Raw genomic sequence first — 56971 nt, 5'->3', positions numbered from 1 at the left:
CCTGGGTGTCGAGGCAGATCGGCCAGGCGTCGATGCCGGCGAAGCGTTTGAACAGCGCCGCCTTGCCCTCCATGACGGGCAGCGCGGCCTCGGGACCGATGTTGCCCAGCCCCAGCACGGCCGAACCGTCGGTGACGACCGCCACGGTGTTGCGCTTGATGGTCAGGCGCCGCGCGTCCTCCTTGTTGCGCGCGATCGCCATCGACACGCGCGCCACGCCGGGCGTGTAGGCCATGGACAGCTCGTCGCGGTTGCGCAGCGGCACCTTCGACTTCATCTCGATCTTGCCGCCGAGATGCATGAGGAACGTGCGGTCGGACACCTTGTGGATGACGACGCCCTCGATGGCCTCAAGGCTGTCGACGATCGCCTGGGCGTGGTCGGTGTCCCTCGCCGCGCAGGTCACGTCGATGCGGAGCTTCTCATGCCCCGCATTGGTGACGTCGAGGGCGGTGACGACCCCCCCGGCCGACTCGACGGCGTGGGTGAGCTGGCTTACGGCACTGCCGCCGGCCGGCACCTCAAGCCGCACGGTGATGGAGTACGACACACTTGGGACGGTCGTCACGTCGATCGCTCCTTCGGGACTGACCAAGAATGCCTCCCATGTTAGGGGGCTTTCGGTCAACCCCGCGCCTCGGCCGCCATGACGATCAGCTCCACGCACGCGGGAATGGGAATCGTGGTGCTGTCGAGAACCATGTGATACAGGCACGGATCGGACGGATCGACGCGGTAGAAGTGGCGTACGTACGCGGTCCTCGCGCGGTCGTTGTCCTCGATGATGTCGCGTGCCTCACGCTCGCTCATCGAGCCGAGCGTGGCCGTCTGGTGAACGCGGCGCCGCAGCGGCGCGTCGAGCCGCACGTGCAGCGCGCCGGGATGGCCGGCGAGCACCACCGCGCCCGCCCGGCCGAGGAAGACGCCGCCCTGGTCGCGGGCCATCTCCTTGAGCAGGCGCTCGGTGTGGCGGACGAACTCCTCGGGGGCGAGCGGCATCGCGCCGGGGACGTACATGTCGACGCCCCCGAACGTCACCGTCGGCAGCCGCATCGCCCCGGAGAACAGCCGCCCCAGGCCGTGCTCGGCGCGGTCGTCGTGGGCGAGCGCCTCCTCGAGCGTGCAGCCCAGCTCCTCGGCCACCGCGCTGGGGATCGCGCGGTCGACGAAGGGCACGCCGAGCCGCTCGGCCACGGCCGGGCCTATCTGGCTACCGGCCGTGCCGTATGTCGCCGATATGGTGACGACCCGCATACCCCCAGGCTAGAACAGGGCGCTCGCCAACGCTCTGCGCGCTTTCCCCAAAGATGGGTCATCGGCGGGCAGGGTGTCGAAAAGGCCGAGCAAATGCTTCCTCGCCCGGTCGCGCTCGTCGCCTGAGGTGCGCTTGACCACCGCGATGATGCGGTTGAACGCCTCGTCGACCTTGCCGGCCAGCATCTCCAGGTCGGCGGCGTCGAGCTGGGCGTCGATGTCGTCGGGGTTTTCCTGGCGCCGCTGCACGTCGGCGGGGTCGAGCTGAGACGTGCGCTTGATCAGGCTGACCCCCGCCAGCCCCATCTTGGCGTCCTCGTTGCCGGGCGCGCGGGCCAGCAGCCGCTCGTAGGCCGCGATCGCCGCGTCGTAGTCGCCCGCCTCGATGGCCTGCTCGGCGGCGACCAGGTCGGGGTCGGCGGGCGGGGCGGCCTGCGCCTGGCCCTCGCCCTGCGCCGGCGGCCTGGCGCCCGGATTGGCCTGGTAGAACTGCTCGACGGCCTTCATCAGCTCGTCGAGCCAGCGCCGCACCTCCTGCTCGGGCAGCACCTGCTGGAATCCGGTCACGGCCTGGCCCTGGAAGATCGCCAGCACGGTCGGCACCGCCTGCACCCGCAGCGCCTGCGCGATCTGCGGGCTGGCGTCGACGTTGACCTTGGCCAGGACGACCTTGCCGCCCAGGTCGCCGACCACCTTCTCCAGGACGGGACTGAGCTGTGCGCTGCCCGGCGCCCTCGGCGACCACAGGTCGATGACGACCGGCACGGTCATCGACCGCTCGATCACCTCCGCAGAGAACGTCTCCTCGGTCACGTCGACGACCGAGGCCGACGCCGCCTGGGGACCTGCCGCCTCCCGCCGGGCCTGCGCCTCAAGAGCCTGCTTGCGCGCGCCCAGGTCTATCGCTCCGTAGAGTGACCCGGGCCTAGAGAAGTCCGCCATGCTCTTCATCTTGCCGTATGGACGAAGCCGGGAAGTCACCCGCCGCCACCCGCAACGTGCGCAACTGGTCGAACATCCGGTGGAGTTCGTCCTCGGCGTACATGCCGAGACCGAACTCGGCCTCCATGAGGTCGGCGGTGGCGCGGCGCACGACGTCCCTGCCCTTGTCGGTGATCTCGGCGAGCACGCCGCGGCCGTCGCGCGGGTTGGGCATGCGGCACACGAAACCGGACTTCTCCAGCCTGTCCACCGTGTTCGTGACGCTCGTGGGATGAACCATGAGACGTTCCCCGATCTTGGACAGCGGCAGCGCACCCGTTCTGCTGAAGGTCAACAGGACAAGCGCCTCATATCTGGCGAAGGTCAAGTCATAGGGCTTCAGGAGCGAGTCAAGTTGCGACAGCAGGATCTGATGCGCTCTCATGATCGAGGTGACGGCGGCCATGGCGGCGGAAGGCCCGAAGTGAGCGCGCCAGCTCTCCGCGGCGCGGTCGATGGGATCGAACGGCAGGTTGAGCGGCTTGGGCTGCGACACAGCGCTACGGTAGCGCGCCGCTCGTCCCGGTTCGTCTGATTACTGTCAGCGACAGCTCTCTTTGCTTGACCAAGAATCCGGACGTCAATCATCACGCTCAGTTATGGTTCTCGTACGTATGGTGACGCGGACGCCAAGTTCACGGCCTGTGGGGACCGGCCGTGACTGTCCGGCTCCGCTTCGCCTCGGGGCACGGGGGGTGCTTGATGAACTTCAACGGGGATAAGGGTGCGTGAGCACGCGGGCGTTTCACGGGAGGAGCTGAAGCACAGCGCGGCCGTCACCGTCGCCGTCCTGCTTGCTGTCGGCCTGATCGCGGCGTGGAACGTCCTGATCCCGGGCGTAGACGCGTGGGAGAACATCGTGGCCGCGGTCATCGGCTCGCTCCGGCTGACCGGGCCCGTGGCCGCGGCCTTCGCCGCCTGGGTGGCGCTGCGCAAGCGCCGCGCGCTGCGCGGGCGCTCGCTCACGACGTGGCGGGCGCTCAAGGCGCCGCTCGCGATCGTGGTGGTGGTGCTGGGCTCGTTCGGCGCCACGGTGCTGGTGCTGGCCGTCAAGACGGTGCTCACCGACCAGGCGGGCCGGCTCAGCTTCTCGGGCCTCGGCATGGGCATGGCCGGGCTGGCGCTCTACTCGGTGATCGGGTGGGTGGCCGGCTGGGTCGCGCCGCGGCCGTACACGCCGCCGATCGCCGGGCTCGCCTGCTACGGGCTGTTCTCCTGGCTGGCCGACGACCGGGGCTGGGCCGACAAGCTCGCGCCCGGCACCGGCGAGCCGTACGACCTGTTCCAGGGCCTCAGCGGCACGACGTTCCTCGACCAGACGATCTGGCTGCTCGGCATCACGGCCGCGCTGCTGCTCGGCTGGGCGGCGCTGGTGACCAGGCAGGCCATGGTGCTGGCGTGCGCGCTGCTCGCCGTGCTCGCGGCCGGCATGGGAGTGTCGCGGGTGCTGACCCAGGCCAAGCCGGCCGCGGCGGTCGACATCGCCTACAGCTGCCAGGAGTGGCCGATCACCGTGTGCGTGCATCCCGGCATGCGGGCGGGGCTGACCGAGCTTGGGGCGACGTTCACGCAGATCGCCTCCAGGCTGGCGGGCACGCCCGCCGCGTTCACGCGGGTCGAGCAGCGCCCGCTGGACGACGAGCTGAAGCCGGCCAACGGGCTCGCGCCGGTGCACGTGCCCGACCTGTCGGCCGGGTTCGCCGAGGAGGCGGCGTACGAGTACGTCGAGTCGCTGGCGCCCCGCTGCCAGACCACGGTGGCGGAGGGCTACCGGCAGATCGTGACGGCCTGGCTGCGCGGCGAGCCGCTGCCGGGCACTCCGCTGCCCGAGCACCAGTTCGCCACGCAGTGGTTCTCCTCGCTGAGCGAGCCGCAGCGCCGCGAGTGGCTGCGCATGTTCTACACCGACTTCCAGGGCTGCCGCCTGTCGAGCACCCACTTCGGCGGCGGCCCGGGCCACGCGCGCATGGCGCCGCAGGTGCGTCCGACGCCGGAGTCGAGCCACGTCTACCCCGTCTACCCGGGCCCCGGGACCACGGTGGACGCGGCGCCCGGCACCACGTCGCAGACCCCGTCGGCTGGCCGGCCCGAGGCGGCGGGCGGCTCCGTCTCCTGACGCGGGTCCGCGTCCTGAGGCGGGTCCGCGTCCTGAGGCGGGTCCGCGTCCGGCGGCGGGTCCGTTTCCTGAAGCGGGTCCGTCTCCTAAAGGGAGCCAAGTTGTCACCGGGAAGCGGGCACTGATGATCGCTCAGCGGGTACTCATGCCGCATGACGACTTCCCAGACGTCGCCGCCCGCGGTGAGTCCCGGGCGGAGCCGGTGGTGGCGATACGCGGCGGGCCTGCTGGTGCTGGCCGTGCTGCTGGTGGTGGGCGGGCGGCTGGCCTGGTCGTGGCTCGACCCGCTGGGCGAGCGGACCATCGACCGCAGCCAGCCGGTGGTGCTGCAGTCCATCAAGGACCTGGCCAGGTTCGAGGCCGCGACGGGGAACTTCCAGGTGGTCGTCGACCTGGAGAAGGACGCCGCCTTCCTGCCCGACGCCATCAAGGGCACCCGCACGTTGTTCGTCGGGGCGGGCGGGGTGGACGCCTACGTCGACTTCTCCACGCTGGCGGCGGACGGCGTGACGGTCTCGCAGGACCGCACCGAGGCCACCGTCCGCGTGCCCAGGGCGCAGCTTGAGAAGCCCAACCTGGACAACCGGCGCTCCTATGTCTTCGCCCAGCAGCGCGGCCTGATCGACCGGGTGAGCGACTTCCTGTCCGGCTCGCCCGGCGACCAGCGGGAGCTGTACCTCCTGGCCGAGAAGAAGATCACCGAGGCGGCCGTGGCCGGCGACCTGCGGGCCAGGGCCGACGCCAACACCAAGGCGATGCTGTCGGGACTGCTCAGATCCCTGGGCTTCACCAAGGTCACGGTCAAGTTCACCGACGAGCCCTAGACGCTCCTCACCTGCGCCTTAGGCGCTTCGTGCGCCCGTCTAAGTACTCCTCATCCGGGCCGGCGCCGAGAGATAGGGCATCCGCCCGATGTGCGGGAGGGGGCCTTAGGCGGAGTCTTAAGAGTGCAGGGGAACGAACTGAAGGGGCATCGGGATGAACGCCGAATTCGACTACGCGGTCATGCAGTACCAGGCATCCGAGCTGCGCCGCGCCGCCGCCGAGGAGCGCCGCGCGCGGCAGGCGGGACGCGAGCGGCCGGCCGCAGCGCCGGCACCGCTCGGTCTTCGCCCGGCTGCTGTCCTCATGACCGCCCACAGACGGCCCGGCCGCATCCTCCCTCGCGGCCGGGCTGAAGCGCCCCCGTAGGGGCGGCCGCGAACTTCCGTGCCGGAGTCCTGGCCGGTGCGGGAGGCGGCATCGACGAGGCCCCGGTCCTTCAGCGCGGACCGGGGCTTCGTCATGCCCGGCGTTCGTCACGTTGTGTCATCGCGCGCGGGCGGATGATGATGCTCGTATGAGCAGGCGCGCACTGGTGTGGAGCGGCTCCGTGGTCGCTGTCGTCGCCCTGGCGGCGCTCTGCGTCCACGCCGCGGGCACGGGGCTGGACGAGACCGACACCCTGACCGGGGTGGTCGGGGCGTTCGTGGGGCTCGCCGGGCTGGGGGTCTCCGTGTACGGGTTGATCCGCGGCGACCCGCCCCGGAATGCAGGAGCAGGTTCCGTGGTGGTCAACGGCGACAACTCGGGCGTCATCGCGACCGGGGACGCGGCCGACGTACGCATGACCGCTCAGCCACCCCGTGAGGACGGCAGCATGACCACCGAGCCGCCGCCGGAGGACGGCCCCTCCTGAGCGGGCGTCAGGACTTCGGAACGCTGATCAGCAGCGCGTCGCCCTGGCCGCCGCCGCCGCACAGACCGGCCGCGCCCAGGCCGCCGCCCCTGCGGCGCAGCTCGTGCGCCAGCGTGAGCACGATGCGCGCGCCCGAGGCGCCGATCGGGTGGCCGAGCGCGATGCCGCCGCCGTTGACGTTGACCTTGTCGAGCGGCACGCCCAGCTCCTTGACCGACTGGAGCACCACGCTGGCGAACGCCTCGTTGATCTCCACCAGGTCGAGGTCGTCGGCCGTGACGCCCTGCCGCTTCATGGCGTGCTTGATGGCGTTGGCGGGCTGCGACTGCAGCGAGGCGTCGGGGCCCGCGACGTTGCCGTGGCGGCCGATCTCGGCCAGCCAGGGCAGTCCCAGTTCCTCGGCCTTGGCCTTGGACATCACGACGACCGCGCAGGCGCCGTCGGAGATCTGGGAGGCCGAGCCCGCGGTGATCGTGCCGTCGGGCGCGAAGGCCGGGCGGAGCTTGGCCAGCGTCTCGACGGTGGTGTCGCCGCGTACGCCCTCGTCCTCCTTGACGATGACCGGCTCCCCCCGGCGCTGCGGGATCTCGACGGGGACGATCTCGTCGTCGAACACGCCGTTCTTGATGGCCGCGGCGGCGAGCTGGTGCGAGCGGGCCGCCAGGCGGTCCTGCTCCTCGCGGCCGATGCCGAGCCTGGCGTTGTGGCGCTCGGTGGACTCGCCCATCGCGCACTGGTCGAACGCGCAGAACAGGCCGTCGTGCGCCATCGAGTCGATCACCTGCGAGCCACCGTACTTGACGCCCTTGCGCAGTCCCGGCAGCAGGTGGGGCGCGTTGGTCATGGACTCCATGCCGCCCGCCACCACGATCTCGAACTCGCCCGCCCTGATGAGCTGGTCGGCGAGCGCGATGGCGTCGAGGCCCGACAGGCAGACCTTGTTGATGGTGATCGACGGGACGGTCATCGGGATGCCGGCCTTCACGGCGGCCTGGCGGGAGGGGATCTGCCCGGCGCCGGCCTGGAGCACCTGGCCCATGATCACGTACTCGACGGCGTCGGGGGCGACTCCGGCCCTTTCGAGCGCCGCCTTGATCGCGATGCCGCCCAGCTCCACGGCCTGCAGTCCGGACAGGGAACCGAGCAGCTTGCCGATGGGGGTGCGAGCTCCGGCGACGATGACGGAACTGGACATGACAACGGCCTCCTGTGCTCGCGCGTCGGGTCTTTGACACCATACCCACGAGTAAGGCGCCGCTCGCCATGGAGGTGGACCACACATGTTCATGCGCATCGACCACATCGGGATCGCCTGTCGAGATCTGGAAGAGAAGATCGAGCTGTTCTCCCGGCTGTTCGATCTTGAGGTCGTCGCCAGGGAGGTCAACGAGGAGCAGGGGGTGAAGGAGGCCATGCTGCACATCGCCGACGGCGAGGGCGGGGGTTCCTACATTCAGCTCCTTGAACCGCTCTCCGACGACTCACCTGTGGGAAAATTCCTGGCGAAGCGGGGCGAGGGCGTCCATCACGTGGCATTTGGGGTGCCCGACGTCGCTGACGCCATGTCGAAAATCGGGGAGAAGGGTGTGAGATTGCTGGACGAGCGTCCCAGGCACGGGTCCATGGGCTCGCAAATCGCGTTCCTGCACCCCAAAGACGTGGGTGGAATGCTGACAGAGCTGGTCCAAGCCGCCAAGCGATAGCAGACCGCCACAAAACGTAAAAACCGCTCATATGTAACTAGTCACGCAGAAAGTTGGACGGGGCTTCGCACGCGGCACCAGCGGAGTACGCTTGACCTTCCACCGGACATGGGGCCTGCCGAGAGGCACAGGCTCCTGGTACGGATGCCCCGAACCCCCCGTCCGGCCCGTGTAGCCGTCTCGACAACCCAGGATCGAGCCTCCATGCAGTCCGACATCGACGCCCAGCTCAACAACTTCTTCGAGGACGCCCCAGCACGCGAGTTCGACGTCGTGCTGCGCGGCTACGACCGGCACCAGGTCCACGACCATCTCAAGCAGCTCGACGGGGAGCTCCGCCAGGCCAAGGAGCAGATCGCCGCGCTCCAGCGCGACCTGTCCGACTCCCAGCGCCAGCTGCAGGAGCAGGAACGCCCCACCTACTCCGGTCTCGGCGCCCGCATCGAGCAGCTGCTCCGCCTGGCCGAGGAGCAGGCGACCGAGCTCGTCCAGGCCGCGAGGTCCGAGGCCAACGAGATCAAGGCCGCCGCGAAGGTAGAGGCCGCCGAGATGCGCGCCGCCGCCGAGGCCGAGGCCGCCGAAAAGCGCGCCCAGGCCACCCGCGAGGCCGACGAGATGCGCACCAGCGCCGAGCGCGATGCCGAGGACATCCGCTCGACCGCCCGCCGCGAGGCCGAGGAGCTGACCAACACCACCGAGCGCGAGGCCGCCAAGCTCCGCGCCACCGCCGACCACGAGGTCGCCGAGAAGCGCGCCGACGCCGAGCGCGAGATCGCCAAGCTCCGCACCACCACCGAGCGCGAGGTCGCCCAGCTGCGGGCCTCGACCAAGCGCGAGCGCGACGAGATCCTCACCGCCGCCAAGCGGCAGGCCGACGAGATGCGCGCCCAGGCGCAGCGGGTGCTGGAGGAGTCCGAGGCCAAGCGGGCCCAGGACGAAGCCGAGTTCGAGATCCAGCTCGCCGCCCGCCGCGAGGAGGCCGAGCGCCAGGAGGCCGAGCGCCACGCCACCGCCCAGGCCGCCACGCAGAAGCTGGTCGCCGAGGCCGAGCAGCGCGCCGCCACCGCCGAGTCGCGGGCCACTAAGGCCACGCAGCAGGCCGAGCAGACCCGCCGCGAGGCCGACCTGCACGCCAAGCAGCTCGTCGCCAACGCCCGCAAGAGCGCCGAGAGCATCGTCGCCGAGGCCAAGGCCAGCGCCGAGACCATCGTCACCGAGGCGAAGAACGAGGCCGAGCGCACCCGCACCGCGATGCAGCGCCAGGTCGACGAGCTGACCCGCCAGCGCGACAGCATCACCAGCCACCTCGCGCAGCTCCGCCAGCTCCTCGGCGGCGCCCCGCTGCCGGGCATGGACTCCCCCGCCCCCGAGCCCGTCACCGCGGCTCCGGCGAAGCCCGCACTTGCCGCCGCCTCGACGTCGGCCTCGGAGTCGTCCGCCCCGGCGACGACGCCCGCTTCGAAGGCCGAGGCCAAGGCCGAGGACGACGCTGAGTGGTGGCAGGAGTAGCGACCGCTCACGGGGGCTGAACGACGGCTGGGGAGAGCCTGGCGACCGCACGGTCGCTAGGCTCTCTCTTTGCCGATGGGCGTGTACGAACCGGTACGAGCCCGTCATGCACCGTCGTCACCGACCCCTCCTGGAGTTCTCTGTTGTCCGCAGACGTCGGGCCCGCGACCAAGCGGGACGAAGCACCACCCCCGCCGCCTCCGGCCGACCACCCTCCCGTACGCGAGCAGTCACCGGACGGCGAGCCAGGAGTACCCCCGGAACACGAACAGGCGGAGCGGCCTTCCGCATCACGCGAGCCAGCCGGCGACGGAGAGCCGGGACGCCCCTCCGAACGCGAGGAGGCCACCGGCAGCGTGGGCGGGCGGGCCTATGGGGCGCCCGGCAAGCCGCTGGCTCGCGGCCCCTTCCTGTTCGGCCTGGTCGGCGGCCTGGGCGTGCTGACGGCGATCGCGCTCGCCCAGATGATCGTGGCCTCGCTGAGCACGATCATCCTGGTCGTCGTCGCGATGTTCCTGGCCGTCGGACTCAACCCGATCGTCGAGGCGCTCCAGCGCCGCGGCCTGGCCAGGCGGGGCGCCATCGCGATCGTGTTCATCGGCGTCATCGTGGCGTTCGTGCTGTTCGGGCTGGCGATCGTGCCGCCGGTCAGCAAGCAGCTCACCGAGTTCATCGACGCCCTGCCGGGCTACATCACCGAGCTGAGCAACCATCCCACGCTGCGCAAGCTCGACGCCGAGTACCAGATACTCCCCCAGGTCCGTACGTTCGTCACCACCACGCTCGGCCCGGCGCTGGCCAGCGGCATCATGGGCGCGGGCCTGGTGGTGCTCAACGGCGTGTTCACCACGGTGACGCTCGTGGTGCTCATGCTGTACTTCCTCGGCTCACTGCACACGATCAAGGAGTATCTGCTCAAGCTCGTCCCGGCCTCGCGGCGGGCGCGGACGCGGGCGATGGCCGAGGAGATCCTCACCGGCATCGGCGGGTACGTCGCCGGCAACGTGCTCATCTCCGCCATCGCGGGCGTGCTGACCTGGATCTTCCTGTCGATCATCGGCGTCCAGTACGCGCTCGCGCTCGCCCTCGTCGTGGCGCTGACCGACCTCATCCCGCTCGTGGGCGCCACCATCGGCGCGGTCATCGTCACCGGCGTGGCGCTGCTCGACTCCCTGCCCGCGGGCATCGCCTGCGCGATCTTCTTCGTGGTCTACCAGCAGATCGAGAACTACTTCGTCTACCCCAGGGTGATGAAGCGCTCGGTGGACGTCACGCCCGCGGTGACCGTGATCGCCGCCCTGTTCGGCGGCGCCCTCCTCGGCATCGTCGGCGCCCTGCTCGCGATCCCGGTGGCGGCGGCGATCGCCCTGATCATCCGCGAGGTCGTCGTACCCCACCAAGACCGCATCTGACCCCCGCCCCGCACCACCGGGGCACCTGCCCCCGGCCGGGCCTGCCCGGAGCAGCGTGGTGATCCGCGCAACCTGTTGATGCGCAGCAGATGGCCGAACCTCAGCAAGCAGCGCCGTCACCGGCTGATACGCAGCAGAGGGCCGGTCACGGCAAGCGGCGCCGTCACCGGCGCGTCTGACCGAGACCCAGCGGGCCGCCCCATCGGACCATCGGCTACCGGAGTGCCCGGAGGGTCACTTGGCCGCCTGGTTGATGCGCAGCATGTTGCCCGCCGGGTCGCGGACGGCGAAGTCGCGTACGCCATAAGGCTGGTCGGTCGGCTCTTCCAGCACCTCGTAGCCGGCGTCCCTGATGCGCTCGAACGTCGCATCGCAGTCGTCGGTCTCGAAGATGACCGCGCGCAGCAGCCCCTTGGCGAGCAGCTCCGCCATGGCCTGCCGGTCGGCGGGCGAGGCGTCGGGGTCGGCGAGCGGCGGCTCCAGGACGATGTTGACGTCGGGCTGCGAGGGCGAGCCGAGCGTGATCCAGCGCATGCCCTCGAAACCGACGTCCTGGCGCACCTCCAGGCCGAGGCAGTCGCGGTAGAAGGCGAGCGCCTTGTCGTGGTCGTCGACCGCGATGAAGCAGGTGTTGAGTCGGATGTCCATGCCGGTCACGTTACGTGTCGGGACGCTGTCTTCGCCGCCTGACGCCGCACCGGCCGGGAATACTTCTTCGCGTAACAGGACGGGATGGCGGCCGCCTCGTGGTGGTCACGGGCGCGGTAGGCGCTCGGGCTCTCGCCGACCAGCTCGGTGAAGCGGGAGCTGAACGAGCCCAGCGACGTACAGCCGACCGCGAAGCACACCTCGGTCACCGTCATGTCGCCGCGCCGCAGCAGCGCCTTGGCCCGCTCGATGCGGCGCGTCATGAGGTAGCTGTAGGGCGTCTCCCCGAACGCCGCACGGAAGCTGCGCGAGAAGTGCCCGGGCGACATGAGGGCGACGCGAGCCAGCGCGGGCACGTCGAGCGGCTCGGCATAGTCGCGATTGATCACATCGCGTGCTCGCCGCAGCCTGACCAGGTCCTCAAGCGTCACGTCCCCAGCATGGCACACCCCACCGACAATCCCCCGCCCCCGGCTCAGCCACGCACGCCCCGCCCTTCACTCGCCTGGTCACGGCGGCGGCGCACCCTTCTGCACGCACACCCGGTCACCCGCTGCGCCACTGTCCACCTGGATCGGCACGGCCGGGCAGCGCTCCGCCTCGCACTCGGCCGGCCCGGTCACCGCACGGCTTCACGCACGTCAGGCCGGTCGTCGCGCGAGCCCGCACGCGCCTGAGAGCCGGTCCCCTCGCGAGCCCGCACGCACCTGAGAGCCGGTCCCCTCGCGAGCCCGCACGCGCCTGAGAGCCGGTCCCCTCGCGAGCCCGCACGCACCTGAGAGCCGGTCCCCTCGCGAGCCCGCACGCGCCTGAGGGCCGGTCCCCTCGCGAGCCCGCACGCACCTGAGGGCCGGTCCCCTCGCGAGCCCGCACGCGCCTGAGGGCCGGTCCCCTCGCGAGCCCGCACGCGCCTGAGAGCCGGTCGCCGCGCGAGCCCTTACACATGGCAAGGCCGGTCGCCGCGCAGATGCGCGCGTGCGACGTACCTGACCTCAGGGCCGGTGGTTGCGCAGCTCCGTGCGGAGGAACTCCGTGACCGCCGCGTTGAACGCCTCCGGCTGCTCGACCGCCGTAAGGTGCCCCGCCTTGGGGATGACCTCCAACCGGCCGTCGGGCGCGGCCTTGGCCATGGCGGCGGCGTCGGAGGGCGGCGAGAGCTCGTCCTCCTCCCCCACGATGACCAGCAGCGGCACCTTGAGCGCGGCCAGCGTGTCGGAGGAGTCGGGCCGGGCCGCCATCGCGCGCTGCGCCCAGGCGGCCGCGCCGGGAGGCGCCGACTGCACGAGCCCCTTGACCCGGCCGAACACCATGGCCCTGCGTTCCTTGGTCGTCGGCCCGATGAGCCCGGGCAGGACCTCGCGCACCAGCACCTCGCTGCCGGAGGCGAGCACGGCCTGGGCGATGCGTTCTCTGTTCTCCCTCGCCTGTGGCGGGTCCGGGCTGGCCTTGGTGTCGGCCAGGATGACGCCGAGCACCCGGTCGGGGTGCCGCCTGCAGAACGCCATGGTCACGTAGCCGCCCATCGACAGCCCGCCGATCACGGCCTTGTCGATGCCCTCGTCGTCGAGCAGCGCGGCGACGTCGTCGGCCATCAGGTCGAGTGACGGCTCATCGTCGCCCAGCCGCGACCCGCCGAAGCCGCGCAGGTCGGGCGTGATGACGTGGCAGACCCTGGCCAGTCCTTCCCGCTGGGCCAGCCACATGGCCGACGAGAGCGGGAATGCGTGAAGCAGCACAAGCGGGATCCCGGTCCCGGCCGATCTCGTGTAGAGCTGCACGGACCTCACGGTAACGCGGTTCACGGCGACATTCACTCAATGGCCCAAGCTGAATATCGCGCTAAATGTCGCACACGGCTAATGTCCGCCCTAAAACTGGCATTGCTCGGCGATTAAATCACCCGCACCATCCCACTCCGACCGCCCCCGGTTTTCGGGTTCCCAGTGCTCGATGCCGATATTCGGTGCTCGGTCCCGGGCCTCCCGCTTCCGGTTCTCGATGGCCGGGGCCTCCCGCTCCCGGTTTCCGACGGCCGGGGCCTCCCCCTCCCGGTTCCCGACGGCCGGCGCCTCCCGCTCCCGGTTTCCCACGTCCAGGGGCCTCCCCCTCCCGGTTCCCGACGTCCAGGGTTCCAGCTTCCGGCTCGCGGGCTTGCGGCTTGCGGCTTGCGGCTTCCGGCTCCCGGGGGACTCCCCGGTGCGGGAGCGTCCCCTTCCCGGGGCCGCCGACGGCGACAGGGCCGGAGACGGCGACGCCCGGCACCGGGAGGTACTTCGGTGCCGGGCGTCGCCGTCGTTCACGGCCGCTGCCGGGGCGGGCGGGCCGCGACCGCGGTCACCGCTCGCGCCCCAGCGGTCACTGCGCGGCGAGCTGAGCGATCTGCTCGGCGCTCAGCGCGGAGTCGTAGACGCGGACGTCGTCCACGGCCCCGGGCCAGTACCCGGTGAACGCGCCCTCCGCCTTCGTCCGGCCGAGCTGCAGCGGCCCCGTGGCGTTCCAGGTGCTCACGTGGTCCACGACGGTGCTGGATGCGAGCCGGCCGTTGACGTAGATGCGGAGCTGCCCGGCGAGTGCGTCGTACACGCCGGCCAGGTGCGTCCATTCCAGCGGGGTGGGGATGGCGTCGGACCTCGTCCGTACGACCGATGCCGCGTCGGTGTCGGCGGTGGCCATGCCGAACACCCACCTGCCCTGCTCCTGGTCGAAGCCGAGCTGGAACCCGGCGGCCCGGTCACCGGCCTGGGCGACGGCGGTGGTGTCGGCGGTGGGCAGGTGGTCGAGCTGGGTCCAGGCGGTGACGGTGAAGCTGTTCCTGGTGTCGGCCACGGGGCCGCCGGTCTGGGCGTGGCCGTCCACACCGTCGAGGGCGAGCGCTCCGTCCAGCCATCCGTACGTCCACGAGGCGGCTCCGGACAGCGTCGCGGCGGTCGCCCGGCCCGAGGAGTCGGCCGCCGTGGTGCCGGACTCCTCGTCCAGCTTCCAGTGTCCGACCAGCGTGGCAGCGCTGTGGACCAGATCGGCGACCTCGTCGGCGAACAGCGCGCGGTCGTACACGCGCACCTCGTCGACGTCTCCTGGCCAGTTGCCCGAAGCCGCCCCGGCGACCTTTCCGCGGCCGATCGTCAGGGGGCCTGTGGCGTTCCATGTGGTGGTGACGGCAGCGGTGCCTTCGCGCCTGCCGTTCACGTAGAGGGTGATCCGGCCTGCCGCCGCGTCGTAGACGCCGACCAGGTGGGTCCATTCGCCGACGCGCGGCGCGGCGGACGACAGGGCCCGCACGGCCGGGGCGGAGTCGGCGTCGGCTTCGGTCATGGTCAGCGCCCAGCGGTCGTCTGCCTTGACGTACTGCAGGGCGAACGCGCCGGTGGCGGAGCCCTCCTGGGTGATGAGGGTGGCGTCGCCGTCGGTGGCGGTCAGCCGGGCCCATGCGGCGACGGTGAAGTTGCGCCTGGTGTCGACGATCGGCCCTGACGTCTGCGCGTAGGCGTCGGCCAGCCTGATCGCGCCGCCCGTACGGCCGGAGGTCCAGGTGGCGCCGTGCAGCGTGGCCGGGTGGGCGCCGCTCACGTCGGCGGCCGTGCCGCCCTGGCCTTCGTCCATCTTCCAGTGCGCGGCGGGAGCGCGTCCCGCGTTGACGTTGAAGACGTAGGTGCGGATGGGCCCGAGCTGGCCGGCGCGGTCCTTGCTGCGTACGGAGAGCACGTTGGGCCCGTCGTGCGACGGCGTGATCCGGATCGTGGCCGTGCCGTCGGCGCCGGCCGACACCTCGGTCGTCGGCGTGGTGTCCAGGCCGTAGAGGTAGGAGACGACATCGGTGACGCCGTTGGGGTCGAAAGTGAAGGTGCCCGCCAGGCCGACGCCGTCGCTCCAGGCGTTCTCCTCGAACTCGGGCGAGCTCACGACCGGTTCCTTACCGGGGGCGCTGGCGTCCACGGTGGCCTCGCACCACGGGCTCCACTCGCTGTTGGCGGTGCCGTCCTCGGCCCGTGCCCGCCAGCGCAGCAGCGCGCCGTCGGCGTAGTAGGCCTGCGGGATCGAGACGCTGAACGCGGTGCCCGACGACCCCTCCGGAGTGGTGTAGTCGCCGATCTTGTTGCCGTCCCCGTCGAACCACTGGAAGCGAGCCTTGAGCGTGTTGTCGACGTCCTTCAGCCTGGCCCACAGCCTGGGTGCGGGGGTGCTGATGACGGGCCGGTCGTCACCGGAGACGCAGGGGCCGCCCGGGTCGGACCAGACGTCGGCCGCGGACGGGTCGTCGGGGAAGGAGTTGTACTCGATGACCAGGCTCGGGTTGTTCTTGAACTTCTTCCACGCGTAGACGTCGGACTCGCTGGTGGCACGCAGGCCGATGGTGACGTTCGGCCAGTTCAGCGCGGCGGCCTGGATGACCTGTGGGGTGACGTCGAACTCCACGCCGCCGGGCAGGCAGCTCGAACCCCAGCCCTTGGCGACGTTCTTGGTGTCCAGCAGGGTGACCCAGTCGGGCTGGTTCTTCCAGGTGGTGGACTTGCTGATCTTGCCGGTGGCCCACGCCTCGACCTTGCGGGCGCTGCAGGAGTACGACCACGTCTCGTACGTGCGCAGCGTCGCCTTCATGATCTGCTTGCCGTGGATGGCCGAGCCGGTGTTCATCTGGAAGAACGAGCGGTTCGTCTGCGACTCGACGTGCCCCACCCTGGCGACGTCGCTGGAGTTGAGGTAGTTGGAGTTGGGCCAGTTGCTCCACACGGCCGTCCAGGCGTTGCGCGCGGCCGAGAAGTACGGGTCGAGGTAGACGGGGAACTTCGTGCCGGGGTCGGTCAGCATCTCGCGGTCCGGCCGCAGCCGCAGCTTCTTGCCCGCCAGCTCCACGCCCATGGTGGCCTCGCGGGCCTCGGGCGAGCGGCCTTCCTTGAGCGCCTGCTGACTGGTGACGCCCTTGGAGTCCCACATCTTCGGCGTGGGCGCGATGAACAGCGTGCCGCCGCCCTTGTCGGTGGCCTCCAGATTGCCCGCCTTGTCGATCTCCAGGTTCAGGCCCTTGGCGGAGAGCGGGTAGGACAGCTCGGTCAGCTTTTCGGCGGCCTGCCGCGACTTGACGACCAGCAGGTGGGAGAAGCCGTCCACGTCGGCGGTGACCTGGAGGTCCACGCCGGGCATGACGTCGGCGTAGGTGGCGGTGTCGCCGTTCAGCGTGGGTTTGGGGAGCGGGCCCGTCCAGCCCAGCTCCATCGACTTGGCGCCGCGCGAGAGGCGGGCGAGCGGGGCGTCTCCGCCGCCGGAGAACGTCAGATCGACGGCGGCGGCGACCGGCTCCACCGCACCGTCGGGACGCAGGCGCAGCGTGGTGTCCACGGGCACCCAGCGGTCGTCCTTGCGGACGCGGACCGGGCGCACGTTCAGCTCCATCTTCATGGTGCCGTTCGGCTGGGCGAAGACCGTACGGATCTCGCTGCGCAGCGTCTCCACCTCGACCGGCTGCCCGGTGTCACGGGCCTTGGCGAGCGCCGCGCGTTCGGAGTTCTCCGGCCCTGCGACGGGCGCCGGCTCCGCCGGGCCGCCGGGCCTGGACGCGGCACCTGTTCGGCCTCCGATGGAGGCGCTGCCGCCAAAGTCGTGATCGATAACGCCGCCGCCACCAGCCCGTGCACTACTCGCATTCGCGCCTCGCCCACGCTGAGCAGGGATTACGCGCGGACGATGAACGTCGCCCGGCGTCTCCGCGATCTTCAATTGACGATCGGATTCTCGCCCGCGACGATCGCGAAGGCCAGAGTTCTGCTCATAATGCTCAAGAAATTCTTCAGCGCAGGCGGGCGCGACGGAGAGATTCGCCAGACCCCGGTGAGCAGGGCGCCCGCAGCCGGACACGACAGCGAGACTCACCAGACCCCGCTGAGCAGGGCGCCCGCAGCCGGACACGACAGCGAGACTCACCAGACCCCGCTGAGCAGGGCGCCCGCGGCCGGGCACGGCGGCGAGGCTCGTCAGATCTCGGTGGGGAGCGGCGCCGCGGCCGGGTTGACGCGCTTGACGATCTCGTTGAGCACGATCCGTACGTACGGCTCGCCCACCCACAGATGCTTGGCCCCGTCGACGCCGATGACCTCGGCCTGCGGCACCCGGGCGAACCTGGCCTTGGCCTCGTCGGGCCGCAGGTAGTCGTCGAACTCCGGCACCAGCACCACCAGCGGCCTGCCGAACTCCGCCCACGCGTCGAGGTCGGCGTCGGTGGCCCTGTGCAGCGGGGGCGACAGCAGGATCGCGCCTTCCACCAGCGGGTCGTGCGCCCACTTCAGCGCCAGCTCGGTCCCGAACGACCAGCCGACCACCCACACCCTGGGCAGGTCGTGGAACTCGGCGTACTCCAGGGCCGCGGCCACGTCGAACCGCTCCCCCTCGCCGCCGTCGAACGCGCCCTCAGAGGTGCCGCGCTCTGAGGAGGTGCCGCGCGTGTTGAAGCGCAGCACGGCCAGGTCGGCCAGGGCGGGCAGCCGGTTGGCCGCCTTCTTGTAGACGTGGCTGTCCATGAACCCGCCGTGGGTGGGCAGCGGGTGCAGGGTGACCAGCGTGGCCACCGGCGGCTTGTCGAGGGGCTGGGCCAGCTCGCCGACCAGGGTCAGGCCGTCGGCCGTGTGCAGCTCGATCGGCTCGCGCCGGGCGGGCAGCACGGTCGCCGCGCGAATCTCCACCATCGATCCCTTCAGTAACGCGTGCGGCCCGGGCCGCGGTCGAGTCTCTTACGCCAGCAGGCCTGGTGCCAGTGGCGGCGCTCCTCGTCGCCGCCCGGCCAGTTGGGCCAGGCCACCAGGTGGGGCTGCCCGCTGCGGATCTCCTGGTCGCAGCCGGGGCAGCGGTAGTTCTTCGTGGAGGTGGCGCCGGTGAGCATGCGGACCTTCCACTCTCCGTCGGGCCACTCCTCCACCTTGTCGATCCCGGTCGGGAAGGAGAACGGACGGGTGGACTCCCTGCGGCGGGCGCGGCGGGGGCTCATGAGCGGGGGAACGCGCTCGCGCCGGCGACGACGAGCTGGTCGAGCAGGGGGGCGGGGGCGAAGGCGGGCTCGCGGTATTCGGCGTAGAGCGCGCGCAGCCCGTCGCGTACGCGCTCCAGCCCCATGGCCTCCAGCGTCTCGAAGGGCCCGGCGGGGTAGCCGCAGCCCAGCCGCATCGCGGTGTCGATGTCGGCGACGGAGGCGTAGCCGGCGTCGTACATGCGGACGGCGTCGTTGAGGTACGGCAGCAGCAGCGCGTCGGCGACGAACCCGGCGCGGTCCTTACACGGCACGGGCGTGATGCCCAGCACCTTCATCAGGTCGGACGCGGCGGCCACGGCCTCCTGCGAGGTGAGCGCGGTGACGGCCAGCTCGGCCACCCGGTCGCCGTGCAGCCGCACCCCGACCAGCTTCGCCGGGTCGCGCAGGCGTACGGCGTGCTCGACCACCGGCCGGTCGCCCAGCCGCAGCACGACGTCGGCGGCCTCGCCCGAGCGCTTGAACCCGGCCGCATCGAGCCGCCCGGCCAGCTCGTCGGCCCCCGGCCCGGCCACGTCGAACGTCCTCACCCCCGAGCTCCGCGCGTCCTGCGGTTGCGGCGGCTCTCCGGTGTAGAAGCCGCCTTGCGACTTGCGGCCCAGCCGCCCGGCCGTGACCAGCTCGCGCAGCAGGGGCGACGGCGCGTGCCGCCGGTCGCGGGTCTCGTCGTAGAGGACTTCCATGATCTCGTACGCGGTGTCGAGCCCGATGAGGTCGAGCAGCTCGAACGGCCCCATCGGCAGCCCGGCGCCCTGGCGCATCACGGCGTCGATGCCGTCACGCGTGGCCACGCCCAGCTCCAGCAGCACGGCGGCGTGGTTGAGATAGGGCAGCAGCAGCCGGTTGGCCACGAACCCGGCCCGGTCGCCCACGGTCACCGCGGTCTTGCCGAGCCGTTCGGCGAGCCCCTCGACCGCGCCGACGACGCCGGGGTCGCTCAGCACGGTGCGCACCACCTCGACCAGCCGCATGACCGGCGCGGGGTTGAAGAAGTGCAGGCCGACCACCCGGCCAGGCCGCCCGGTGGCGGCGGCGATCGCGGTGACCGGCAGCGACGAGGTGTTGGTGGCGAGCACGGTCTCGGGCTTGCAGATGCGGTCGAGGTCGGCGAACAGCCTGAGCTTGAGCTCCAGGTGCTCGGGGATGGCCTCGACGACGAGGTCCGCCTCGCGCAGGTCCTCCCTGGAGGTGGTCAGCGTGACGCGGCCGAGGATGGCCTCGCGCTCCTGCGCGGTGAGCCTGCCCTTGTCGAGCGCCCGCGCCGTGGACTTCTCCAGCAGGGAACGGCCTCTCGCCAGGGCCTCGGCGTCGGCCTCGACGCCGAGCACGCGCAGCCCGGCTCGTGCGAACACCTCCGCGATGCCGGCCCCCATCGTGCCGAGGCCGACGACACCCACCCGTTCGAACGCCATGCGTCCAGTTTTCCAGAGGCATTAAGGTGGACGGTCATGCGGCTGGTCATCGCGCGATGCAGCGTGGATTACATCGGACGGCTCACGGCACATCTGCCCATGGCGCCCAGGCTGGTGCTCATCAAGGCCGACGGCAGCGTGAGCATTCACGCCGACGACCGCGCGTACAAGCCGCTCAACTGGATGAACCCGCCGTGCAAGCTCAAAGAGGACGGCGACACCTGGACGGTCACCCACGGCAAGACCGGCGAGAAGCTGGTGCTGACGATGGCCGAGATCCTCCACGACTCCTCCCACGAGCTGGGCGTCGACCCCGGCCTGATCAAGGACGGCGTCGAGGCGCACCTCCAGGAGCTGCTGGCCGAGCACATCACGACGCTGGGCCCCGGCTACACGCTGATCCGCCGCGAGTACATGACGGCCATCGGCCCGGTCGACATCCTGTGCCGCGACGCCTCGGGCGCGACGGTGGCGGTGGAGATCAAGCGCCGAGGCGAGATCGACGGGGTCGAGCAGCTCACCCGCTACCTGGAGCTGCTCAACCGCGATCCGATCCTGGCCCCCGTACGCGGGATCTTCGCGGCCCAGGAGATCAAGCCGCAGGCCCGGGTGCTGGCCGCCGATCGCGGCATCGACTGCGTCACGCTCGACTACGACGCGCTGCGCGGCATCGAGCCGGAGAACCCGACCCTGTTCTGAACCCGCTGCGCGGCGCTGCATGCCGCGCTGCGGCCCGAACGGCCTCCTTGGGGCCTTGATGGTCGCGGCGGCCGCGCCGGCTCCTCTAGGGACGCCTCGGACAAGTCTGGTAAGCGGTGCCTTACCGGTCTATCGTGACGCCATGAGCACCGTGACGTTCGACTCACTCAACCCGGCGACCGGCGCGGTCGTCGGCACCCACCCCAAGGCGAGCCCTGAGGCCGTTCACGAGGCGGTGGGCCGGGCGGAGACGGCCGCCGCGTGGTGGGGCGCGCTGGGCCACGCCGAGCGCAAGCGCCGGCTGCTCGACTACAAGGCGGTGCTCACCCAGCACATCAGGGAGCTGGCCGCGCTCGTGCACGAGGAGAACGGCAAGCCGGTGGGCGACGCCACGCTGGAGCTGGTCCTCGCGATCACCCACCTCGACTGGGCGGCGCGCAACGCCGCCAAGGTGCTCGGCCGCCGCCGCGTCAACACCGGCATGATCGGCCTCAACCTGGCCGCCACCCTCGAATACCTGCCGCTCGGCGTCGTCGGCGTCATCGGGCCGTGGAACTACCCCGTCTTCACCCCCATGGGCTCCATCGCGTACGCGCTGGCGGCCGGCAACGCCGTGGTGTTCAAGCCGAGCGAGCTGACCCCCGGCATCGGCGTGCGGCTGGCCGAGCTGTTCAAGGAGTCGGTCCCCGAGCACGAGGTGTTCCAGACCATCACCGGCCTGGGCGAGACGGGCGCGGCACTGGCCGGCGACCCCCGGGTGAAGAAGGTGGCCTTCACCGGCTCGACCGCCACGGCCAAGCGGGTGATGGCCGCCTGCGCCGAGAACCTCACCCCGATCGTGGCCGAGTGCGGCGGCAAGGACGCCTTCATCGTGGACGCCGACGCCGACCTCGCCGCCGCCGCGGACGCCTGCCTGTGGGGCGCGATGTCGAACGCCGGGCAGACCTGCGTGGGCGTGGAGCGGGTCTACGTGGTGGACGCCGTCTACGACGGCTTCATGCGCGAGCTGACCGAGCGGGCGGCCAGGCTCAAGGCCGGCGAGGACTACGGCCCGATCACCATGCCGGGCCAGGTGGAGATCATCAAGCGGCACATCGACGACGCCACCAAGGCGGGCAAGGCGGTCACCGGCGGCCCCGACGCGGTCCGGCCGCCCTACGTCGATCCTGTGATCGTCGAAGACGTGCCCGAGGACTCGCCGGCGGTGCGTGAGGAGACGTTCGGCCCGACCATCACCGTGCGCCGCACCCGCGACGCGCAGGAGGCGCTCGAGCTGGCCAACGCCTCGGCGTACGGGCTGGGCGGCACGATCTTCAGCCGCAACGCCCGCCGCGCCACCGAGCTGGCCCGGCTGATGCGCAGCGGCATGACGGCGATCAACTCGGTCATCTCCTTCGCCGGGGTGCCCGCGCTGCCGTTCGGCGGGGTCGGCGATTCGGGGTTCGGCCGCATCCACGGGGCCGACGGATTGCGGGAGTTCGCCAGGCCGAAGGCCATCTCGCGGCAGCGCTTCGCGATGCCCGGGATGAACCTCACGTCGTTCAATCGGGGGCCCGAAGAACTTGAGCGGCTGGTCAGACTTATCACGTTCTTGCACGGAAGACGCAAAAGGTAATCTTCTTGCCCTTTTCCTTAGGCGATCATCCGCCCATAATTGTGTGCTCTGGGGGCCACGATCATGTTGGACGGGTGGAATGTGAACCGGTCTTACCGGGGAATGTCGGCTGAGCAAAGGCTGGCAGACAGACGAGAGCGGCTGATGACGGCCGCGTACACGCTATACGCGAAGCCCGGATTCGCGTCGACGACGATCGAAAGGCTGTGTTCGGAGGCCAGGATCTCCAACCGGGCCTTCTACGAATGTTTCGGCGGCCGCGAAGAGCTGCTGCAGGCGCTGCATGAGCGCTGCGTGGACGAGAGCCTGGCCGTCGTCGCGAAGGCCGTGCAGGAGGCCCCTGCGACGCTCGACGGCAGGATCAAGGCCGGCATTCGCGCATATATCGAGTTCGCCACGGCCGACTGGCGGCGGGCGCGGATCATGCATGTCGAGGTACGCCGATCCGGCGACGTTCTGGCGATGTCGCGGCAGCGCGCCATCGACGCCTTCGCCCGGATCGTGGAGGACGCCTCAGCCGATTTCCCGCTCGCCACGGGCCTCAATCGCCGGCTGGTGGCGCTGGGCGCCATAGGGGCCTTACAAGAGCTGCTCATCGAATGGCTGCTGGGCGACGATAAGCCGGACATCGACGAACTCGTGGACGTCGCGGTGCACATCTTCAACCGCGCGCTCGGCCCCGCCTGATCGCCTCAATACCATGCACATTTCGCTGGAGAGCGGCCCGGCCGAAAACTCGATTTCGTGAAAGCAAAAAGAGCGGGCGACGGCTGATCGTCGCCCGCTCTCCGATATGACACCTCAGGCCACCGCGGCCGCCGGAACCTCCACGTTCAGCACCCGATTCAGCCGGGTCACCGCCAGGATCCGCATGATCCGCGGGGGCACCCCCCGAAGAACGAGGCGGCGTCGCACGCTGATCGCGCGCCGATGAGCGCCCACGAGCACACCGAGCCCGGTCGCGTCGATCATCTCCAGCTTCGAAAGATCGAGAATCAGATCCCCTTCGCCGGAGTCGAGCGCCTCGTGCAGGCGCTCGCGCACCCCTGCCGACGTGCCGGCGTCGAGCCGGGCGCCGATCATCGCCACCTGGGACCCCGGATTGCCCCGGACGCGCATGCCACCTCCTCAGTCACGCACTCGGCGTGGTCACAGCGCTGCGGACAGCGCTTGACGAGGTAAAACCTCTGACCTTCCCCTACCCAGCCATCGGGAGTGACACGACCGCGCGGAGCAGGAAATGTCCGTCTTCGGTCGGCTGGGCCGTCATCGAGCCCCCGACGGCCGCCAGCCGCTCGCTCAGCCCTGCCAGACCGCTGCCCAGATCGGCCGCCTTCCTGCGCGCCACCCCGTCGTTGCGCACGGTCAGCTCGGCCTCGTCCGCGGTGAACCGGAAGGAGATGTCGCAGAATGTCGCCGTGCTGTGCTTGAGCACGTTCGTCACCGCCTCGCGCACCGCGAAGGCGAACACCGGCGCCACGCCGTCCGGCATCTCGCGGTGGGGCAGGCCCACCTCGCAGCGGACCCCCGCCGCTTCGAGCACACTCTTCACGCTATTCAGCTCGGCGGCCAAGTCAAGCTCGCGCAGCCCGCGTACGGCCTGCCGCACCTCCTTGAGCGCCTTCCTGGTCAGCGCGTTCACCTCGGCCATCTCGGCCCTGGCCGCCTCGGTGTCCTTATCCGACAGCCGTACCGCGAGCTCGGTCTTGACCGCGATGGCCGAGAGCTGGTGTCCCACGAGGTCGTGCACCTCGCGGGAGGAACGCAGCCGCTCCTCGGCCAGCGCCAGCCGCGTGCCCGCCTCGCCGGCCCGGTGCGCCTCCACGGCGAGCCTGCGCAGCAGCGCGGCCGCCCCCAGCAGGCACAGGAGCAGCACGCCCCATCCCAGGGGATCCGTCCCGCCCGCGAGCGCCGTGGCCACGACGAGGACCGCAGCCGCCACCACCCGCCAGGCGGGGTAGCGGCGGCGGTCCAGCAGCTCGTCCACGACCTGCCAGGCCATCCAGGTGGAGCCGGCCGCGGTGACCGCCCCGAGCAGCGCCCGCCACAGGGCGATCCGGCCGTCGGCGGGGTCTGCGACCACGCTCAGCGCGATGAGGGCCCAGCCGGCGAGGAGCCCGAACCCGAGCACCTTCCTGGCGGCCGACCGCGCGCGTTCTACCGTGTCCATCAGCGCGAGCGGAGGACTTCCATGAGCTTGAGCCGCGCCCCCGTCCGCAGCACCGCCCGCCGGTACACCGTCGCCCCGAAGGCCAGCACGGCCACCACGCCCGCCGCCATGAGCCCCATCGACACGAGCACCTGCCACAGCGGCACCTCGGTCGCGGCCATCCGTACCGGCATGATCATGGAGGAGAACGGCGGGAGGAACGACCCGACCGTGGCCAGCGTGCCCGTGGGCTCGTTGCCGGCGTAGAAGGCCACGAAGTACGTGCCCATGATGACCATGGTGAGCGGCGTCATCACGGTGTTGACCTCTTCCTGGCGCGAGACCAGCGAGCCCGAGGCCGCCGCCAGCGTGGCGAAGAAGGCGTAGCCGAGCACGAACCAGACCACGACCGCCACGACGAGCCCGGCCATGCCGGGCGGGAAGTCGGCCGACAGGCCCGAGGCCGCCGCCGCGCCCAGCCCGACGACGAGGATCGCCCCGAGGTTGATCAGGCCGACCACACCCAGACCGACGATCTTGCCGCCGAGCAGCTGCCACGGCCGCACCGAGGCCAGCAGGATCTCGACGATGCGGCTGCCCTTCTCCTCGACCACGCCCATGGCCACCATCACGACCTGACCGAAGATCATGAAGAAGAGCACGAAGACGAGGATCGTCGCGATGGCCGTCCTGGCCGCCTGATAGCGCGTGTCCGCGCCCACCGACTGCATCTGGAGCGGCTCGATGTGCACGCCGGCCGCGCCGAGCTTGACCTCCCGGTTCACGCTCTGCATGAGCACGCCGAGCTGCTGGTCGATCTCGCCGTCCGTGAGCACCTTGGTGCCGTTCACCAGCACCGCGTCCACGTCGCCGTCCAGCACGGCCTTCTTGGCCGCCGCCTCGTCGGGGAACTCGCGCCACTCGAACTCGATGTCCGGCGCCGCCTGATCCAGCGGGAGCCGCTGGGAGTTGACGGTGCCCAGCGCGTACGAGTCGCCGCCGCCGAACACCTTCGGCGCGAACGACAGCGCCCCCACCAGCACCACCGTGATCAGCAGGCCGATCACGAACGCCTTGCTCTTGACCTGGGTGCTGATCTCGCGCCCGGCGACCAGCATCAGTCCGTTCACGCCACGGCCTCCTTGAAGATCTCGGTGAGCGACGGCTGCTCGGCGCCGAAGCGCTCGACCTCGCCCGCCTTCATGGCCCGGCGCAGGATCTCCTGGCCGTCCACGCCGCTCGTACGCAGGGTGTGCCGGTCGCCGTCCACGGTGACCGTGCCGGGGATGCCGTCGGCCCAGCCGGGGGCCGGATCGCGGACGACCACCACCAGCGTTCCGCCCTCGGCGGCGCGCAGCTCCTCCACCGTCCCCGTGGCCACCATGCGGCCGCCCGAGACGATGCCCACCGAGTCGCACAGCCGCTCCACCAGTTCGAGCTGGTGACTGGAGAAGATCACCGGTACGCCGCTCCTGCACCGCTCCTGCAGCGCCGCGGCGAGCGCGTCCACCGCGATCGGGTCGAGCCCGGAGAACGGCTCGTCGAGGATCAGCACCTCGGGGTCGTGCACCAGTGCCACCGCGAGCTGCACGCGCTGCTGGTTGCCCAGCGACAGTGCCTGCACGGCGTCGTTCCTGCGCTCGGTCAGGCCGAGGCGTTCGAGCAGGTCGTCGGTGGCCTTCCTGGCGGCCGGGGCGCTCAGGCCGTGCAGCCGGCCGAAGTACTCGATCTGCTCGCCCACCCGCATCTTCTGGTACAGCCCGCGCTCCTCCGGCATGTAGCCGAAGCGCTGGCGGGCGTCGTAGGTGAGCGGCTTGCCCTGCCAGCTCACCGTGCCCGAGTCCGCCTGGAGCACGCCCATCACGATGCGCATCGTCGTGGTCTTGCCGGCGCCGTTCGCGCCGACGAAGCCGTACATCTCGCCGGGCCGCACGGTGAAGCTGATGCCGTCCAGGGCGAGCTTGCCGTCAGGGGCGCCGGCACCGCCCGAGAAGCGCTTGCGCAGCTCGCTGATCTCGAGCATCAGGTCATCTCCTTCGTCATGCGTCCATGGTGGCCTTCGCCCCATTGGTCCTTGTAGTCGGAGAAATCACCGGCTCGATATGAATCCCGCGTCCGTTCCCGATGACATTTGTCATTACGCTGAGCCCATGACGCGCGCCGATAAGGACAAACCGGTCGTTCTCTCTCGCATCTACACCCGCACCGGTGACGACGGCACCACCGCGCTGGTCGACGGGAGCCGTACCGCGAAGACCGACCCCAGGCTCGTCGCCTACGCCGACGTCGAGGAGGCCAACGCCCACCTGGGCCTCGCGCTGTCGTACGGCACGCTGCCGGCCGAGCTGGCCGAGGTGCTGGGCAGGGTGCAGAACGAGCTGTTCGACGTGGGGGCCGACCTGGCGACGCCGGTCGTGGAGAACCCCGAGTTCCCGCCCCTGCGCGTGGAGGCGTCGTACATCACCTGGCTCGAGGAGCAGTGCGATCGCTTCAACGCGGGGCTCAAGCCGCTGCGGAGCTTCATCCTGCCGGGCGGCGATCCCGCCACGGCCGCGCTGCACGTGGCCCGCGTCACCGTACGCCGGGCCGAACGCTCAGCGTGGGCGGCCATCGAGGCGCACGACGACACCAACCCGCTGACCGCGAAATACCTCAACCGCCTGTCGGACCTGCTCTTCATCGCCTGCCGGGTCGCGCACGCCGGCAAGGAGATCCTCTGGAAGCCCGGCGGCACGCGCTGACAGGACCCCTTTCCTGGCCGTCCGGGCGCCTTTCAGCGCCAAGGCGCCGTCCAGGCACTGCCGGGGCTGAAGAGCCGTCCGTCCAGGCGCTTCCAGGGCTCAAGAGCCGTCCGGGCAGACGCTTCCGGGCTCACCGTCCGAGCGGGGTTTCCAGGGCTCAGGCGACGTCCAGATAGGCGCTCGGCGGTGCCGACTCCAGCCAGGCCAGAAAGCCGGTCATCGCGTCGGCGCTCATCGCCAGCGAGATGTTCTGCGTGCTGCCGGAGCAGTCGACGGCGTACAGCCCGCCGTCGATCTCCCTGCGAGCGGATACGACAAGGCCGCGCCTCGCAATAGCGTGACGCGGCCTGAGTCGGACGCCCAGCAGCGGAATCCAGTGGAGCTCACCGTCGGCGTAGCGGGCCACCCCGCTCTGCCAGCCGCGCTCCCCCACGCGCAGCCGACAGGGTACGCTCCCGCGGGCACGGGAGAGCATGACGCCACGAACGACGATGAGGGCGGCAAGTAGCACTACGAGAATCACAACCGTCGCCACCATGCCGCCCCCCTGAGCCCGCTTGATAGGTGCTATTAAACCTCTTCGCCCGCCGCGCGCAGGCGGGCCCTGGCACGCTTGGCCTCGAGGGCCGCGTCGGCGTCCTCCTGGTTGGCCTCGATCGAGGCCTGGGCCCGGTCGAGAGCGTCACGAGCCGCGGCGACGTCGACCTCGGAGCCGAGCTCGGCCACCTCGGCCAGCACGGAGACCTCGTCGTCGGCGACGGAGATGAAGCCCCCGTGCACCGCGGCGACCAGCTCCGGCTCGCCTTCCCGCTTCACGCGCAGCACCCCGCCCTCGACGAGAACGCCGAGCACAGGTGCGTGTTGCGGCATAATACCGATCTCGCCGTCCACGGTCTTGGCAATCACCATGTCGGCCTCGCCCGACCAGATCTCACGCTCGGGTGAGACAACCCCTACGCGTAGCTTCGCCACTTGTGTAGGTTCCTTTCCGATCAGGTGGTGGCACGACACGCATGCCGCGCCACCACCGTGGGGCGATTAGCGACGCTCGAGTTCCTTGGCCTTGGCGATGGCCTGATCGATGCCACCGACCATGAAGAACGCCTGCTCGGGCAGGTGGTCGTACTCACCGGCGCACAGACCCTTGAAGGAGGCGATGGTCTCGTCCAGCGGCACGGTCTCGCCGGGCTGGCCGGTGAAGGCCTCGGCCGCGTACATCGGGTGCGACAGGAAGCGCTCGATGCGGCGGGCGCGCTGAACGATGACCTTGTCCTCCTCGGACAGCTCGTCGATACCGAGGATCGCGATGATGTCCTGGAGCTCGCGGTACTTCTGCAGGATCCGCTTGGTCTCCTGGGCCACCTGGTAGTGCTCCTCGCCCACGATCTGCGGGTCGAGGATCCGGGAGGAGGAGTCGAGCGGGTCCACCGCGGGGTAGATGCCCTTCTCGGAGATGGGCCGCGAGAGCACGGTCTGCGCGTCGAGGTGCGCGAACGCGTTGTGCGGCGCCGGGTCGGTGATGTCGTCCGCGGGGACGTAGATCGCCTGCATGGAGGTGATCGAGTGACCGCGGGTCGAGGTGATGCGCTCCTGGAGCACACCCATCTCGTCGGCCAGCGTGGGCTGGTAACCCACGGCGGACGGCATACGGCCGAGCAGCGTCGAGACCTCGGAACCGGCCTGCGTGAAGCGGAAGATGTTGTCGATGAACAGCAGCACGTCCTGCTTCTGCACATCGCGGAAGTACTCCGCCATCGTCAGCGCCGACAGCGCCACGCGCAGACGGGTGCCCGGCGGCTCGTCCATCTGACCGAAGACGAGCGCGGTGTCCTTGAGAACGCCGGCCTCGGCCATCTCCAGCCAGAGGTCGTTGCCCTCACGGGTGCGCTCGCCCACGCCGGCGAAGCAGGACGTACCACCGAAGTTACGGGCGACGCGGCGGATCATCTCCTGGATGAGCACCGTCTTGCCCACGCCGGCGCCACCGAACAGGCCGATCTTGCCACCCTGCACGTACGGGGTGAGCAGGTCGATGACCTTGATGCCGGTGACCAGCAGCTCCGTGCGGGACTCCAGCTGGTCGAAGGAGGGCGACGGCCGGTGGATCGGCCAGCGCTCCTCGACCTTCAGCGTGGAGGTCGGGACGTCGAGCGTCTCGCCGAGCGCGTTCCACACGTGGCCCTTGACGACGTCGCCCACCGGCACCGAGATCGGGGCGCCGGTGTCGACGACCGCCTGGCCGCGGACCAGGCCGTCGGTGGGCTGCATGGAGATGGCGCGGACGAGGTTGTCACCCAGGTGCTGGGCGACCTCGAGCGTCAGGGTCTTGGTCTCGCCACCGAGGGTCACCTCGACTTTGAGCGCGTTGTAGATGTCGGGCATCGCATCGACGGGGAACTCCACGTCGACGACGGCGCCGGTGACACGTGCCACGCGGCCAGTGCCGGCCGCGGGGGCTTCGGTAGTTTCTACAGCCTCTGCAGTCATTTCACTCTTTCCCCGCTGCGGCGTCAGCGAGCGCGTTGGCGCCACCGACGATCTCGCTGATTTCCTGGGTGATCTCGGCCTGGCGAGCCTGGTTCATCTGCTGGGTGAGCACCCGCATCAGCTCGTTGGCGTTGTCGGTCGCCGACTTCATCGCACGCCGCCGCGCGGCCTCCTCCGAGGCGGCGGACTGCAGCAGCGCCGTGAAGATGCGCGACTCCACGTAGCGCGGCAGCAGCGACTCCAGCACATCGCCGGCGGTCGGTTCGAACTCGAAGTACGGCGGGATCACGGTGGACTCCGTCGCCTCGGTCTCCTCGATCTCCAGCGGGAGGATGCGCTTGACCACGACGTTCTGCGACAGCATCGAGACGAACTCGGTCGAGACGATGTGGATCTCGTCGATGCCGTTGTCGTCCTTGAACGACTCGATCAGCGTGCCGGCGACCTCCTTGGCGTCGGCGTAGGACGGCTTACGGGTGAAGCCGGTCCAGCTGCCGCCCATCTCCCTGTTGCGGAAGGTGTGCCAGGTGACGCCCTTCTGACCGGTCACGAACGGCACGGCCTCGATGCCGCGGCCCTCCAGCAGCCCGCGCAGGGCCTCGGCCTCGCGCAGCACGTTGGCGTTGAAGCCGCCGCAGAATCCGCTGTCGCTGGTGACGATGAGCACGCCCGCCTTGGCGGGGTTCTCCTTCGCCACGATCAGCGGATGGTCGATGCTGGCCGCGTTGCTGACGACGCCCGTGACGGCGCGCGTGATCTCGCGCTCGTACGGCAGCGCCGCCTGCATCCGCTGCTGCGCCCGGACGATCCGTGAAGAGGCGATGAGCTCCTGCGCGCGCGTGATCTTCGCGGTGGACTTCACCGAGTTGATCCGCCGCCGCAGCTGCCTTAGCTGGGCACCCATCTGCTACTTCTTCTCCGCCGGACGGACGACCTTCTTGATCTTCTCCTGGCCGACCTCGTCGGAGGCCAGCGGAGCGACCGGCTCGTCCTTGACCAGCAGCTCACCCGAGGAGGTGGTGAAGCCCTTCTTGAACTCCGTGATGGCGTCCTTCAGAGCGGTCACCGTGTCGTCGGACAGCTCGCCCGTCTCGCGGATGGTGTCGAGGATGCCCTTGTGCGAGGACTGCAGGTAGTCGAGGAACTCGGCCTCGAACCGGCGGATGTCCTCGACCGGCACCTCGTCGAGCTCACCGGTGGTGCCGGACCACACCGACACGACCTGGTGCTCGACGGGGAACGGCTTGTACTGGGGCTGCTTGAGCAGCTCGACCAGTCGCTGACCGCGCTCCAGCTGGGCGAGCGAGGCGGCGTCGAGGTCGGAGGCGAACGCGGCGAACGCCTCCAGGTCGCGGTACTGCGACAGCGACAGCTTCAGCGTACCGGCGACCTTGCGCATGGCCTTGACCTGCGCCGAGCCACCGACGCGGGAGACCGAGATACCGACGTTGATCGCCGGGCGGACACCGGCGTTGAACAGGTCGGTCTCCAGGAAGCACTGGCCGTCGGTGATGGAGATGACGTTGGTCGGGATGAACGCTGACACGTCGTTGCCCTTGGTCTCGATGACCGGCAGACCCGTCATCGAGCCACCGCCCATGTCGTCGGAGAGCTTCGCGCAGCGCTCCAGCAGCCGGGAGTGGAGGTAGAAGACGTCGCCGGGGAAGGCCTCACGGCCCGGCGGGCGACGCAGCAGCAGGGACACGGCGCGGTAGGCGTCGGCCTGCTTGGTCAGGTCGTCGAAGACGATCAGAACGTGCTTGCCCTGGTACATCCAGTGCTGGCCGATGGCCGAACCGGTGTACGGGGCGAGGTACTTGAAGCCGGCCGGGTCGGAGGCCGGGGCGGCGACGATGGTGGTGTACTCCATCGCGCCTGCCTCCTCGAGGCGGGCCCTCACCTGCGCGATCGTCGAGCCCTTCTGGCCGACGGCGACGTAGACGCAGCGGACCTGCTGCTCGGGGTCGCCCGAGAGCCAGCCCTCGCGCTGGTTGAGGATGGTGTCCACGGCGATCGCGGTCTTGCCGGTGCCACGGTCACCGATGATCAGCTGGCGCTGGCCGCGGCCGATCGGCGTCATGGCGTCGATCGCCTTGATGCCGGTCTGCAGCGGCTGCTTCACCGGCTGCCGCTGCACGACGGAGGGGGCCTGCAGCTCGAGGGCGCGGATGCCCTCGGCCTCGATGGCACCCTTGCCGTCGAGCGGGTTGCCCAGGGGGTCGACCACGCGGCCGAGGAAGTTGTCGCCGACGGGCACGGACAGGACCTCGCCCGTCCTGCGGACCGTCTGGCCCTCCTCGATGCCGGCGAACTCGCCCAGGATAACGGCACCGATCTCGCGGGTGTCGAGGTTCAGTGCCAGGCCGCGCGTGCCGTTCTCGAACTCCAGCAGCTCGTTCGCCATCGCCGAGGGAAGGCCGGAGACATGGGCAATGCCGTCGCCGGCGTCGACGACGGTCCCGATCTCCTCGCGCGCGGCGCCTTCCGGTTCGTACGCCTGGACGAAGCGCTCAAGCGCGTCCCGGATCTCGTCCGGCCGGATCGTAAGCTCCGCCATCTCTACTCTGTCTCCCTATTCGCCTAGCCGGCCAACCGGCGGCGGACTTCTTCGATTCGTCCCACAATGGTGGTGTCGATGATCTCGTCGCCGATGCGGACCGAGAACCCACCGAGCACTCGCTTGTCCACCTCGACGTTCAGGTGCACGTCCCGCCCGTACGAGGCGCGCAGCCACGCCGTCAGGCGCTGCTTCTGCGCGTCGGTCAGCTCGACCGCGCTGCGCACCACCGCCACCAGGCGCTGGCGCTGCTGGGCGACCAGTCGGCCGACTTCTTCCAGGCCGGCTTCCAGACTACGTCCTCGCGGATGCACAACGAGCTGCGTGATCAGGCGCAGGCTGGTCGGCGCGACCTTGCCCTCAAGGAGGCTGCGCAGCAGCGCGCGCTTGCCCTCCTCGGGAGCGGACGCGTCGGCGAGCGCCCTGCGCAGGTCGGGGTTGGCGGCGACGATGCGGCCGAAGCGGAAGATCTCGTCCTCCACATCGTCGAGCCTGCGCTGGCTCTCCGCCTCCGCCGCCGCGGCCACGACACCGAGCCGCTCGAGCACGTCGGCCAGGTCGCCCGTACGCGACCAGCGCGCCGAGACCGCGGCCTCGGCCGTGGCCAGGGCGGCCTCGCCGACCTTGCCCTGCAGCAGCGAGCGCAGCACGCCCGCCTTCTGCTCGGCCGGCCTGGCCGGGTCGGACAGGGCACGGCGCAGGCCGTGCTCGCGGTCGAGCAGGTCCGCGATCGCGAACAGCTCGTCAGAGAGCGCGCCGAGGTCGGCGCTGCCCGCGACCGAGTTGAACCGCTCTTCGACCTCGACAAGCGAGGCCCTGCTCAAACCCCTCATCGATCGCTCACCCGCTCCTCGTTCGCCGCGCGGACGCGCACGCCGCGCGCGTGTCCGCTCCGCTCACCGCGGGGGGTTCGCTCCAGCATCAGCGCACCGCCTGCGCGTTGCTGTTCTCCAGCTCGTCGAGGAACCGGTCCACGATGCGGCTCTGGCGGACCTCGTCCTCCAGGGACTCGCCGACGATGCGGCCGGCCAGCTCGGTCGACAGACGGCCGATCTCGGCGCGGAGCTGGGCGAAGGCCGCCTGGCGGTCGGCCTCGATCTGGGCGTGCGCGGCCTCCACGAGACGGCGGGCCTCGGCCTGCGCCTCCTCGCGGAGCTCGGCCTTGATCTGCGCGGCCTGCTCACGCGCCTCCTCGCGCAGCCTGGCGGCCTCGCGACGGGCCTCCTCGAGCTGCTCCTGGTAGCGCTTCTGCAGGGCCTGTGCCTCGGCCTGCGCCTCCTCCGCCCGCTTGATGCCACCCTCGATGGCGTCGGTGCGCTCGGCCAGCGTCTTCTGGATGCGCGGGACGAGCAGCTTGCCGACGACGAGGAAGACGACGAGGAACGCGAAGATACCGACGACGAGCTCGTACTTGTGCGGCATGAGCGGACTCGACTCCGCCGCAAGGAGCGTAGCTGCCTTGATGACCATGTTGCAGCCTTCCGTCAGTTAGGGGCGATCAGATGCCCTGGAAGATGAACGGCGCCACCAGGCCGATCAGGGCGAGGGCCTCGGTGAGGACGAAGCCGAGGAGCATGTTCTGGCGGATCAGGCCGTAAGCCTCCGGCTGGCGGGCGATGGCCTGCACGCCCTGACCGAAGATGATGCCGACGCCGATGCCGGGGCCGATGGCGGCGAGACCGTAACCGATGGCGGTGACGTTGCCGGAGACCTCAGCGAGAACGCTCATTGTTCGTATTCCTTTACTTAACGGCCGGTGGATTGGGTATCACCGGTCATGGACATTCCGTGAGTCGTGCGGTGGTTCTCAGTGCTCCGGGTGGAGCGAGTTGCCGATGTACATCGCCGCCAGCATCGCGAACAGGAAGGCCTGCAGGAACTGGATGAACATCTCGAAGCCGGTCAGGATGATCGTCATCACCACGCCGATCACGCCGACGGGGGCGCCCAGCGGCGTCAGCTTCTCGAACAGGAACCAGAAGCCGACCATGCTGAAGAAGGCCAGCAGCATGTGGCCGGCGAACATGTTCGCGAAGAGTCGGACAGCGTGCGTGAAGGGGGCGATGATGAGGTTCGACAGGAACTCGATCGGGGCAAGCAGGACGTAGATGAACTTCGGCAGCCCCGGAGGGAACATCATGTTCTTGAAGTAGCCGACCGCACCCTGGTGCTTCATGCCGAGGTAGATCTTGAGGATGTAGATCAGACCGGCGAGGACGGCCGGGAAGGCGATGTGCGAGGCCACCGGGAACTGCAGGATGGGGATGACGCCCATGAGGTTCCACAGCAGGACCACGAAGAAGATCGAGACGAGCAGCCCCATCCACTGGTCGGCGTCCTTGCCCAGGAAGGGCCGGGCGACCTGGTCGCGGACGAACATGTAGCCGTACTCGACGACGTTCTGCAGGCCCCTGGGCACGACCTTCGGGTTGCCGAAGGCGCCCCAGCACACGGCGATCACGACGATCGACGTGAGGATCGCGAGCAGGACCGGCTTGGTGAACCAGTCGACACCCGCGATGATGGGGGGCAGGTCGAACAGCTCTTCAGGCGTAGGCGCCCCGAACTGATCGCCATGTGGAGCGAGGACCGTCAGCGCACTCACGCGGCGTTCCCTTCAACGTCGTAGTGGATCACAAGAGTTACCTCGGCGAAGTGATCGCTGCGCCGGGTTAGCGACTGAACTTGCGGTAGGCCAGATAGCCGGCGAGCACAACCCCCAGAACCACGCCTATGGGGAAGAACGCGGACATGTCCAACCACCGGTCCAGCAACCACCCGAGACCGCCGTAGACGGCCATCCCCGCGAGCAGATAGCTGGGGACTGACCACATGGCGTCGGCGAAGTCGCGACCGTCTTCTTCCGGTCGGCGTTCCTGTGCGCTCATCGCGGCCCCGACGATAGCAGGCGGACGGAGGGCTAGTCATATCGGACCCCGCCCGGTCAACAGGGTTCATGAGTCGCCCCTACCAGGCACCCGGGCCTCGGGGTCGACGTACAGCATCTTGGTCTTCATGAAGGCGCGGGCCTCGAAGCCGGTCCACACGAGAGTGCAGATCACCACCGACCATGCGAAAGCGAGCGTGTTCCACGCCGTGGTGTCACGGAACGCGTTGAGCACGACCATGATGACGACGACCTTGACGAGGTAACTCAGCATCGCGGCGATCGCCATCATCTGGGGAGAGATGCGGGCGGCGTACGACACCACCACCACGCTGATGCTGAAGAAGACCCCGACGAGCGCAGTGCCGAGGGCTGCGCCGAGCGCTCCCTTGCCACCTGCCACCACGAGGGACACGAGCACGGCGACCACCCCGACCGCGAGAGTCGGAAGCGCGGCGCTCTTGAGTACGCGCACGTCGTTGGCCTGCATCAATGCTCCATCGGCAAGTTATCAAGCGAGCGTTTGCTACCTCCAGAACCGGTGCATCTGGAGGCCCCTGCTCGTGAAAGATATCACAAGCTCACGGAAGACCGCTTTTACCTGCCGTTTCTAGTTCACGATCATGAACGATGCGGAAATGCGGTGATGACCGCATTGCCGTCTTCTGTCGTTTTTTCCTGAGCGGCGCCGCCCGGCGGCGGCATCTGCCGCCTGACCTGCGGATCTGGAAGGATCGGCGGCATCGGGCCGGTGGGCGGGCCGTCGTCGCCGTCCGGCTCGTCGCCTCGCGGCGCCGGCCGGGAGCCGCCCCTGCCGCGCCAGCGCGGGGCCGCCATCAGCACCAGAACGGCCAGCGCCAGCACGATGAAGACCGGGAACAGCAGCACCGGCACACCCTGGCGGGACATCAGCACCACGACGAAGGCGAACAGGAACGCCCACGCGTACATGATCAGGACCGAGCGGCGCTGCGAGTGACCGATGTCGAGCAGCCGGTGGTGCAGGTGACCGCGGTCGGGCGCGAACGGCGACAGGCCCTGCGACGTGCGCCGCACCACCGCGGTGATCAGGTCGACCAGCGGCAGCACCAGGATCGCGGCCGGCAGGATCAGCGGCAGCAGCACGCCGAACTTGTTCATGTTCTCGATGGCCGCCGGGTCGAGCGGGGTCACCGTGACGATCGACGAGGCCAGCACCAGGCCGATCAGCATGGCGCCCGTGTCGCCCATGAAGATCTTCGCCGGGTGGAAGTTGTGCGGCAGGAAGCCCACGCAGGTGCCGATGAGCACGGCCGCGATGGCGGCGGTCGTGGTGATGTTGCCCACGCTCATGCTCTGCGCGAGGAAGATCGAGTAGGCCCAGGTCGCCAGGGCCGCGATGCCGACGATGCCGGCCGCGAGACCGTCGAGCCCGTCGACGAAGTTGACCGCGTTGATGGTCACCACCACCACCAGGATGGTGATGATCGTGCTGAGCGTGTAGTCGAGGCTGGTCGAGCCGCCCCAGTCCTTCGGCAGCGGGATGTACAGCAAACGCAGGTTGTAGGCAACGAGCACGCCGGCCGCCGCGATCTGCCCGCCGAGCTTGATGAAGGCGTCCATGCCCCACCAGTCGTCGAGGAAGCCCGTGACCGTGATGAGGGCGCCGGCCACGATGAGCGCCGTGACCACGTTCGCGTCGTACTCCGACAGCGCCGCGCCGCTGTGCGGCAGCCGGCTCGCGACCAGCAGGCCCACCACCAGGCCGCCGTACATCGCCAAGCCGCCGAGCCTGGGCGTCGGCGTGGTGTGCACATCTCGCTCGCGAACCTCGGGCATGGCGCCGATGCGGATGGCGAAGCGGCGTACCAACGGCACCAGCAGGTAGGTCACCGCCGCTGAGATGAGCGCCATGAACAGGTATTCGCGCACGACCCTAGTTTCCCGGATCCACCGGCCAGCTGTGACCGGAAAACGACACAGACCAGCTTAATATTCGCCGAGATATGGGCGATGTATGGCCAGAAGTGCCGCAACTCTTTCCCTGACCTCCCCCGCCGTGCTCGGCCTGCGCACCGCCGACGCCACCAGCCTGCCCACCTCGGCCAGCTCGTCCTCGCCCATGCCCTGCGTGGTCACGCACGGCGTCCCCACCCTGATGCCCGACGTCACCGCCGGGGGTTCGGGATCGTACGGGACCGCGTTCCTGTTCAGCGTGATCCCCGCGGCCGCGCACCTGCGCTCCGCCTCTGCCCCCGTCACGCCCGCCTCGCGCAGGTCGATGAGCGCCAGGTGCGTGTCCGTGCCGCCGGACACCGGCCGCAGCCCCTCCGCCGCGAGCGACGCCGCCAGCGCCCGCGCGTTCGCCACCACCTTCTCCGCGTAACGCGCGAACTCCGGCCGCATCGCCTCGCCGAACGCCACCGCCTTGGCCGCCACCACGTGCATCAGCGGCCCGCCCTGCACGAACGGGAACACCGCCCGGTCGATCCGCCTGGCCAGCTCCGACGTGCACAAGATCGCGCCGCCGCGCGGGCCCCTCAGCGTCTTGTGCGTGGTGAACGTGACGACGTCCGCGTGCGGCACCGCCGACGGGATCGCGCCGCCCGCCATCAACCCGGCAGGATGCGCCACATCGGCCAGCAGCCACGCCCCCACCTCGTCGGCGATGCAGCGGAAAATCGAGTAGTCGATCAACCTCGGGTACGCCGTCGCCCCGCACACGATCAGCTTCGGCCGGTGTCGCAACGCCAGATCGCGCACCTCGTCATAGTCGATCAGTTCGGTGTCGCGACGCACGCCGTACGACACCACGTCGAACCAGCGTCCCGAGAAATTCACCTTCGAGCCGTGCGTCAGATGGCCGCCGTGCGGCAGCGCCATCGCCAGCATCGTGTCGCCCGGCTGCAGCAGCGCCGCGTACGCGGCAAGGTTCGCCGACGCCCCCGAATGAGGCTGCACGTTCGCGTGCTCCGCCCCGAACAACCTCCTGGCCCGCTCCACCGCCAGGTGCTCCGCCCGGTCCACGACCTCGCAACCGCCGTAATAGCGCCGGCCCGGATAGCCCTCGGCGTACTTGTTGGTCAACGTGGAGCCCAGGGCCGCCAGCACCGCGGGCGAGGTGAAATTCTCACTGGCGATGAGCTGGATGCCGCCGCGCACCCGGTCCAGCTCGTCGAGCAGCACCTGCGCGATCTCGGGATCGCGCTCCCGCAGCAGCCCGAAGTCCGGGCCGTAGTAGGGCTCCGCACCCATTTCCCCACTGTACGACCGGATGTCCGTTTTTCCCATACACGATGGCTGCCCCGAAAACCGCCCTCATGACAACCCACCCCACCCCCGCTCGCCTCGTCCGGCACCGCCCACTCGGCGCTGCCCCGGCCCCGCTTGCCTCGTCCGGCACCGCCTCACCCGGCGTTGCCCTGCCCCGGTGCTGTCCCACCTGCCGCCACCCGACCACCGGCAGTCCCCCACCCGCAACACGCCTATCGGCAGCTCAGACCGGCCACCGGGCTCACGACCGCTGCGCCCTCCGGCCGCCCCGCACGTGACGGGCGTCCGGATCCTTCGCACCGCGCTGAACTCCTGCCCGCGCAGGGGGCACGCGGAAGATGCAGGGGACGCGGCTTCCGTTGGAGGCGCGGGATGTACGGCCGTTCGTCGAAGGCGCGAGAGGCGTACCCGCCGAAGGCGCGGCCATCGGCGAAGGCTCGAAGGCGGTGGGCCCGCCAGCGGTGTGGTGGGTGTCCCCCGCCTGGTGGTGGGTGTGCCCCCGCGTGCCTGTCCGAGCCGGTTGCCTGCGGGTCAGGACGGGTAGGCGTGGGGGGCGTTGGCGGTGGTCGGGAGCCAGCGCGGGGTGTCGGCGGCCTCGTCGCTGATCGTGGTCAGCACGGCGTGCCGGTAGAGGGCCAGGCGGTTGCGCCACTCCCTGATGTCCTCGACGTAGCGCTTCCCCACCGGCGCGTCCCACGTCTGGGGGCTCGTCGCCAGCTGGTACGCCTTGTCCAGCACGGTCCTGAGCTCATCGAGCTGCGGCTTGACCGTCTGCCAGGCGACGACCAGGCGTTCGTAGTCGGGGTTGAAGCGCCAGGCGCGCTGCGGGTCCTCGAGCGGGCCGGTGGTGTTGATCGGGGGCGTCTCGTGAGGCCCCTTCGGCTTGGGTGCCGGCGGGTCGACGTACATCACGCTCTCCTCTCCGGGGCCACCGCACCGGGCGGGCCGTCCGGCCTGATGTCCTCGGGGGCCCAGGCTCCCTTGCCGTACTCGCCGGGCGGGACCTGCACGGACGGCATCTCCTGGGGCCGGATGTCGCGGTGGTGGTCGATCACGGTCCCGATGGCCTCCAGGTCCGGCGGACGTACGTCGATCGACACGACCTCGTCCCCGTCACCCGCCCGTCCGCCGCCGTGCCGGCCGGCCGTGGTGTCCTGGCCGGGTTCGACGTCGTACGCGATCAGCACGTCGTACGCACCGGCCCCGCGGTGTTGGCCGGCACCCTCGCTGTCCCGTCCCAGAGCGTCGTAGACCGCCTCCGCCCCGTGACCGACCCCTTGACCTGCGCCGAGGCCGTAATTCGCCTCCTGGGCCACCACGGAGCCGTACCCGGTGCCCGTCGCGGCCCCGGCCCCTGCACCAGAGCCCGGTACCGGGTCCGAGCCCGGTACCGCCCCGGCCCCTGCGCCCGCTCCCGACGCCGTGCCGGACCCCGCGTTCGAGTCCGGTGCCGTTGCGGAGCCCGCGTTGGAGCCCTGTCCTGTCCCGTTCTGGCCGCTTCCCTGCGGTGCGCCACCGGTCCCTCGGTCGGACGTTGTGCCCGGAGGGTCGGTGGCGGTGCCGTTGGGGGGTTCGACGGACGGGTTGGTCGGCGGGATCGTGACGGGCCTGCCCCGGCCATCCGCACTCTGGCCGTCAGCCCCGGCACCGACACCCTGACCACCCGGCTCGCCTCGTCCCCCGCCCCCATCGGCACCCTGACCCTCGCCACCCGCACCCCGATCTCCACTCCCACCACCAACGCCCTGCTCGCCACCCCGGCCGGCGCCCTGCTCTCCGGCCCCTGCGCCGCCAGAACCCTGGCCGCCGCTCGGCCGGTCGCCGGTCCCCTGATCGCCGGCACCCGCACTACCGGAACCCTGACCACCTCGGTCCCCGGTGCCCGTGCCGCGGTCGCCTGGGGCTTGGTCGGTGCCGGGCTGGTTGCCTGCGGGTGGGGTGGCGTCCTTGGCGGGCGGGCACGTTCCGTCGGATTGGGTGCCGTTCGCGGTGTCGGCGGTGGGCATGTCCGTGGGTGGATAGCCGCCCGTCACCGCTCCTGGAGACGCGCTTCCTGCCGCACCTGCCACCGACGTCACGTGGCCGTCCCCCGCAAAACCGCCTGAGGTCGCTTCGACGGGCGGGAGCGTACGCACGGGATCCGCCCCGCCGGCCGGGTTGCCGGGGTCGATCGAGCCCGCTGGGCCGTCGGGACGGATGGCGCGTTCGGCCCACTCGCCCCTGCCGTACTCGCCCGCCGGGGCCTGCACGCCGGGCATGTCCTGGGGTGCGATGTTCCGGTGGTCGTCGACGATCGTCTGGTACGCGTCCACGTCCGGGCGGCGGGCCTCGGCCGAGACGACGTCGCTGCCGTCGTTCGCGTAGCCGTTGGCGTTCGCGGTGCCGGTCGAGGTGTTCCCGGTGCCGTTCGAGGTGGACGAGCCGTCGTTCGGCGGAAGGGTGACGTTCTCGGCGCCGACCTTCGGCATCTCCGCCGGTTGGACCTTGTCGGGGTTGCGCAGCATGTCCTCGATGACCGCGGCGGACGGCGGGTCGAGCGGCACCTGCAGCACCTTGACGCCGTCGACCACCACGACCTGCGGCTTGCTCGCGTCCTGACCGTCGCCGACGGGCTGACCGGTCGCCGTCCCATCGCTGGACGTCCCGTCGCTGGAAGTGCCGTTGTCCGAGCCGCCGCTGCCCGTGGTTCCGTCGCCGCTTGTGCCGGTGCCCGTGTCCCGGGTGCCGGCGTCGGTGCCCCGGTCGCGGCGGCTGTCCAGACCGTCGTCCTTGGGCTGATCAGCGGCTTGGTCGCCGGTCCTGCCGTCGCCGCCGGTCCCCGTGTCCCGGCCGGTCGAACCGTCCCGGCCCGTCGAACCGTCCTGGCCGGTTCCGGTGTCACGGCCGGTGTTGCCGCCCTGGTCGGGGCGGGTGCCTTGGTCCGGGCGCCGGTTCTGGTCGTTCTCGCAACGCTCACCGCCGGCATCCGGCTTGTCGCCCGTGCCCGGTTTCCCGTCCGTGCCCGGCTTCCCGTCCGTGCCCGGCTTGTCGCCGACGTCAGGCTTGTTCCCGACACCCGGCTTGTCACCGGTGCCCGGTTTCTCACCCGAGTCCGACCGCCCGTTGGAGTCCGGCTTCCCGTTGGAGTCATGACGCTCCCCGGCGTCGGGCTTGCCACTGCCCTCGGGCTTGCCGCTCGCATCGGGCTTCTCGTCGGGGACGCCGGGCTTGGCAGGCTTCGCGTCCGGCTTGTCCGCAGGGGCGTCGGGCTTCGCGGGCTTGTCGTCGGGCTTGTCGTCAGGCGCGCCGGACCTCGCAGGCTTGTCGTCGGGCTTCTCGTCGGAGGCGCCGGACCTCGCAGGCTTGTCGTCGGGCTTCTCGTCGGAGGCGCCGGGCCTCGCGGGCTTGTCACTGGGCTTCTCGTCGGGGACGCCGGGCTTGGCGGGTTTCGCGGAGTCGTCGCCGGCGGTGCCCGAGCCCGTCTTCGGCGGGTCCACCCGCTTCTCCAGCGTGGCCAGCCGCTTGTTGACGTCGCGCACCATCACGTCGATCGCGTCGGCGACCTGCACGGGACGGTGCGTGGTCTGCGTGGGCAGTCCGGCCTGGTGCATGGCGTTGCGGACCCGCTGTTCGGTGGTACGCATCCGCGTCGCCGCCCGCTGCACCTCGGCCAGCAGGTCACGGACCAGCTTGGGGTCCATGCCGTCGTACTTGCCCATGCGCCACTCCCCGACGTCTAGCCGCTCCGCGCCTCACGTAACCACGGCGAGAGCGGCTTGGCAGCCGGAATAAGCAGCGGGTATACGACCTAATCGTCGGTGGCGACGTAACCGATGATGCCGCGCAGCTTCTCCACCGGGATGGCCCCGCGCCGCAACAGGCGGGGGACGGCGGTGGTGAGGTCGAGGATGGTGGACGGGGTGTTGTCGGTGCTCTTGCCGCCGTCGAGATAGACCTCGACGGCGTCGCCGAGCTGCTCTTCGGCCTCGGCGACGGTGGTGGCGGCGGGCGAGCCCGACCGGTTGGCGCTGGAGACGGCCATGGGCCCGGTCTCCTTGAGCAGGTCGAGCGCGACGGGGTGGAGCGGCATGCGTACGGCGACCGTCCCCTTCGTGTCGCCCAGGTCCCACGACAGCGCCCTGTTGGCCTTGCAGATGAGCGTCAGCGGCCCCGGCCAGAAGGCGTCGATGAGGTCCTGCCCGTACGGCCCCAGGTCATCGACGAGTGCGGTGGCGGCGCGCACGGTGCCGACCAGCACCGGCGGCGGCATGTCACGCCCGCGCCCCTTGGCCTCGAGCAGCTTGGCGACCGCCTCCGGCGTGAAGGCGTCGGCGCCGATGCCGTAGACGGTGTCGGTGGGCAGCACCAGCAGGTCGCCACGGCGTACGGCGGCCGCGGCCTCCATCAGCCCGATCTGCCGCTGGTCGGGGTCGGAGCAGTCAAAACGTCGTCCCACGGTTGGTAAGCCTCGCTCCGCTCAGCGGTGAACGGCGCTGACGAGGCGCCCTCCTTCCTCCACGTACGGTCGCCGCGGCACCCCGGCGGTCAGGAGCAGGCAGCGCCGTTTCGCCTGCATCCTAGTCCTGGCCCAGCCTGGCCGTGACGAAGCGGTCTCGTCTGGTGAGGTCCTGCCGCAGGCGGACGTCGCGCCAGCCGTGATCCTCGGGGAACGTCAGGTAGACGGCCCTGCCCTGCTCGTCGGCGTGCTCGACGGCGACCCAGCCGCCGGGCCGCAGCAGCAGGCGCGCGGTGCGCTCGACGGCGCGCACCTCGCCGAGCCCGTCCTCACCTGAGCCGTAGAGGGCTCTGGAGGGGTCGTAGTCGCGCACCTCGGGGTCGCGCGGGATGGAGCCCGGCGGGATGTAGGGCGGGTTGGAGATGACGAGGTCCACCTTGCCGTTGAGCTCGGGCAGCGCCTCGGCGAGGTCTTCGGGGTGCAGGTGGGTGCGCCCCTGGCCGAGCTCGGAGATGTTGCGCTTGGCCCACGTGTACGCCTCGGGGTCGACCTCCACGGCGTGCACCTCGGCCAGCGCCACCTCCTGGGCGATGGACAGCGCGATGGCGCCGGATCCGGTGCCGAGGTCGACGACGAGGGGCGCGGTGACGTCCATGGCGCGCAGCGTCTCGATGGCCCAGCCGACCATCACCTCGGTCTCCGGCCGCGGCACGAACACACCGGGGCCGACGGCCAGCTCCAGGTAGCGGAAGTAGGCGTGGCCGGTGATGTGCTGCAGGGGCTCGCGGGCCTCGCGCCTGGCGATGCCCTCCCAGAACAGCGCGTCGAAGTCGGAGTCTTTGACGGTGTGCAGCTCGCTTCTGCGCACACCGTGGACGAATGCCGCGATCTCCTCTGCGTCGGTGCGCGGCGAAGGAACGCCTGCCTCGGCGAGCCGGGCGGTGGCGAGCGCGATCTCGTCCAGCAGCAGTGTCATGAGTGTTGTGCGAGCTTCTCCGCCATCTCGGCGTCGATGAGGGCCTGGGTGACGGCGTGGAGCTCGCCGTCGAGAACCTGGTCGAGGTTATACGCCTTGAAGCCGACGCGGTGGTCGGAGATGCGGTTTTCCGGGAAGTTGTACGTGCGGACACGCTCGGAGCGGTCGACGGTGCGGACCTGCGACTTGCGCTCCGCCTGGGCGGCGGCCTCCGCTTCCTCCTGCGCCATGGCGAGCAGCCGGGCGCGCAGGATGCGCATGGCCGACTCCTTGTTCTGGAGCTGGCTCTTCTCGTTCTGGCAGGAGACGACGACGCCGGTGGGGATGTGGGTGATGCGGACCGCGGAGTCGGTGGTGTTGACGCTCTGGCCGCCGGGACCGCTGGAGCGATAGACGTCGATGCGCAGATCGTTGGGGTCGATCTGGACGTCGACCTCCTCCGCCTCCGGGTAGACGAGCACGCCCGCCGCGCTGGTGTGGATGCGGCCCTGTGACTCGGTGACGGGCACCCTCTGCACGCGGTGGACGCCGCCTTCGTACTTCAGCCGGGACCACACGCCCTCTTCGCCCTTGGCGCGGATGCCGACCGTGACGTCTTTGTAGCCGCCGAGGTCGGACGGCTGGGCGTCGATGATCTCGGTCTTCCAGCCGAGCCGCTCGGCGTAGCGGAGGTACATCCGCAGCAGGTCGCCGGCGAACAGCGCGGACTCCTCGCCGCCCTCGCCCGCCTTGATCTCCATGATGATGTCCTTGTCATCGTTGGGATCGCGCGGGATGAGCAGGTGGCGCAGCCGCTCTTCGAGCTGCGGGATGCGCGCTTCGAGCTCGGCGGCCTCGGCCGCGAACGCTTCGTCCTCGCCGGCCAGCTCCTTGGCGGCCGTCAGGTCTTCGCGGACCGACTCGAGCTCGCGGTAGGTGGCGATGATGGGAGTGAGCTGGGAGTAGCGCTTGCCAAGCGTGCGGGCCTTCTGCTGATCGGCGTGCACGGCGGGGTCGGCGAGCTGCGACTCCAGCTCGGAATACTCCTTGAGCAACTCGTCGAGGTTCACCGCGGGTCCTTTGTGTTTCGAGGTTCGGGCTCTTCACCAACAACGCCGACCCGGCGCACGCGTGTGCGTCCGGGCCGGCGTACGTGGAGCTACTTGCCCGTGGACTTCTTGCCGAAGCGCTGCTCGAAACGGGCCACCCGGCCGCCGGTGTCGAGGATCTTCTGCTTGCCCGTGTAGAACGGGTGGCAGGCCGAGCACACGTCGGCGTGGATCACGCCGTTCTTCGCCGTGCTGCGGGTGACGAAGGTGTTGCCGCAGGAGCAGGAGACCTGCGTCACGTGGTAGTCAGGGTGGATGTCGGGCTTCATTGCTGTCCTTTCGGGGTGCGGCCGCCGGGTCGCCTTCACGCATGGCGTGAACCGGAGCCGCGAAATGGTCAGCTACCAGTGTGCCAGATCGTGAAACCATCCCAGGCCATCGCGCATTCCCCGCTCCCCTGATCAAGGGGCCGCGCGGGAAGCGCACGAGGTCCGGGCGCGGCGCCACGCTCGGGCCGGCAGCGGGAACGTACGGAAACCGGCTGCGGAAGCACGTGCGACCCCGGCCGTGCGGGGCCGGAAGCGGGATCACCTGCGGACCGACCGTGCGGGCCGCAAGCGAGATCACGTGCGGGCCGATCTCGGACACGCGTGAGGGGTGGCGGATGGCCCGCCACCCCTCACGACGCGCGCGCTAGCCGCGGTCGTTGCTCACCGTGGTCGTCTGGACCTGCAGGAGGAACTCCGCGTTGGACTTGGTCTCCTTCATCTTCTCCAGGAGCAGCTCCAGCGCCTGCTGCATGTCGAGCGCGTGCAGCACCCTGCGCAGCTTCCAGACGATCTGCAGCTCCTCCTTGGCCATGAGGATCTCTTCCTTACGCGTGCCGGACGCGTCGACGTCGACCGCGGGGAAGATGCGCTTGTCGGCCAGGGACCGGTTGAGCTTGAGCTCCATGTTGCCGGTGCCCTTGAACTCTTCGAAGATGACCTCGTCCATCTTCGACCCGGTCTCGACCAGGGCCGTGGCGAGGATCGTCAGCGAGCCGCCGTTCTCGATGTTGCGGGCGGCGCCGAAGAAGCGCTTGGGCGGGTAGAGCGCCGTGGAGTCGACACCACCCGACAGGATGCGCCCGGACGCGGGGGCCGCGAGGTTGTAGGCGCGGCCGAGCCGGGTGATCGAGTCGAGCAGGACGACGACGTCGTGGCCCAGCTCCACCAGGCGCTTGGCCCGCTCGATGGCGAGCTCGGCGACCGTGGTGTGGTCTTCGGCGGGACGGTCGAAGGTCGAGTGGATGACCTCGCCCTTGACCGACCGCTGCATGTCGGTGACCTCTTCAGGCCGCTCGTCCACGAGCACGACCATGAGGTGGCACTCGGGGTTGTTGCGGGTGATCGCGTTGGCGATCGCCTGCAGCACCATCGTCTTACCGGCCTTGGGCGGCGAGACGATGAGGCCGCGCTGGCCCTTGCCGATGGGCGAGACCAGGTCGATGATCCTCGTGGTGAGGACGTTGGGCTCGGTCTCCAGGCGCAGGCGCTCCTGCGGGTAGAGCGGCGTCAGCTTGTTGAAGTCGGGCCGGTTGCGGGCCTGCTCCGGGTCCATGCCGTTGACGGTGTCGAGGCGGACCAGGGCGTTGAACTTCTCGCGGCGCTCGCCCTCGCGCGGCTGGCGCACGGCGCCGGTGATGACGTCGCCCTTGCGCAGGCCGTGGCGGCGGATCTGGGAGAGCGAGACGTAGACGTCGTTGCTGCCGGGCAGGTAGCCGCTCGTCCTGACGAACGCGTAGTTGTCGAGGATGTCGAGGATGCCGGCGATCGGGATGAGGACGTCGTCCTCGTTGATGACGGGCTCGCCGCTGTCGTAGCGGTCGCGGCCGCGTCCGCGGTTGCGCTCCCTGAAACGTCCCCTGCGGCTGCGCCCGCTGCGCTCTTCCTCCTCGCCGCGCTGCTCGGTGCGCTGCTCGGAACGGCTGCCGGACTCGGCCGCGGCGGCGCGCTCGCGCTGGTCGCCGCGACCCCCATCGCGGCCTCCCTCGCTGCTGCGCTCACCGTTACGGTCGCCGCCCCGCTCGCGGCGCTCACCGCGGCTGCGGCGCTCGCGACGGCTCTCGCCGCGCTCGGAGCGCGACTCGCCCTGGCCGGCCTCGGTGGGCTGCGACTGCTGCTCCACGACGGGCTCCGCCGGGGCCGCGGCGACCGGCTCCGGCGCGCTGGCCGCGGGCTCGGGCGCGGCTGCGGCGGGCTGCTGCGCGGGTTCTTCCGTGGTGGTCTTGGCGCGGGAACGTTCCCTGCGCGTACGGGTGGGTCGCTCGGCCGCGGGCGCCTCCGCAGGAGCGGCCGCGGGGGCCTCGGCCACCGTCGCGGCCTGCGCTGCGCCTTCTCCGGAACCGCCACCCTGCTTCTCCTGGATGGCCGCGATGAGCTGGCTCTTCCGCATGCGCCCGGTCCCGCTGATGCCCAGCTCCGCTGCGATCTTCTGCAGCTCGGGCAGCACCTTGGCGGACAGGCCGGTGCCGGAGCGACGCGCACGCGGCTTGGCCGCTGCGCGGGTGGGGGTGTCGCCGGACGCCGGCTCAGCGCCTGATGCGTCGGAGAGGAGTTCGGTGGTGTCGCTCAACTAAAAGGTCCTTCCCAGGGGTCGGGCGCCGGATTTGTTCTTCCGGGCGTCCCGGAGGTGCTTGCGATCCGGCGGGACAGACCGGGTCGGGGTGCACTCTGCGATCTTCGGCTGTCGCTTGAGACGGCCGCCACTCTTGGGGAGGGGTTCGTCAACGCCGCCGATGGCCCTTGGCGCGTGACTGACACCCCCCAGATTGCTGTCGCCAACCAGATGTCGAGATGATTCGAACGCGCAGGTCCCCGTCGTCGCCACCTCGCGTTGCGCCAACCGGGTGTGGGCCAACCGGAGGCAACGGATTCCGGGGAGACAGCCGCGCTGCCCACGCCTCGCGACGTGAAGCATGATGCAGCGATGTATGGCTGACAAGCACGCACCCACCAAGGGGGCATCTGGTGCGGCTATCAGCCTAACATCACCAGCGCACACGGCTATTCCCTGAAGGTCTAAAGAGGTTTCAGCGTGTCTCGGGGAACTGAACGTTCGCACCGACCGGGTCGACGTCCATTTGCTGGATGTGCCAGTCATTACCCACTTCTGGCGCGATCAAATCCTGCGAATCCGATGACGAAAACGCAAGGACCGTGGGACCCGCTCCCGAAACGACCGCAGGCACGCCCACTGCACGGAGACGTTCTACCAGATCCGCGCTCTGCCGCATGGCAGGCGCGCGGTATTGCTGATGGAGCCGATCTTCTGTGGCGGCGAGCAACAGCCCGCGCTCTGGCCGCTGGGTCAGCGCGGCGATCAGCAGCGCGGCCCGGCCGGCGTTGAAGGAGGCGTCCTCGTGGGGCACGTCCTTCGGCAGCAGCCCCCGTGCGGCCTCCGTGGACAGCCGCGTCGAAGGGACGCAGACCACCGGACGGATGCGCTGGTCGGGGACCAATTTCAGCCTATGCGGCCGCCCGGTGTGGTCGGACCACGCGACGGTCAGCCCACCGGAAAGACAGGGCGCCACATTGTCGGGATGCCCTTCCATCTCCGTGGCCAGCGCGTAGACGTCGTCGTCGCTCAATGCGGTCTGCGGCAGGTCGGGACCTGCCAGGGCGCGCGCGGCGAGAATGCCGGCGCACACCGCCGCCGACGACGACCCGAGCCCCCGTGCGTGCGGGATGCGGTTACGGCAGTGCAGGCGTATGCCCTCCGGCTGAGGCACTCCCATGCGGTCGAACGCCACCCGCATGGCCTTGACGACCAGATGCCCCTCGCCGGTGTCGACCTCCCCCGCCCCCTCGCCCTCCACGACGACGTGGACGCCGCGCTCCCCGGTGAGCGTGGCCGTGACCTCGTCGTGGAGGCTCAGCGCGAGCCCGAGCGCGTCGTAACCCGGCCCCAGGTTGGCCGACGTCGCGGGCACGCGGATGTCAACGGTCCTCATTCGTTCACTTTTCCTCGTACTCCCCCGTCAGGCGAGGTTGAGCGCCGCCGCGGCGGCGTGGACGTCGATGGGGATGACCACCGGCGCGGGCGCCCCCGAGATCGCCCAGTCCGGGTCTTTGAGCCCGTTACCGGTAACCGTGCAGACGATGCGCTGCCCCGCCTCCACCATGCCCTGCGCGTGGGCGTGCAGCAACCCCGCTACGCTCGCGGCGGAAGCGAGCTCGACGAACACGCCCTCTTCCTGCGCCAGCAGCTTGTACGCCGCCGCGATCTGCCGGTCGGTCACCGCCTGGATGACGCCGCCCGACTCGTCGCGGGCCGCCGTGGCCAGCGACCAGGACGCCGGGTTGCCGATGCGGATGGCGGTGGCGATGGTGTGGGGGTGGGACACGGGCGCGCCGTGCACGATCGGCGCGGCGCCGCTGGCCTGGAAGCCGAACATGCGCGGACGCTTGGTGGCCACCCCGTCCTCGGCGTATTCGCAGTAGCCCATCCAGTAGGCCGAGATGTTGCCGGCGTTGCCGACGGGGATGCAGTGGATGTCGGGGGCGTCGCCGAGCGCGTCGACGATCTCGAACGCGGCGGTCTTCTGGCCCTGGAGCCGGAACGGGTTGACGGAGTTGACCAGCGCGATCGGATATTCGGACGACAGCTTGCGCGTCATCTCAAGGCAGTCGTCGAACGACCCCTCGACCTGCAGCAGCGTGGCGCCGTGCACGAGCGCCTGGGCCAGCTTGCCCATGGCGATCTTCCCCCGCGGCACCAGCACGGCGCAGGTCAGCCCGGCGCGCACGGCGTAGGCGGCGGCCGAGGCGGAGGTGTTGCCGGTGGAGGCGCAGATGACGGCCTTGGCCCCCTCTTCGACGGCCTTGCTGATGGCCATCGTCATGCCGCGGTCCTTGAAGCTGCCCGTCGGGTTGGCCCCCTCGACCTTCAGGTAGACCTCGCACCCGGTGAGCGCGGAGACGCGATGTGCGGGCACCAGCGGCGTGCCGCCTTCGAGCAGCGTGATGACGGGGGTCTTCGCGGTGACCGGAAGACGCTCGCGGTACTCCTCGATGAGGCCACGCCATGACCTGCTCATAGTGACTCCCTACCTGCGCTGTTGGGCACAGAGTGTACGGGGTGCCGGGGACGGTCGCGGAGCGGCGTCCACGGGTCGGACACCCGCCGCACTTCTGCATTGGACAGTCGCACTATTCAGGAAATACTCAGCATCTCCCGATAAGGTCTCGGCCAGGGGGTCAACGACCATGAACGCGCGTCCTGCTCTGAGGCAGAACGACTATTCACCGGTGTCCGCACCGCGGCTCGGCGCCTGGTCACCCGCCCTTTCCGTCAGCGTGGTCGTTCCCGCGCGCGGAGGGCAGGACAAGCTCGACCTGACGCTGGCGGCGCTGGCGGCCCAGACGTATCCGGAGCACCTCATGGAGGTGCTGGTCGTCGACGACGGCAGCGACCCGCCCATCCGCCTGCCCGAGATCCGCCCGTTCAACACCCGCCTGGTACGGGTGCGCGACGGCTGGGGCATCTCCAACGCGGTCAACACCGGGGTCAAGGCCGCCGACGGCGAGATCATCCAGCGGCTCGACTCCGACATGGTGGCCTGCAAGGAGCACATCGAGGCGCTGGCGCGCTGGCATCACGTGACCGACTACCTGGTCACGATCGGCATGAAGAAGTTCGTGGACGCGCCTCCCGTCACCCCTGAGCAGGTCTTCCGGGCGGGACACCTGGGAGAGCTGTTCGACCTGGAGACGGCGGTGGCCAGCTCAACGGAGGCCACGATCGCCAAGACCGACGGTCTGCGCAAGAGCCGCAATCCGTACCACGTGTGCACCGGGCCGACCTTCGCCCTTCCCAGGGAGGTCTTCCACGCCGTGGGCGGTCTCGATCCGACGGTCGCCAGGGGCGAGGACACCGAGTTCTCCTACCGGCTGGCCATGCACGGCGTGGTCTTCATCCCCGACATGGACGCCCAGGCCGTGCATCTGGGGCTGCCGTCGCAGCACCGCGACAGGGAGCGCGCGGTGCGGGCGGTGGAGCCGTACCTGGCGCACCGCATCCCGCTCCGCCGCGACCTGCGCAAGGAGCCCGGGCGGCGGTGGCTGGTGCCGTACGTGGAGATCGTGTACGACATCGCGGGCGCGTCAGAGCAGGAGGTGCGGCAGGCGGTGTCCGCCGCGCTGGACGGCAAGCTGCAGGACGTCGTGGTGACGCTGGTCGGGCCGTGGTCGCGGCTGGCCGGCGGGCGTCACTCGCTGTCGGACCCGGACTTCGACCTGCGGCTGCTGCGGGATCTGTTCGCGCACGACGAACGCATCAGGCTCATCGACGAGGCCGCGCCTTCGCCCGCGCCGATCCCGTTCCGCTACCGGGGGCCGGTGGACGTGCCGCTGCACCGGGTGACGCTGGAGCGGATGATCGAGTCGGTGCAGAAGGACCTGACCGGGGTGCTGGTCGTGGACCTGCCCGACGGGCGTACGGCCCGGCTGGAACGCACCTCCGCGCTCGGCCGCGCGCTGCTGCTCACCGGCGCGGGCGCGGTCGTGGACGGTGCGGACGGCGTGACCGACCTGAGCGGCGTGGACGACGTCGACAAGATCATCGACGTCACGCACGGCGTACGGCACGAGCCGCCCGACCGCTTCTGGCCCGCTCCCAAACAGCCCGACCAGCCGAAACAGCCCGAGCAGCAGAAGCAAACCGGCCAGGCGCAGCAGTCCGGGCAGCCGAAGCGGCCCGGTCAGGGTGCCGCAGCCCCGTCTGCCGCGCCGAAGGCCGCCGCGCAGACTCCGAGCGCGCCGCCGCAGAAGCGCCTGCTGCGCCGCATCAAGTCGGCCCTCCGCAACAACTGACTCCGCCCGCTGGAAGGGCACCGACCCGCCAGGTGTGGGGAGCGCGCCGCGCGGACATCGCTGCGTGCGCGCGCCGGCGGGTGGCCGCCTTCAGGGGCCGAAGGTGCCGCTGGGCGGGTGAGGTCGTCGGCGGCACCGCGACGGGCAGGGCCGTAGACAGCAGGGCCGTGGACAGCAGGGCCGTGGTTAGCGGGGCCGTGGTTAGCGGGGCGAACGAAGCCGCCGGACGGGGCCGAAGCCACGACCTCGGCCCGTCCCGGGTGACGGCGGTCAGCGTTTGCGGCGCAGCGCGCGTCGGAACGTCGTCGAGACGATCGAGCGCAGGTTCTTCTGGGCGCGGTCGGCGGCGGCGATGCGGCGGCGCAACGTGCCGATCTCCCGCCGCAGCGTGCCGACCTCGCGCCGCAGCTCCACGGCCGACTTGCGCCAGTTACCGGCCTCGTCGCGCCACTTGGCCACCTGCGTCCGCAGCCGCTCGGTCTCCTTGCGCAGCCTGGCCGCCTCGTCCAGCGCGGCCTTGCGTTCCTTGTACGCGCCGCGCCGCCCCTGCGGCGGCTCGGCCTCGGCGGCGAAGCCGTAGGCGGCCCCGTCGACCCAGAGCACGCCCGCGACGTCGTCCACCACGTCGTCGAGGTTCTCGCCCGCCTCGGCGACGATGCGGGCCCTGGCGAAGGCGGAGGTGCGTTCGAGCCGGGCCGCGACGACGCCGTCGGCGGACTCGTCGAGCAGCACGTTCACCAGCCCGAGCCCCTGCGCGCGGGCGAGGTCGAGCAGCCGGGCGAGGGTGTCGTCGCCGGGGATCCACCCGGCGGGCAGGCGCAGCGTGTACGGCACGGCGGGGTCGGCCTCGGCGGCGGTGACCAGGCGTACCCGGCCCTCGTGCCGGTAGTGGCCCTCGATGAGCACCAGGTCGAGCGACGGATCCTTGAGCGGCGCGCGGCGGTCGCGTTCGAGAGTGTCCCAGGGGCCGACGAGCAGCACGGACACGTCGGGCACCGTGCCGGCGAGCAGCGCGTCCACGGTGGCGCGCACCTCGTCGTAGCCGGGCGCGGCCTCGACGACGGCGGTGACGTACGGCACCTTCCACTGCCGTCCGGGATGCCCGCGCAGCCACCGGTAGGCGGGGATGCGGTCGGCGACGAACGCGTGGCTCACCCGGTCGATGGGCGCCTTGTCGCGCATCCGCATGGTCGGCCCGATGTGGTAGGCACGGGCGGCCGGCTCGGGCACGAAGACCGCGCCCGCCTGCCACAGCCGGTAGCCCATCTCGGTGTCCTGGCCGAGCACCAGGTCGTCGTCCATCGGCCCGGCGGCCTTGATGAGCGCGGCGTTGACCGAGGTCGCGCCGCCCACGTGGAGGCTGAACGGGCGCTGCGGGTTGTCGGTGAGCCCGTCGGTGCGCTCGACGAGGTCGACCAGCCAGGAGTGCGGCTCGGCGGGTTCGAAGGCCGCTTCGAGGTCGTCGGGCAGCTCGGCGGGCACGGGGGCCTCGGTGAAGCGCAGGTAGCCGGTGACGGAGAGGTAGGGAGCGGCGTGGTGCCAGCGCATGTGCGCCTCGAGCGCGCCGGGGGTGAGCAGCACATCGGAGTCGAGCCAGTGGATCACCTCGCCGGTGGCGGCGGCGAGGCCGGCGTTGCGGGCGGCGGCGCGTCCGGGGCGTTCGCAGCGCACGATCCTGGTCAGCTCGGGCCGCTCACCGGGCAGGCGCAGCGGCGGCTCGCTGCCGTTGTCGACGACGATGACCTCGGTGAGCGTGCCCGGGTAGGTCTGCCTGGCGAGGGCGGCGAGCACCAGGTCGAGCTTGTCCTGGCCGCCGTAGGCGGGCACGACGACGCTGACCGTGAGCCGCGGGTCGAGCGGTTCGTCGAGGGTGAGGACGCGGTAGTCGTTGCCGCGTACGCGGGGGATCACGCGGCTTCCATCAGCAGGCTCGGGCGGAAGCCCCGCCACTGGTTGGCGGCCACCTTGACGAAGTGGGCCAGCGGGAGCTGCCAGGTGTGGTCGCGGCTGAGCCCGCGGCGCAGCATGTAGCCGAGGCCGTGGGTGCGGTAGATGGTGGCGTCCGCGCTCTTGGCCTTCTTGAGAAATTCGAGATCGACGGCCCGTGGCAACGCAGGGAATCCGCCTATGTCATGAAATTTCGACCGAGACACCATGATCGTGCCGCCCGCCACGTGATCGGAGTAGACCTCGCTCGGATAGCTCGCCCCGCTCGCGAACGTCGTGCGCCTGATGGTCGCCTCCAGCGGCTCAAGGTAGAAGAACTCGGCCGTGGTGCCCACCACGTCGGCCTTCGCGTACGTCATCGCCATGAACAGATCGGCCAGGTGGCGGGGGCCGTACCAGTCGTCGTCGTCCCACTTCGCCAGATGGTCGCCCTCGGCCTTGGCCGCCGCCCGGTTGAGCACTTCACCGAACGGCACCGAGGCGTCCACCTCCACCCAGCGCACGGGCAGCGAGCAGGACTCGACCGCCTCGCGCACCTCGTCGAAGGCCACCCCGTGCAGGCCGAGCACCACCTCCGCGGTGACGTCGCGCTGCCGCTCCATCTGCGCCAGCGCGGCGCCCACCAGCGCGGGCCGCTTGGTCGCCATGACGATGCTGACGTGGGGAGCGGGCGTCGGGTGCGCCAGACGGCGCAGGCGTACGCTGTGCTCCTCGCGCCGCAGGTCGGCCAGCGAGCGCGCGGTGCCGTCGGCCGGGTGTGCGAGCCAGTCGCGGTCGGTGAGCAGCGCGGCCAGGTCGGCGGGCACCCACGCGGGCGCGGACGCGGCGGTCAGCGGCACACCGGCGGCGGCCAGCCGCATCAGCCCGTCGAGCGGCACCTGCTCGTCCGGCCACTCGACCTCCAGGCCGCGCAGCGGGCGCAGGGCGGGCACGTCGGGCGGCCCGCCGTCGACCGCCCACTCGCCGCTCGCGCCGCCGTCACCGGCGGCCCAATGGAGGCGGGCCAGCCCCTTCTCCGGCGTACGCGCGAAGCCACAGGGGGTCTCGGACATCGCTGGGTGCTCCTCGGGCGCGGGTACGGAACGGCGCCTACCTTACGCCCGTTTCGACGGCGATCTGACGCTTACTCCCCCTCCGGAGGCTCAGCTCGGGTCGTCGCCCTCCACGCGCATCACACTGGCCACCGCGCGGACGATGTCGAGCTCGCGCAGCTCCTCCATGGTCGCCGAGAGCGCGGCGTCGGTGGCGCGGTGGGTGACGATGACGAGCTGGGCGTCGTCGCCGCGGCCCTCCTGGCGGACGGTCTGGATGGACACGTCGTGCTTGGCGAACAGCTCGGCCACCCGGGCCAGCACGCCCGGCTTGTCGGCGACGTCGAGCGCCACATGGCAGCGCGTGACGGTCTCGCCCATGGGGTGGACGGTCAGCTCGGCGTAGGTGGACTCCTCGGGGCCGCGGGTGCCGGCCAGGCGGTTGCGGCCCACGGCCACCAGGTCGCCGAGCACGGCCGATGCGGTGGGGGCGCCGCCCGCGCCCTTGCCGTAGAACATGAGCTGGCCCGCCGACTCGGCCTCGACGAAGACCGCGTTGTACGCCTCGCGCACCCCGGCCAGCGGGTGGGTCCGCGGGATCATCGCCGGGTGCACCCGCACGCCGAACGAGCGGCCGTCGTCGGAGCGCGCGCAGATGGCCAGCAGCTTGATGACGTAGCCCATGGCCTTGGCGGAGGCGACGTCGGTGGCGGTGATCTCGGTGATGCCCTCGCGGTGCACCTGCTCGGCCCGCACCCGGCTGTGGAAGGCGAGCGAGGCGAGGATGGCGGCCTTGGCGGCGGCGTCGAAGCCCTCGACGTCGGCGGTCGGGTCGGCCTCCGCGTAGCCGAGCGTCTGGGCCTCCTCCAGCGCGTCGGTGAAGGAGGCGCCGGTGGAGTCCATCTTGTCGAGGATGTAGTTGGTGGTGCCGTTGACGATGCCGAGCACCCGCTTGACGTGGTCGCCGGCCAGCGACTCGCGCAGCGGGCGCAGCAGCGGGATGGCGCCGGCGACGCTGGCCTCGAAGTAGAGGTCGCCGTTGCCGGCCCTGGCCGCCTCGTGGAGGGTGGCGCCGTCCTCGGCGAGCAGCGCCTTGTTGGCGGTGACCACGCTCTTGCCCTTGGACAGGGCGGAGACGATGAGCGAACGGGCCGGTTCGATGCCGCCGATGACCTCCACCACGATGTCGATGTCGTCGCGGGTGACCAGTGACTCGGCGTCGGTGGTGAGCAGCGCGGGGTCGATCTCGACGTCGCGCTTGCGGCCCAGCCTGCGCACGGCCACCCCGGCGAGCTCGAGCGGCGCCCCGACGCGGGCGGCCAGGTCGGCGGCCTGCTCGTGCATGAGCCTGATGACCTGGGAGCCGACGACGCCGCAGCCCAGCAGAGCCACCTTCAGCGGTTTCACAGCTGCCCCCTCAACAGGTCTTCTTCGGTCTCGCCTCGCACGATCACGCGCGAGGTGCCGCCCGAGACGGCCACCACGGCGGGTCTGGGCAGGTAGTTGTAGTTGCTGGCAAGCGAGCGGCAGTAGGCGCCGGTGGCGGCCACCGCGATGAGGTCGCCCGGCGCGAGGTCGGACGGCAGGTGGAAGTCGCGCACGATGATGTCGCCGCTCTCGCAGTGCTTGCCGACCAGGCGGCTCAGCATGGGCGGGGCGTCGCTTGCGCGGCTGGCCAGCACGGCGGTGTACTCGGCGCCGTAGAGCGCGGTGCGGACGTTGTCGCTCATGCCGCCGTCGATGCTCACGTACGTGCGCAGGCCCTCGACGTCCTTGATGGTGCCGACCTCGTAGAGCGTGATGCCGCCGGGGCCGACGATGGTGCGGCCCGGCTCGACGGTGAGGCGCGGCACGGGCAGGCCGGCGTCGGCGCAGACCTTGGTGACGATCTCGCGCAGCCCGTCGGCCAGCTCCTTGATGTCGGGGGCGGCGTCGTCGTCGACGTACGCGATGCCGTAGCCGCCGCCGAGGTCGAGCTCGGGCAGCACGACGCCGTGCTCCTCCTTGATCTGCACGAGCAGGCCGGCCAGCCGCCGCGCGGCGACCTCGAACCCGGCCGTGTCGACGATCTGGGAGCCGATGTGGGAGTGCAGGCCGACGAGCTGGAGCTGGGGCAGGGCGAGGATCCTGCGTACGGCCTCGGCCGCCGCCCCCGAGCTGAGCGACAGCCCGAACTTCTGGTCGTCGTGTGCCGTGGCGATGAACTCGTGGGTGTGGGCCTCGACGCCGGTGGTGACCCTGACCATGACCTTGGGCCGCTTGCCGTGCTGCTCGGCGAGGTAGCCGAGGCGGGCGATCTCATCGAAGGAGTCGACGACGATGATGCCGACGCCGGCCTCAAGCGCCCTGGTCAGCTCGGCGGTGGACTTGTTGTTGCCGTGCATGGTGATGCGCTCGGGCGGGAAGCCGACGCTGAGCGCGACGGCCAACTCGCCGTTGCTGGCGACGTCGAGGCCGAGGCCCTCGTCGATCAGCCAGCGCACGATCTCCTTGCACAGGAACGCCTTGCCTGCGTAGTGGACCTCGGAGCCGGCGAAGGCCGTGGCGTAGTCGCGCATGCGCGAGCGCACGTCGTCCTCGTCGATGAC

General features: G+C 70.5%; 53 protein-coding genes (2 of these 53 only partly in view). 11 read left to right on the top strand and 42 right to left on the bottom strand.

Features of this window, described 5'->3' with window-relative positions:
• The 4 genes in view from ACFMQL_RS21685 to ACFMQL_RS21670 are tightly spaced (at most 56 nt apart) and all read right to left on the bottom strand, a layout consistent with a single transcriptional unit that may run on beyond the window.
• Positions 1-568 carry the start of an NAD-dependent malic enzyme gene (locus ACFMQL_RS21685; protein ID WP_364061056.1) on the bottom strand. It extends 842 nt beyond the left edge of the window, so only the first 568 of its 1410 coding nucleotides appear in the window; its start codon is at positions 566-568; its stop codon lies off the left edge, out of view.
• A gap of 56 nt (positions 569-624) precedes the next feature.
• Positions 625-1254: a cytidylate kinase-like family protein gene (locus tag ACFMQL_RS21680; protein ID WP_364061053.1), complete on the bottom strand. Its 630-nt coding sequence runs from the start codon at positions 1252-1254 to the stop codon at positions 625-627.
• Positions 1255-1263: 9 nt separating this feature from the next.
• Positions 1264-2196 carry a tetratricopeptide repeat protein gene (locus tag ACFMQL_RS21675; protein WP_364061050.1) on the bottom strand — a complete coding sequence of 311 codons (933 nt, stop codon included), beginning with the start codon at positions 2194-2196 and terminating at the stop codon, positions 1264-1266.
• Positions 2180-2731: a MarR family transcriptional regulator gene (locus tag ACFMQL_RS21670; RefSeq protein ID WP_364061047.1), complete on the bottom strand. Its 552-nt coding sequence runs from the start codon at positions 2729-2731 to the stop codon at positions 2180-2182. The genes ACFMQL_RS21675 and ACFMQL_RS21670 overlap by 17 nt, the downstream gene beginning before the upstream one ends.
• Before the next feature lie 228 nt (positions 2732-2959).
• Here ACFMQL_RS21670 and ACFMQL_RS21665 point away from each other — a divergent pair, with 228 nt between their 5' ends.
• The 3 genes from ACFMQL_RS21665 to ACFMQL_RS21655 all read left to right on the top strand — a co-directional run bounded on the left by ACFMQL_RS21665 (position 2960) and on the right by ACFMQL_RS21655 (position 6029).
• A complete protein-coding gene (locus ACFMQL_RS21665) occupies positions 2960-4351 on the top strand; it encodes a hypothetical protein (protein ID WP_364061044.1) in 1392 nt (463 codons plus the stop codon).
• 152 nt (positions 4352-4503) lie between these two features.
• Positions 4504-5175 carry a DUF4230 domain-containing protein gene (locus ACFMQL_RS21660; RefSeq protein WP_364061041.1) on the top strand — a complete coding sequence of 224 codons (672 nt, stop codon included), beginning with the start codon at positions 4504-4506 and terminating at the stop codon, positions 5173-5175.
• A gap of 515 nt (positions 5176-5690) precedes the next feature.
• A complete protein-coding gene (locus ACFMQL_RS21655; protein WP_378786793.1) occupies positions 5691-6029 on the top strand; it encodes a hypothetical protein in 339 nt (112 codons plus the stop codon).
• Positions 6030-6036: 7 nt separating this feature from the next.
• Here ACFMQL_RS21655 and ACFMQL_RS21650 read toward each other — a convergent pair whose 3' ends face one another.
• Positions 6037-7224, bottom strand: a complete 1188-nt coding sequence (locus ACFMQL_RS21650) for an acetyl-CoA C-acetyltransferase (RefSeq protein ID WP_364061032.1) — start codon at positions 7222-7224, stop codon at positions 6037-6039.
• An 85-nt stretch (positions 7225-7309) separates the two neighbouring features.
• Between ACFMQL_RS21650 and mce the strand changes: the two genes are divergently transcribed.
• The 3 genes from mce (at position 7310) to ACFMQL_RS21635 (ending at position 10653) form a co-directional block, all read left to right on the top strand.
• On the top strand, positions 7310-7732 hold the full coding sequence (mce, locus tag ACFMQL_RS21645; RefSeq protein WP_364061029.1) for a methylmalonyl-CoA epimerase: 423 nt from the start codon (positions 7310-7312) through the stop codon (positions 7730-7732).
• A gap of 204 nt (positions 7733-7936) precedes the next feature.
• Positions 7937-9241: a DivIVA domain-containing protein gene (locus ACFMQL_RS21640; RefSeq protein ID WP_364061026.1), complete on the top strand. Its 1305-nt coding sequence runs from the start codon at positions 7937-7939 to the stop codon at positions 9239-9241.
• A 143-nt stretch (positions 9242-9384) separates the two neighbouring features.
• Positions 9385-10653, top strand: coding sequence for an AI-2E family transporter (locus ACFMQL_RS21635; RefSeq protein ID WP_364061023.1), 1269 nt, complete (start codon positions 9385-9387; stop codon positions 10651-10653).
• A 234-nt stretch (positions 10654-10887) separates the two neighbouring features.
• Here the strand turns inward: ACFMQL_RS21635 and ACFMQL_RS21630 are convergent, their stop codons facing one another.
• From ACFMQL_RS21630 to ACFMQL_RS21600, 7 genes are all read right to left on the bottom strand, one after another.
• Positions 10888-11301, bottom strand: a complete 414-nt coding sequence (locus ACFMQL_RS21630) for a VOC family protein (protein ID WP_364061021.1) — start codon at positions 11299-11301, stop codon at positions 10888-10890.
• Between the two features lie 5 nt (positions 11302-11306).
• Positions 11307-11732, bottom strand: coding sequence for a helix-turn-helix transcriptional regulator (locus ACFMQL_RS21625; RefSeq protein ID WP_364061018.1), 426 nt, complete (start codon positions 11730-11732; stop codon positions 11307-11309).
• Between the two features lie 561 nt (positions 11733-12293).
• A complete protein-coding gene (locus tag ACFMQL_RS21620) occupies positions 12294-13037 on the bottom strand; it encodes an alpha/beta fold hydrolase (RefSeq protein ID WP_364061015.1) in 744 nt (247 codons plus the stop codon).
• Positions 13038-13656: 619 nt separating this feature from the next.
• Positions 13657-16749 (bottom strand): LamG-like jellyroll fold domain-containing protein, encoded by a 3093-nt coding sequence (locus tag ACFMQL_RS21615; protein ID WP_378786790.1) that lies wholly within the window; start codon positions 16747-16749, stop codon positions 13657-13659.
• Between the two features lie 518 nt (positions 16750-17267).
• Positions 17268-17972: an alpha/beta hydrolase gene (locus ACFMQL_RS21610; protein ID WP_378790191.1), complete on the bottom strand. Its 705-nt coding sequence runs from the start codon at positions 17970-17972 to the stop codon at positions 17268-17270.
• A gap of 11 nt (positions 17973-17983) precedes the next feature.
• Positions 17984-18274 carry an ATP/GTP-binding protein gene (locus ACFMQL_RS21605; RefSeq protein ID WP_364061009.1) on the bottom strand — a complete coding sequence of 97 codons (291 nt, stop codon included), beginning with the start codon at positions 18272-18274 and terminating at the stop codon, positions 17984-17986.
• A complete protein-coding gene (locus ACFMQL_RS21600) occupies positions 18271-19725 on the bottom strand; it encodes a 3-hydroxyacyl-CoA dehydrogenase family protein (protein WP_378786789.1) in 1455 nt (484 codons plus the stop codon). Before ACFMQL_RS21600 ends, ACFMQL_RS21605 begins: the two co-directional genes overlap by 4 nt.
• Positions 19726-19761: 36 nt before the next feature.
• Between ACFMQL_RS21600 and nucS the strand changes: the two genes are divergently transcribed.
• From nucS to ACFMQL_RS21585, 3 genes are all read left to right on the top strand, one after another.
• Entirely contained in the window at positions 19762-20424 is a 663-nt protein-coding gene (gene nucS / locus ACFMQL_RS21595; protein ID WP_364061003.1) for an endonuclease NucS, read from the top strand.
• Between the two features lie 142 nt (positions 20425-20566).
• Positions 20567-22039 carry an aldehyde dehydrogenase family protein gene (locus ACFMQL_RS21590; protein WP_364061000.1) on the top strand — a complete coding sequence of 491 codons (1473 nt, stop codon included), beginning with the start codon at positions 20567-20569 and terminating at the stop codon, positions 22037-22039.
• A 144-nt stretch (positions 22040-22183) separates the two neighbouring features.
• Entirely contained in the window at positions 22184-22726 is a 543-nt protein-coding gene (locus tag ACFMQL_RS21585) for a TetR/AcrR family transcriptional regulator (protein WP_364060997.1), read from the top strand.
• Between the two features lie 114 nt (positions 22727-22840).
• Here ACFMQL_RS21585 and ACFMQL_RS21580 read toward each other — a convergent pair whose 3' ends face one another.
• The 4 genes from ACFMQL_RS21580 to ACFMQL_RS21565 all read right to left on the bottom strand — a co-directional run bounded on the left by ACFMQL_RS21580 (position 22841) and on the right by ACFMQL_RS21565 (position 26211).
• Complete coding sequence (locus ACFMQL_RS21580; RefSeq protein ID WP_364060994.1) at positions 22841-23158, bottom strand: STAS domain-containing protein; 318 nt, start codon at positions 23156-23158, stop codon at positions 22841-22843.
• Between the two features lie 79 nt (positions 23159-23237).
• Entirely contained in the window at positions 23238-24209 is a 972-nt protein-coding gene (locus tag ACFMQL_RS21575) for a histidine kinase (protein ID WP_364060991.1), read from the bottom strand.
• On the bottom strand, positions 24209-25318 hold the full coding sequence (locus ACFMQL_RS21570) for an ABC transporter permease (RefSeq protein WP_364060988.1): 1110 nt from the start codon (positions 25316-25318) through the stop codon (positions 24209-24211). The genes ACFMQL_RS21575 and ACFMQL_RS21570 overlap by 1 nt, the downstream gene beginning before the upstream one ends.
• Positions 25315-26211, bottom strand: coding sequence for an ATP-binding cassette domain-containing protein (locus ACFMQL_RS21565; protein ID WP_364060985.1), 897 nt, complete (start codon positions 26209-26211; stop codon positions 25315-25317). The genes ACFMQL_RS21570 and ACFMQL_RS21565 overlap by 4 nt, the downstream gene beginning before the upstream one ends.
• 127 nt (positions 26212-26338) lie before the next feature.
• Between ACFMQL_RS21565 and ACFMQL_RS21560 the strand changes: the two genes are divergently transcribed.
• A complete protein-coding gene (locus tag ACFMQL_RS21560; RefSeq protein ID WP_364060982.1) occupies positions 26339-26929 on the top strand; it encodes a cob(I)yrinic acid a,c-diamide adenosyltransferase in 591 nt (196 codons plus the stop codon).
• A gap of 157 nt (positions 26930-27086) precedes the next feature.
• On the opposite strand, the gene ACFMQL_RS21555 is transcribed toward ACFMQL_RS21560, so the two are convergent.
• From ACFMQL_RS21555 to thrC, 22 genes are all read right to left on the bottom strand, one after another.
• A complete protein-coding gene (locus tag ACFMQL_RS21555) occupies positions 27087-27467 on the bottom strand; it encodes a DUF2550 domain-containing protein (RefSeq protein WP_364060979.1) in 381 nt (126 codons plus the stop codon).
• 32 nt (positions 27468-27499) lie between these two features.
• Positions 27500-27901, bottom strand: coding sequence for a F0F1 ATP synthase subunit epsilon (locus ACFMQL_RS21550; protein WP_127940234.1), 402 nt, complete (start codon positions 27899-27901; stop codon positions 27500-27502).
• A gap of 66 nt (positions 27902-27967) precedes the next feature.
• Positions 27968-29416 carry a F0F1 ATP synthase subunit beta gene (gene atpD, locus ACFMQL_RS21545; protein ID WP_364060975.1) on the bottom strand — a complete coding sequence of 483 codons (1449 nt, stop codon included), beginning with the start codon at positions 29414-29416 and terminating at the stop codon, positions 27968-27970.
• A gap of 1 nt (position 29417) precedes the next feature.
• Positions 29418-30320, bottom strand: coding sequence for a F0F1 ATP synthase subunit gamma (locus tag ACFMQL_RS21540; protein ID WP_364060972.1), 903 nt, complete (start codon positions 30318-30320; stop codon positions 29418-29420).
• Positions 30321-30323: 3 nt separating this feature from the next.
• The gene (gene atpA / locus ACFMQL_RS21535) at positions 30324-31973 is read right to left on the bottom strand and encodes a F0F1 ATP synthase subunit alpha (RefSeq protein ID WP_364060969.1); all 1650 of its coding nucleotides are present in this window, start codon (positions 31971-31973) and stop codon (positions 30324-30326) included.
• A gap of 23 nt (positions 31974-31996) precedes the next feature.
• Positions 31997-32806 carry a F0F1 ATP synthase subunit delta gene (locus ACFMQL_RS21530; protein WP_364060966.1) on the bottom strand — a complete coding sequence of 270 codons (810 nt, stop codon included), beginning with the start codon at positions 32804-32806 and terminating at the stop codon, positions 31997-31999.
• An 88-nt stretch (positions 32807-32894) separates the two neighbouring features.
• Entirely contained in the window at positions 32895-33443 is a 549-nt protein-coding gene (locus tag ACFMQL_RS21525) for a F0F1 ATP synthase subunit B (protein ID WP_364060963.1), read from the bottom strand.
• A gap of 28 nt (positions 33444-33471) precedes the next feature.
• On the bottom strand, positions 33472-33702 hold the full coding sequence (atpE, locus tag ACFMQL_RS21520; protein ID WP_138666586.1) for an ATP synthase F0 subunit C: 231 nt from the start codon (positions 33700-33702) through the stop codon (positions 33472-33474).
• Between the two features lie 78 nt (positions 33703-33780).
• On the bottom strand, positions 33781-34578 hold the full coding sequence (gene atpB, locus ACFMQL_RS21515) for a F0F1 ATP synthase subunit A (RefSeq protein ID WP_364060960.1): 798 nt from the start codon (positions 34576-34578) through the stop codon (positions 33781-33783).
• A 67-nt stretch (positions 34579-34645) separates the two neighbouring features.
• Positions 34646-34861 (bottom strand): AtpZ/AtpI family protein, encoded by a 216-nt coding sequence (locus ACFMQL_RS21510; protein ID WP_355429926.1) that lies wholly within the window; start codon positions 34859-34861, stop codon positions 34646-34648.
• A gap of 66 nt (positions 34862-34927) precedes the next feature.
• Positions 34928-35350 carry a hypothetical protein gene (locus ACFMQL_RS21505; protein WP_364060956.1) on the bottom strand — a complete coding sequence of 141 codons (423 nt, stop codon included), beginning with the start codon at positions 35348-35350 and terminating at the stop codon, positions 34928-34930.
• Positions 35351-35481: 131 nt separating this feature from the next.
• Entirely contained in the window at positions 35482-36771 is a 1290-nt protein-coding gene (locus tag ACFMQL_RS21500) for an undecaprenyl/decaprenyl-phosphate alpha-N-acetylglucosaminyl 1-phosphate transferase (protein WP_378786783.1), read from the bottom strand.
• A gap of 57 nt (positions 36772-36828) precedes the next feature.
• A complete protein-coding gene (glyA, locus tag ACFMQL_RS21495) occupies positions 36829-38094 on the bottom strand; it encodes a serine hydroxymethyltransferase (RefSeq protein WP_378786781.1) in 1266 nt (421 codons plus the stop codon).
• A gap of 549 nt (positions 38095-38643) precedes the next feature.
• Positions 38644-39021, bottom strand: a complete 378-nt coding sequence (locus tag ACFMQL_RS21490) for a hypothetical protein (RefSeq protein WP_364060947.1) — start codon at positions 39019-39021, stop codon at positions 38644-38646.
• Positions 39021-41810, bottom strand: coding sequence for a hypothetical protein (locus ACFMQL_RS21485; protein WP_378786779.1), 2790 nt, complete (start codon positions 41808-41810; stop codon positions 39021-39023). The genes ACFMQL_RS21490 and ACFMQL_RS21485 overlap by 1 nt, the downstream gene beginning before the upstream one ends.
• A gap of 89 nt (positions 41811-41899) precedes the next feature.
• On the bottom strand, positions 41900-42547 hold the full coding sequence (locus ACFMQL_RS21480; protein WP_378786777.1) for an L-threonylcarbamoyladenylate synthase: 648 nt from the start codon (positions 42545-42547) through the stop codon (positions 41900-41902).
• A gap of 121 nt (positions 42548-42668) precedes the next feature.
• Complete coding sequence (gene prmC / locus ACFMQL_RS21475) at positions 42669-43523, bottom strand: peptide chain release factor N(5)-glutamine methyltransferase (RefSeq protein WP_378786775.1); 855 nt, start codon at positions 43521-43523, stop codon at positions 42669-42671.
• Positions 43520-44572 (bottom strand): peptide chain release factor 1, encoded by a 1053-nt coding sequence (gene prfA, locus ACFMQL_RS21470; RefSeq protein WP_364060935.1) that lies wholly within the window; start codon positions 44570-44572, stop codon positions 43520-43522. Before prfA ends, prmC begins: the two co-directional genes overlap by 4 nt.
• An 89-nt stretch (positions 44573-44661) precedes the next feature.
• Complete coding sequence (rpmE, locus tag ACFMQL_RS21465) at positions 44662-44880, bottom strand: 50S ribosomal protein L31 (RefSeq protein WP_364060932.1); 219 nt, start codon at positions 44878-44880, stop codon at positions 44662-44664.
• Between the two features lie 364 nt (positions 44881-45244).
• Positions 45245-47167: a transcription termination factor Rho gene (rho, locus tag ACFMQL_RS21460; protein WP_364060929.1), complete on the bottom strand. Its 1923-nt coding sequence runs from the start codon at positions 47165-47167 to the stop codon at positions 45245-45247.
• Between the two features lie 457 nt (positions 47168-47624).
• Complete coding sequence (gene thrB, locus ACFMQL_RS21455) at positions 47625-48545, bottom strand: homoserine kinase (RefSeq protein WP_364060926.1); 921 nt, start codon at positions 48543-48545, stop codon at positions 47625-47627.
• Positions 48546-48572: 27 nt separating this feature from the next.
• The gene (gene thrC, locus ACFMQL_RS21450; protein ID WP_364060923.1) at positions 48573-49631 is read right to left on the bottom strand and encodes a threonine synthase; all 1059 of its coding nucleotides are present in this window, start codon (positions 49629-49631) and stop codon (positions 48573-48575) included.
• Between the two features lie 211 nt (positions 49632-49842).
• Between thrC and ACFMQL_RS21445 the strand changes: the two genes are divergently transcribed.
• Positions 49843-51405: a glycosyltransferase gene (locus tag ACFMQL_RS21445; RefSeq protein ID WP_378786772.1), complete on the top strand. Its 1563-nt coding sequence runs from the start codon at positions 49843-49845 to the stop codon at positions 51403-51405.
• Between the two features lie 270 nt (positions 51406-51675).
• Here ACFMQL_RS21445 and ACFMQL_RS21440 read toward each other — a convergent pair whose 3' ends face one another.
• The 4 genes from ACFMQL_RS21440 to lysA form a co-directional block, all read right to left on the bottom strand.
• On the bottom strand, positions 51676-53316 hold the full coding sequence (locus ACFMQL_RS21440) for a glycosyltransferase (protein ID WP_378786770.1): 1641 nt from the start codon (positions 53314-53316) through the stop codon (positions 51676-51678).
• Entirely contained in the window at positions 53313-54404 is a 1092-nt protein-coding gene (locus ACFMQL_RS21435; RefSeq protein ID WP_378786768.1) for a glycosyltransferase family 2 protein, read from the bottom strand. The genes ACFMQL_RS21440 and ACFMQL_RS21435 overlap by 4 nt, the downstream gene beginning before the upstream one ends.
• A gap of 90 nt (positions 54405-54494) precedes the next feature.
• Positions 54495-55790: a homoserine dehydrogenase gene (locus ACFMQL_RS21430; RefSeq protein WP_364060911.1), complete on the bottom strand. Its 1296-nt coding sequence runs from the start codon at positions 55788-55790 to the stop codon at positions 54495-54497.
• On the bottom strand, positions 55787-56971 hold the 3' portion of the coding sequence (gene lysA, locus ACFMQL_RS21425) for a diaminopimelate decarboxylase (protein WP_364060908.1). 198 nt of this gene lie beyond the right edge of the window; 1185 of the gene's 1383 nt are visible here — the last part of the coding sequence; its start codon lies off the right edge, out of view; the stop codon is at positions 55787-55789. Before lysA ends, ACFMQL_RS21430 begins: the two co-directional genes overlap by 4 nt.

Origin of the sequence: Nonomuraea fastidiosa (assembly GCF_042751225.1) — a bacterium.
In the GTDB taxonomy this organism is placed as follows: Bacteria; Actinomycetota; Actinomycetes; order Streptosporangiales; family Streptosporangiaceae; genus Nonomuraea; species Nonomuraea fastidiosa.
The sequence above is the reverse complement of the archived record's forward strand: the minus strand, read 5'-3'. Positions and strand labels throughout refer to the sequence as shown.

Bases quoted from the DNA above. Each gene is read 5' to 3' on its own strand.
- ACFMQL_RS21680 (WP_364061053.1), bottom strand. From the start codon at position 1,254: ATGCGGGTCGTCACCATATCGGCGACATACGGCACGGCCGGTAGCCAG.
- ACFMQL_RS21675 (WP_364061050.1), bottom strand. From the start codon at position 2,196: ATGGCGGACTTCTCTAGGCCCGGGTCACTCTACGGAGCGATAGACCTG.
- ACFMQL_RS21660 (WP_364061041.1), top strand. From the start codon at position 4,504: ATGACGACTTCCCAGACGTCGCCGCCCGCGGTGAGTCCCGGGCGGAGC.
- ACFMQL_RS21655 (WP_378786793.1), top strand. From the start codon at position 5,691: ATGAGCAGGCGCGCACTGGTGTGGAGCGGCTCCGTGGTCGCTGTCGTC.
- ACFMQL_RS21650 (WP_364061032.1), bottom strand. From the start codon at position 7,224: ATGTCCAGTTCCGTCATCGTCGCCGGAGCTCGCACCCCCATCGGCAAG.
- mce (WP_364061029.1), top strand. From the start codon at position 7,310: ATGTTCATGCGCATCGACCACATCGGGATCGCCTGTCGAGATCTGGAA.
- ACFMQL_RS21640 (WP_364061026.1), top strand. From the start codon at position 7,937: ATGCAGTCCGACATCGACGCCCAGCTCAACAACTTCTTCGAGGACGCC.
- ACFMQL_RS21630 (WP_364061021.1), bottom strand. From the start codon at position 11,301: ATGGACATCCGACTCAACACCTGCTTCATCGCGGTCGACGACCACGAC.
- ACFMQL_RS21605 (WP_364061009.1), bottom strand. From the start codon at position 18,274: ATGAGCCCCCGCCGCGCCCGCCGCAGGGAGTCCACCCGTCCGTTCTCC.
- ACFMQL_RS21600 (WP_378786789.1), bottom strand. From the start codon at position 19,725: ATGGCGTTCGAACGGGTGGGTGTCGTCGGCCTCGGCACGATGGGGGCC.
- nucS (WP_364061003.1), top strand. From the start codon at position 19,762: ATGCGGCTGGTCATCGCGCGATGCAGCGTGGATTACATCGGACGGCTC.
- ACFMQL_RS21590 (WP_364061000.1), top strand. From the start codon at position 20,567: ATGAGCACCGTGACGTTCGACTCACTCAACCCGGCGACCGGCGCGGTC.
- ACFMQL_RS21585 (WP_364060997.1), top strand. From the start codon at position 22,184: ATGACGGCCGCGTACACGCTATACGCGAAGCCCGGATTCGCGTCGACG.
- ACFMQL_RS21580 (WP_364060994.1), bottom strand. From the start codon at position 23,158: ATGCGCGTCCGGGGCAATCCGGGGTCCCAGGTGGCGATGATCGGCGCC.
- ACFMQL_RS21575 (WP_364060991.1), bottom strand. From the start codon at position 24,209: ATGGACACGGTAGAACGCGCGCGGTCGGCCGCCAGGAAGGTGCTCGGG.
- ACFMQL_RS21565 (WP_364060985.1), bottom strand. From the start codon at position 26,211: ATGCTCGAGATCAGCGAGCTGCGCAAGCGCTTCTCGGGCGGTGCCGGC.
- ACFMQL_RS21560 (WP_364060982.1), top strand. From the start codon at position 26,339: ATGACGCGCGCCGATAAGGACAAACCGGTCGTTCTCTCTCGCATCTAC.
- ACFMQL_RS21555 (WP_364060979.1), bottom strand. From the start codon at position 27,467: ATGGTGGCGACGGTTGTGATTCTCGTAGTGCTACTTGCCGCCCTCATC.
- atpD (WP_364060975.1), bottom strand. From the start codon at position 29,416: ATGACTGCAGAGGCTGTAGAAACTACCGAAGCCCCCGCGGCCGGCACT.
- ACFMQL_RS21540 (WP_364060972.1), bottom strand. From the start codon at position 30,320: ATGGGTGCCCAGCTAAGGCAGCTGCGGCGGCGGATCAACTCGGTGAAG.
- atpA (WP_364060969.1), bottom strand. From the start codon at position 31,973: ATGGCGGAGCTTACGATCCGGCCGGACGAGATCCGGGACGCGCTTGAG.
- ACFMQL_RS21530 (WP_364060966.1), bottom strand. From the start codon at position 32,806: ATGAGGGGTTTGAGCAGGGCCTCGCTTGTCGAGGTCGAAGAGCGGTTC.
- ACFMQL_RS21525 (WP_364060963.1), bottom strand. From the start codon at position 33,443: ATGGTCATCAAGGCAGCTACGCTCCTTGCGGCGGAGTCGAGTCCGCTC.
- atpE (WP_138666586.1), bottom strand. From the start codon at position 33,702: ATGAGCGTTCTCGCTGAGGTCTCCGGCAACGTCACCGCCATCGGTTAC.
- ACFMQL_RS21510 (WP_355429926.1), bottom strand. From the start codon at position 34,861: ATGAGCGCACAGGAACGCCGACCGGAAGAAGACGGTCGCGACTTCGCC.
- ACFMQL_RS21505 (WP_364060956.1), bottom strand. From the start codon at position 35,350: ATGCAGGCCAACGACGTGCGCGTACTCAAGAGCGCCGCGCTTCCGACT.
- glyA (WP_378786781.1), bottom strand. From the start codon at position 38,094: ATGGGTGCGGAGCCCTACTACGGCCCGGACTTCGGGCTGCTGCGGGAG.
- ACFMQL_RS21490 (WP_364060947.1), bottom strand. From the start codon at position 39,021: ATGTACGTCGACCCGCCGGCACCCAAGCCGAAGGGGCCTCACGAGACG.
- ACFMQL_RS21485 (WP_378786779.1), bottom strand. From the start codon at position 41,810: ATGGGCAAGTACGACGGCATGGACCCCAAGCTGGTCCGTGACCTGCTG.
- prmC (WP_378786775.1), bottom strand. From the start codon at position 43,523: ATGACACTGCTGCTGGACGAGATCGCGCTCGCCACCGCCCGGCTCGCC.
- rpmE (WP_364060932.1), bottom strand. From the start codon at position 44,880: ATGAAGCCCGACATCCACCCTGACTACCACGTGACGCAGGTCTCCTGC.
- thrB (WP_364060926.1), bottom strand. From the start codon at position 48,545: ATGAGGACCGTTGACATCCGCGTGCCCGCGACGTCGGCCAACCTGGGG.
- thrC (WP_364060923.1), bottom strand. From the start codon at position 49,631: ATGAGCAGGTCATGGCGTGGCCTCATCGAGGAGTACCGCGAGCGTCTT.
- ACFMQL_RS21435 (WP_378786768.1), bottom strand. From the start codon at position 54,404: ATGTCCGAGACCCCCTGTGGCTTCGCGCGTACGCCGGAGAAGGGGCTG.